43 protein-coding genes (2 of these 43 cut by a window edge) are annotated in these 57,671 nt (G+C 49.8%); 14 read left to right on the top strand and 29 right to left on the bottom strand.

The window, feature by feature from the left end; genetic code table 11:
• The 7 genes from BMW93_RS21255 to BMW93_RS21225 all read right to left on the bottom strand — a co-directional run.
• Window positions 1–773, bottom strand: partial view of an alpha/beta fold hydrolase gene (locus BMW93_RS21255; RefSeq protein WP_090381036.1) — the 5' portion only. Its footprint begins 133 nt before the window's first position; 773 of the gene's 906 nt are visible here — the first part of the coding sequence; it begins with the start codon at window positions 771–773; its stop codon lies off the left edge, out of view.
• A gap of 147 nt (window positions 774–920) precedes the next feature.
• On the bottom strand, window positions 921–1,805 hold the full coding sequence (locus BMW93_RS21250) for a hypothetical protein (RefSeq protein WP_229240656.1): 885 nt from the start codon (window positions 1,803–1,805) through the stop codon (window positions 921–923).
• 54 nt (window positions 1,806–1,859) lie between these two features.
• A complete protein-coding gene (locus tag BMW93_RS21245) occupies window positions 1,860–2,516 on the bottom strand; it encodes a nucleotidyl transferase AbiEii/AbiGii toxin family protein (RefSeq protein ID WP_090381034.1) in 657 nt (218 codons plus the stop codon).
• Window positions 2,517–2,534: 18 nt separating this feature from the next.
• Window positions 2,535–3,011 carry a DUF6922 domain-containing protein gene (locus tag BMW93_RS21240; RefSeq protein WP_090381033.1) on the bottom strand — a complete coding sequence of 159 codons (477 nt, stop codon included), beginning with the start codon at window positions 3,009–3,011 and terminating at the stop codon, window positions 2,535–2,537.
• Window positions 3,012–3,264: 253 nt separating this feature from the next.
• Window positions 3,265–3,492, bottom strand: a complete 228-nt coding sequence (locus tag BMW93_RS21235) for a hypothetical protein (RefSeq protein WP_229240654.1) — start codon at window positions 3,490–3,492, stop codon at window positions 3,265–3,267.
• A gap of 198 nt (window positions 3,493–3,690) precedes the next feature.
• Entirely contained in the window at window positions 3,691–4,014 is a 324-nt protein-coding gene (locus BMW93_RS21230; RefSeq protein WP_090381032.1) for a nuclear transport factor 2 family protein, read from the bottom strand.
• A 68-nt stretch (window positions 4,015–4,082) separates the two neighbouring features.
• Window positions 4,083–4,868, bottom strand: a complete 786-nt coding sequence (locus BMW93_RS21225; RefSeq protein WP_090381482.1) for an SDR family oxidoreductase — start codon at window positions 4,866–4,868, stop codon at window positions 4,083–4,085.
• A gap of 129 nt (window positions 4,869–4,997) precedes the next feature.
• Between BMW93_RS21225 and BMW93_RS21220 the strand changes: the two genes are divergently transcribed.
• On the top strand, window positions 4,998–5,360 hold the full coding sequence (locus tag BMW93_RS21220) for a helix-turn-helix domain-containing protein (protein ID WP_090381030.1): 363 nt from the start codon (window positions 4,998–5,000) through the stop codon (window positions 5,358–5,360).
• Here BMW93_RS21220 and BMW93_RS21215 read toward each other — a convergent pair.
• Together BMW93_RS21215 and BMW93_RS21210 are read right to left on the bottom strand one after the other, a co-directional pair.
• Complete coding sequence (locus BMW93_RS21215) at window positions 5,332–6,582, bottom strand: phthiocerol/phthiodiolone dimycocerosyl transferase family protein (protein WP_090381027.1); 1,251 nt, start codon at window positions 6,580–6,582, stop codon at window positions 5,332–5,334. The genes BMW93_RS21220 and BMW93_RS21215 overlap by 29 nt on opposite strands.
• Window positions 6,583–6,963: 381 nt before the next feature.
• A complete protein-coding gene (locus BMW93_RS21210; RefSeq protein ID WP_177194158.1) occupies window positions 6,964–9,642 on the bottom strand; it encodes a T9SS type A sorting domain-containing protein in 2,679 nt (892 codons plus the stop codon).
• Window positions 9,643–10,037: 395 nt separating this feature from the next.
• On the opposite strand from BMW93_RS21210, the gene BMW93_RS21205 reads away from it, so the two are divergent.
• Window positions 10,038–12,044, top strand: coding sequence for a hypothetical protein (locus tag BMW93_RS21205; protein ID WP_177194157.1), 2,007 nt, complete (start codon window positions 10,038–10,040; stop codon window positions 12,042–12,044).
• A 21-nt stretch (window positions 12,045–12,065) separates the two neighbouring features.
• Window positions 12,066–12,434, top strand: a complete 369-nt coding sequence (locus BMW93_RS21200; RefSeq protein WP_090381022.1) for a hypothetical protein — start codon at window positions 12,066–12,068, stop codon at window positions 12,432–12,434.
• 98 nt (window positions 12,435–12,532) lie between these two features.
• Here the strand turns inward: BMW93_RS21200 and BMW93_RS21195 are convergent, their stop codons facing one another.
• Window positions 12,533–13,033, bottom strand: coding sequence for an OsmC family protein (locus BMW93_RS21195; protein ID WP_090381020.1), 501 nt, complete (start codon window positions 13,031–13,033; stop codon window positions 12,533–12,535).
• 167 nt (window positions 13,034–13,200) lie between these two features.
• Window positions 13,201–14,169, bottom strand: coding sequence for an amidohydrolase (locus BMW93_RS21190; RefSeq protein ID WP_090381018.1), 969 nt, complete (start codon window positions 14,167–14,169; stop codon window positions 13,201–13,203).
• A gap of 63 nt (window positions 14,170–14,232) precedes the next feature.
• On the opposite strand from BMW93_RS21190, the gene BMW93_RS21185 reads away from it, so the two are divergent.
• Window positions 14,233–14,436 carry a hypothetical protein gene (locus BMW93_RS21185; protein WP_090381015.1) on the top strand — a complete coding sequence of 68 codons (204 nt, stop codon included), beginning with the start codon at window positions 14,233–14,235 and terminating at the stop codon, window positions 14,434–14,436.
• 19 nt (window positions 14,437–14,455) lie between these two features.
• Here BMW93_RS21185 and BMW93_RS21180 read toward each other — a convergent pair whose 3' ends face one another.
• The 3 genes from BMW93_RS21180 to BMW93_RS21170 all read right to left on the bottom strand — a co-directional run bounded on the left by BMW93_RS21180 (window position 14,456) and on the right by BMW93_RS21170 (window position 18,172).
• Entirely contained in the window at window positions 14,456–15,700 is a 1,245-nt protein-coding gene (locus BMW93_RS21180) for a serine hydrolase (RefSeq protein WP_090381013.1), read from the bottom strand.
• Window positions 15,701–15,768: 68 nt separating this feature from the next.
• Window positions 15,769–16,998: an exo-beta-N-acetylmuramidase NamZ domain-containing protein gene (locus BMW93_RS21175; RefSeq protein WP_090381011.1), complete on the bottom strand. Its 1,230-nt coding sequence runs from the start codon at window positions 16,996–16,998 to the stop codon at window positions 15,769–15,771.
• Window positions 16,999–17,131: 133 nt separating this feature from the next.
• A complete protein-coding gene (locus BMW93_RS21170) occupies window positions 17,132–18,172 on the bottom strand; it encodes an LLM class flavin-dependent oxidoreductase (RefSeq protein WP_090381009.1) in 1,041 nt (346 codons plus the stop codon).
• A gap of 195 nt (window positions 18,173–18,367) precedes the next feature.
• On the opposite strand from BMW93_RS21170, the gene BMW93_RS21165 reads away from it, so the two are divergent.
• From BMW93_RS21165 to BMW93_RS21155, 3 genes are all read left to right on the top strand, one after another.
• Window positions 18,368–18,979: a YdeI family protein gene (locus BMW93_RS21165; protein WP_177194156.1), complete on the top strand. Its 612-nt coding sequence runs from the start codon at window positions 18,368–18,370 to the stop codon at window positions 18,977–18,979.
• Between the two features lie 250 nt (window positions 18,980–19,229).
• Window positions 19,230–20,120 carry an EamA family transporter gene (locus tag BMW93_RS21160; protein ID WP_143061694.1) on the top strand — a complete coding sequence of 297 codons (891 nt, stop codon included), beginning with the start codon at window positions 19,230–19,232 and terminating at the stop codon, window positions 20,118–20,120.
• Between the two features lie 34 nt (window positions 20,121–20,154).
• Window positions 20,155–21,093 carry a ketopantoate reductase family protein gene (locus tag BMW93_RS21155; protein WP_090381002.1) on the top strand — a complete coding sequence of 313 codons (939 nt, stop codon included), beginning with the start codon at window positions 20,155–20,157 and terminating at the stop codon, window positions 21,091–21,093.
• Window positions 21,094–21,366: 273 nt separating this feature from the next.
• On the opposite strand, the gene BMW93_RS21145 is transcribed toward BMW93_RS21155, so the two are convergent.
• A complete protein-coding gene (locus BMW93_RS21145; protein WP_090380998.1) occupies window positions 21,367–22,263 on the bottom strand; it encodes an AraC family transcriptional regulator in 897 nt (298 codons plus the stop codon).
• A gap of 285 nt (window positions 22,264–22,548) precedes the next feature.
• On the opposite strand from BMW93_RS21145, the gene BMW93_RS21140 reads away from it, so the two are divergent.
• The 3 genes from BMW93_RS21140 (at window position 22,549) to BMW93_RS21130 (ending at window position 25,426) form a co-directional block, all read left to right on the top strand.
• A complete protein-coding gene (locus BMW93_RS21140) occupies window positions 22,549–22,962 on the top strand; it encodes a cupin domain-containing protein (RefSeq protein ID WP_090381480.1) in 414 nt (137 codons plus the stop codon).
• Window positions 22,963–23,051: 89 nt separating this feature from the next.
• A complete protein-coding gene (locus BMW93_RS21135; RefSeq protein ID WP_177194155.1) occupies window positions 23,052–23,483 on the top strand; it encodes a putative quinol monooxygenase in 432 nt (143 codons plus the stop codon).
• A gap of 23 nt (window positions 23,484–23,506) precedes the next feature.
• Window positions 23,507–25,426 carry a pyrroloquinoline quinone-dependent dehydrogenase gene (locus tag BMW93_RS21130; protein ID WP_090380996.1) on the top strand — a complete coding sequence of 640 codons (1,920 nt, stop codon included), beginning with the start codon at window positions 23,507–23,509 and terminating at the stop codon, window positions 25,424–25,426.
• 210 nt (window positions 25,427–25,636) lie between these two features.
• Here the strand turns inward: BMW93_RS21130 and BMW93_RS21125 are convergent, their stop codons facing one another.
• From BMW93_RS21125 to BMW93_RS21090, 8 genes are all read right to left on the bottom strand, one after another.
• A complete protein-coding gene (locus BMW93_RS21125; RefSeq protein ID WP_090380994.1) occupies window positions 25,637–28,390 on the bottom strand; it encodes a M14 metallopeptidase family protein in 2,754 nt (917 codons plus the stop codon).
• Window positions 28,387–31,158 carry a M14 metallopeptidase family protein gene (locus BMW93_RS21120; RefSeq protein ID WP_090380990.1) on the bottom strand — a complete coding sequence of 924 codons (2,772 nt, stop codon included), beginning with the start codon at window positions 31,156–31,158 and terminating at the stop codon, window positions 28,387–28,389. Before BMW93_RS21120 ends, BMW93_RS21125 begins: the two co-directional genes overlap by 4 nt.
• Window positions 31,159–31,183: 25 nt before the next feature.
• Window positions 31,184–31,807 carry a hypothetical protein gene (locus BMW93_RS21115; RefSeq protein ID WP_090380988.1) on the bottom strand — a complete coding sequence of 208 codons (624 nt, stop codon included), beginning with the start codon at window positions 31,805–31,807 and terminating at the stop codon, window positions 31,184–31,186.
• Between the two features lie 38 nt (window positions 31,808–31,845).
• Window positions 31,846–33,447: a SusD/RagB family nutrient-binding outer membrane lipoprotein gene (locus tag BMW93_RS21110; protein ID WP_090380986.1), complete on the bottom strand. Its 1,602-nt coding sequence runs from the start codon at window positions 33,445–33,447 to the stop codon at window positions 31,846–31,848.
• Between the two features lie 22 nt (window positions 33,448–33,469).
• The gene (locus tag BMW93_RS21105; RefSeq protein ID WP_090380984.1) at window positions 33,470–37,009 is read right to left on the bottom strand and encodes a SusC/RagA family TonB-linked outer membrane protein; all 3,540 of its coding nucleotides are present in this window, start codon (window positions 37,007–37,009) and stop codon (window positions 33,470–33,472) included.
• Between the two features lie 36 nt (window positions 37,010–37,045).
• Window positions 37,046–37,987, bottom strand: coding sequence for a FecR family protein (locus BMW93_RS21100; RefSeq protein ID WP_090380981.1), 942 nt, complete (start codon window positions 37,985–37,987; stop codon window positions 37,046–37,048).
• Between the two features lie 158 nt (window positions 37,988–38,145).
• Window positions 38,146–38,751 carry an RNA polymerase sigma factor gene (locus BMW93_RS21095; protein WP_090380979.1) on the bottom strand — a complete coding sequence of 202 codons (606 nt, stop codon included), beginning with the start codon at window positions 38,749–38,751 and terminating at the stop codon, window positions 38,146–38,148.
• Between the two features lie 223 nt (window positions 38,752–38,974).
• On the bottom strand, window positions 38,975–39,403 hold the full coding sequence (locus BMW93_RS21090; RefSeq protein WP_090380976.1) for a PleD family two-component system response regulator: 429 nt from the start codon (window positions 39,401–39,403) through the stop codon (window positions 38,975–38,977).
• A 383-nt stretch (window positions 39,404–39,786) separates the two neighbouring features.
• On the opposite strand from BMW93_RS21090, the gene BMW93_RS21085 reads away from it, so the two are divergent.
• From BMW93_RS21085 to BMW93_RS21070, 4 genes are all read left to right on the top strand, one after another.
• Window positions 39,787–41,751 (top strand): glycoside hydrolase family 97 protein, encoded by a 1,965-nt coding sequence (locus BMW93_RS21085; RefSeq protein WP_090380974.1) that lies wholly within the window; start codon window positions 39,787–39,789, stop codon window positions 41,749–41,751.
• Window positions 41,752–41,806: 55 nt separating this feature from the next.
• Window positions 41,807–42,820 (top strand): PQQ-binding-like beta-propeller repeat protein, encoded by a 1,014-nt coding sequence (locus tag BMW93_RS21080; protein ID WP_090380971.1) that lies wholly within the window; start codon window positions 41,807–41,809, stop codon window positions 42,818–42,820.
• A 61-nt stretch (window positions 42,821–42,881) separates the two neighbouring features.
• Window positions 42,882–43,754 (top strand): AraC family transcriptional regulator, encoded by an 873-nt coding sequence (locus tag BMW93_RS21075; protein ID WP_090380968.1) that lies wholly within the window; start codon window positions 42,882–42,884, stop codon window positions 43,752–43,754.
• A gap of 114 nt (window positions 43,755–43,868) precedes the next feature.
• Complete coding sequence (locus BMW93_RS21070) at window positions 43,869–45,623, top strand: CocE/NonD family hydrolase (RefSeq protein ID WP_090380965.1); 1,755 nt, start codon at window positions 43,869–43,871, stop codon at window positions 45,621–45,623.
• A gap of 72 nt (window positions 45,624–45,695) precedes the next feature.
• Here BMW93_RS21070 and BMW93_RS21065 read toward each other — a convergent pair whose 3' ends face one another.
• From BMW93_RS21065 to BMW93_RS21040, 6 genes are all read right to left on the bottom strand, one after another.
• Window positions 45,696–46,565, bottom strand: a complete 870-nt coding sequence (locus BMW93_RS21065) for a HEPN domain-containing protein (protein ID WP_090380963.1) — start codon at window positions 46,563–46,565, stop codon at window positions 45,696–45,698.
• A gap of 90 nt (window positions 46,566–46,655) precedes the next feature.
• On the bottom strand, window positions 46,656–48,101 hold the full coding sequence (locus BMW93_RS21060) for an acetylxylan esterase (RefSeq protein WP_090380959.1): 1,446 nt from the start codon (window positions 48,099–48,101) through the stop codon (window positions 46,656–46,658).
• 28 nt (window positions 48,102–48,129) lie between these two features.
• The gene (locus tag BMW93_RS21055) at window positions 48,130–50,841 is read right to left on the bottom strand and encodes a glycoside hydrolase family 9 protein (protein WP_090380956.1); all 2,712 of its coding nucleotides are present in this window, start codon (window positions 50,839–50,841) and stop codon (window positions 48,130–48,132) included.
• 170 nt (window positions 50,842–51,011) lie between these two features.
• The gene (locus tag BMW93_RS21050; RefSeq protein WP_090380953.1) at window positions 51,012–53,129 is read right to left on the bottom strand and encodes a glycosyl hydrolase 115 family protein; all 2,118 of its coding nucleotides are present in this window, start codon (window positions 53,127–53,129) and stop codon (window positions 51,012–51,014) included.
• Window positions 53,083–54,549: a RagB/SusD family nutrient uptake outer membrane protein gene (locus BMW93_RS21045; RefSeq protein ID WP_090380951.1), complete on the bottom strand. Its 1,467-nt coding sequence runs from the start codon at window positions 54,547–54,549 to the stop codon at window positions 53,083–53,085. Before BMW93_RS21045 ends, BMW93_RS21050 begins: the two co-directional genes overlap by 47 nt.
• A gap of 12 nt (window positions 54,550–54,561) precedes the next feature.
• Window positions 54,562–57,671, bottom strand: partial view of a TonB-dependent receptor gene (locus BMW93_RS21040; protein ID WP_090380948.1) — the 3' portion only. 325 nt of this gene lie beyond the right edge of the window; the window shows 3,110 of its 3,435 coding nt (coding positions 326–3,435); the start codon falls outside the window, past its right edge; the stop codon is at window positions 54,562–54,564.

Raw genomic sequence — 57,671 nt, 5'->3', positions numbered from 1 at the left:
TAGTCACACAATTTGTCATTTACGCCGTGGAATATCGCAACCGGCATTTTAATTTTTCCAAGCACAGGGCGCAGATCCAGGTCACCCAATGCGCTGATTGCTTGTGTGGTAGCGTATGGTGATGCATTCAGGTTGATGCTTTCCAACCATTTGATCGATTCCGGTGAAAGTCCGTCTTCCTGTCCTTCAAATGCTTTTCCAAATCCTGCTATCAATTGCTCGCGGTTTGTTTTGGTCTGTTTGATCAGGTCGATAGCGCCTTGCTCGGTAATGCCGTAAGGATGGCCTTCGCGTTGTTTCCATGATGGGCCGGTTGCACCGAATACGGCCAACTTCTTGATATGCGCCCCATTGTATTTGGTTATAAAGTGCAATGTCACCGCGCTTCCCATTGAAAATCCGCCTAATGTTGCATTCTCGATTTTCAGTTTTTCCAAAACCACCTTAATGTCGTCGGAGAAAGTATCGAAGTCGTATTTTCCATAAGGTCTGTCCGATTTTCCGAAACCGCGGAGGGAAATGCCGATGACCCTGAACCCTTTTTCAACCAGATACTGGTATTGATATTCATACATCTCGTTGTTCAGCGGCCATCCGTGGATGAGTACGACTGGCTGGCCTTCGCCAAGGTCGATCACGTGCAGTTTTACATTTTTCTCCACTTCAATGTATTCTTCTCTTCCCAATGCTGCGGGCTTGCGTGTTTGTGCAAAAAGGGATTGGCTTTGGATAAAAGTGAAAAGGAATGCGATAGTCAAGGCAATGGTTTTCATCTGAGTAGTAAGTTTGAATTTTGAGTTAATCTGCTAACCGTTAGTAGATTGTCGTTCCGTTTCGACATTACAAAGGTGGCAGGTTTAACCGCGCAGAAGAATGGACAAAAATCCAAGCTCCTTGTACATTTTTCCCGGGAGATGAAATTATGGCTTATAGAAAGCCGCTAACTGACCCAATCGCCCCTTGACCAGGGGATTTTTCATGGGTTCAAAGCGGGTCACTTCCACATTATTTTTGGTAACCACCACATAAAACGGCTGCTTTAATCGGGTGGTCATGTGATAGATCGCGACCAGCTCTGCGGCATCCTCAGACCACGCAGCCGTAGCATATAAGGAAGGAAAAGGCGTTTTCGAAAGCTTCGCATAAACATCCGGCGCCAGGCTGATCGAAACCGGCTTCCCGCTGCGGAAACGGGTTTGTTCCAGCAGGGAATCAATGTAAGGCTCGGTAGGCTTGTTCATCAGCCGCCAGATATCTTTTGTGAACGCTGTTGGGTCCACCACTGCATCTGCATCTTCGGGATGCGGGGTAATCCCGGTTACCACGTCTACAATGTGCGTGGCCTCGTGGAGCAACACATAAATGATCGCATCCATCTTGCCGCCTTCCACGCGCACTTTGTAACTCGAATCAGCTGCGGGCGTAAAGCAGGAATTCTCTTTCCAGGTCGCCCATTCCGAAACATTTTCATTGAGCAGGCTGGCGCGAAAAGTAATGTTGAACATTTTATTCCCGCCGACCGGATCAACCGGCGAGGTTAATGCCGTGTTGGGCATATTGTCCATAAAGCTGATGCTGAACAAATTTTGTTTCAAAATCCGCTGGTGGAGCGATGGCAACAAGGCAAATGCATTACTCACTTTTTCCTTTTCAGCCGACGTCAGCGTGCGGTCAGCGGGCTTCATCCCGGCTTCGCGGAACATTTTGAAAACGCTTTCTGGGGCGGGTTTGACCCGTTGGGAAGGTTCGTCTTTATTTGAAGAACGTCCCTTTTGGGCGAAAGTAAATGCTGAGAAGAATAGCATTATGGAAGTTGTCACTATCAATCTCAGCAGCATTTTTATAATCATATTTTCAATTCAATTTTTAGTTCTTCCTAAGTCCTTGACCGCATCCTCAATATCATCTCTGATGAATTCCCAATATTTTCCCCTCAGACAAATTGGATTGAAGTCATCATCGGCCTGTGTAAAGTCCGTGAAATTTTTCAGGATCAAATTTGAGTCATGACCAAATTCATAACGCTGCTTGTGAAGAGCGAGCATTGTACGAATGCCGTATTTTGGCAGTAGTTCATGTAAATCCCAGAAATCTTTTTTCCTGCCGCCTCGCTGTATCACATCGATCTTCATCGCTATGATTTCCTCTACGGTCGCCATTCTGATGCCGTCGATAATGAGGGCAGGTAGGATAAATTTGTCGGTGTAATAGATGTCGATCTTAATTGCATGATCGCGATCGACTCCGACGGTGTAAGACTTGCCCATGCCGGGAAGTACACTTGCTAAGTGGCTTACATGCGGGAAGGTATTGTTTAAGAAATGTTCTAATGCTTCAAAATTAACGCTTCCATACGGCGCATCTGTGAAAAGATCGATATCAACAGAAATTCGGTGGCCTAGCTGCAAGCTGAGCGAAGTCCCGCCAACCAGCCTGAAAGAATGAAAAGGCTCGGCCGCCATTAGTTTGAAAAGTGTGTCTTTTAAGAGCTGATTTATAGTGTTGTAGTAAAGCATAACTTATCATGTGCGAGGTTAACTATCAGATTGCTGTATCTCGGAAGTTTGAAGCACTGACTTTACTTTTTCTTGCCCGTAAAATCTTGAAATCTCCTTTTTCTCGGCTTCGTCCCCTCTTTCAAAAACCCTCTTGATTACAGCCTTTGCCTGTTTTTGCCAATCGATTTGTGAAATGTCGGTATCCCAGAAAAGTGATTTTCGCAAAACTGTCAAGTCAGGAGTCTGGCGATGGAGCTTCTCCTTTTCGGTTTTGATATCGTGGTAAGCTTGCAGTAGCACAAGTGTGCCCTCGTCAAGGCCTAGTCCTTTTTCGATTTTGAGTGCCAATGCTGTGCTCAGGCTTCGTTTTCCTTTGATTATGGCGTTGAAGCTCTGGGGATGTTCGGCGATTGATAGTGCAAACGGACGCTGCTTGATGGAGCGCTTTTTGAGCTCACGGTCAAGGATGATTCCGGGATGAATACCTTTGAATTTTTCGAACTGCTTTTCCATACATCGAATATAAACATTTTTGTTTACATTATTTTGTTCGATTCAAGAAGCAAATGAATTTACCGTTAGTTCATCCGCAGTTCCACCATCCAAACTTTCCCCTATTTTTGCCCCGCAAACTTTAATAAATTCTTATGAAACTATTTTCAAATGTCAGACCAAAATGGCCCTGGAGAGGCATACGGGTGCAAGTCCCGAGACCTGACCGATGTAGTTTCATTCGTTAAAGTTTGCGGTGACCTCTCCTTTTTTCTCACTCTTTTTCATGGTCATGCAACAACCGAGAAATCCTCGGTTGTTGACTTCGGATCCAATCTTCCTCTGCATAGATGTTCTTCAAATGAAGGCCAATCGTATCGGTGTCTTTTTCAAACAGATCGGACATGTTCTTTTGGCTCAACCACACGGTTTCTTCGCCAAACTTCACCTCTATCTGAGTTTCACCATCGGCACTTTCATATATTTCAATCTGCTTCTCCATCTTTAGAAATCATTTTGTCCGGTCCAAAATAGAAGTAAGCCGGGCAAATAATTTAGTGGATTATCCTTCGGTAAGGGGAAACGGGCATTGCTGCGCTTATGCGGCGTGCTGGCACTTTAAAGCTGTAAGCAATTATTTAAAGGTCGCCGTGTCTATTTCGCAGACGTTGTATTCTGCAAATGAGTGCATTTGAGACCATTAACCGGTAATTTTCAGCGAACTAATTAGTGCATTTTCCATATTAAGATGGTAATGCATCACCGCCGGGCTGCCCGGAAACGTGCCGCTTGCTTCCACGGTGAGCGTTCCTTTTTCGCCGGTTTGCGTGAAGTCAATGATTTTCGTCTGCATCTTGTATTTTTCTGTCGCTTCCTCGATCCATTGTTTAATTTCACTTTTACCTGTGTAGGATGTGCCTTCGTCGAACACTGTTGCGTGTTCTGTGAAGTAATTGGCAAATGTGGTGCTATTTGCTTCGTTTTGTGCTTTAACTAAGCCTTCTATGTTTTCAGGAAGTTGCATGATGATTTGAAATTTGAGTTGATAGGAAATTTGATTTTGCTATAATAAAAAATCTGCTGAATGCTAGCTTAAATCGTACGGATCGTGCCGCCGTCGATGATGTATTCGGTCCCGGTGAGATAGCCTGCTCTCGGCGAAACCAGGAAACCGACCAACTCGGCGACCTCCTCCGGCCAGGCTGCCCTGCCAAACGGAATGCCACCCAATGCATCCATGACGCTTTTTTCAGCTTCTTCCATTGTGCCGCCTGAGCTTTCGGCAATGCGTTCCATCATTCGGACGGATGCCGTCGTCATGATCCAGCCCGGCGAAACGGTGAGCACGCGCACGCCTTTCGGGGTGACTTCGTTCGATAAGCTTTTACTGTAATTGACCAGAGCCGCCTTGGCTGCCGCATAAGGCAATGTGGAATCGTACAAAGGCAACTTCGCCTGAGTGGACGCAATGTGAATGATCACACCGCCGCGCTGCTCGATCATCCCGGGCAGGAAGCCGCGGTCCAGTCGCACGGGCGCCAGCAGATTGGTTTGAAAGGATTCTTCCCAATGTTCGTCGGTAAGCACCGTAAAGCCGCCGCCCGGCGTTTCCGAGCCGCCCAGGTTATTGATCAGGATATCCAGGCGACCGAATCGTTTCTGAACTTCTTCCACTACTTGTCGGGTGCCTTCGGGTTTGCTTAAATCGGCCGATATAAAATGAATACCGTTATCTTCCTCAGGCTTGTTTCTGGCTGTGATGATCACCGTTGCACCCGCTTTTGAAAGGCGGTCTGCAATGGCTTTTCCGGCGCCTTTTGATCCCCCGGTTACGAGCGCAATTTTGTCTTTTAGTTCGTTTTCGAAATTGAAATCCATGTCCTTGCTGGTTTTGTTTAGGACAAATTTCAGCACAATGCTTCCTGCTGACAAGTACGGATTTACGATTCAGATAGGGATAAATTTATCCCTATTGAACCGCCAAAGGCATATGTTTATATTTGCAGCATGTACGAAAGAAAGACAATGCCCAACCTGAATTGCGGGCTCGACCTGATCGGTGAAGTGCTATACGGCAAATGGAAAATGAGGCTTTTGTGGTTCATTCACCAGGGCTTCCAACGCCCAAGCGAGCTGCAACGGAAAATTCCGGATGCTTCCCGCCGGGTGTTGAATGTGCAATTGAAAGAGCTTGAAAACCACGAGCTGGTCGGGAAAATCATTTACCCGGTCGTCCCTCCCAAAGTCGAGTATTACCTTACCGATTTCGGAAAATCACTCATTCCGGTTATCGGAGCCATCGGGCAGTGGGGCGACCAGAATGAACAGCGCTTGCGGGAGCTTATCGAAAAGAACATACTGACTTCGTAACCACATCTTCCTGACAAGCCTTTTCCAAAATTCGCTCCATTTCCAGAAGCAGACCAGGAATCGGCGTATCGCTTGTATTGGTAAGGCCCAACGAACCATTGGTTGTCAATGCGCCGATCGTCTGCTCCATTCCCTTTCCCGACCGAACCATCGGACCATACAAGGCTTCGAGCTTCAACGGCCCGAATTCAGTTTTATATCTCACCCGCACCAGGTTAGTCACCATAATGTGGTGATTGAATGCCTGTTTTAACGCATCCAGCATTTGCTGCATATCATTGTGACCGAAAACCAGGTCCCGGAAAAACGACAAATAGCCTGTCGTATATTCAGCAGAACCGGTCCCGCCGAGCCCGGCCTTCGCCAGCCTCGCCAGATCCCAGAAGGATAAATGCCGCTGGTTTTCAAAGAACACGGATTGAGTGGTAATGTTCAGCCCAAAGTTATCGTCCAGATCAAGCGCTGCCCTGGTGCAAACAGGCGAAACCAGCTCCATTCTGGTCCCGTCCCATTCCGGACGCAGTTTTCTTGAAGCGATTAGCACGGCCGCACAAATGGCGCCATGAACGCTTGTATTTTCCGCTCTTGCGCGTTCGAGAAGGTTATGGGTTGTACTTTCAGAAAAGCGGTGCGACGAAACCAATGGGTTAACGACATCCGTCTTCATTTTCAGTTCGAGCATCTTCTCAACAACCTGCGCAGGCAAGTCTTCCGGAAGGCCCAGGGTTTCGTCATTAGACGCCTGCGGTTCCATGAATGCTAGTTCATTTCCGTTAACGGCAAGCAATATATCACGAGTCAAATAGCTTAATGATGTGCCATCGGCCACGGTATGGTTTGCAGCCAGGATCAGGACGGTGCGGTCTGTTTTTTGAACCAAAACAACCCGTAGCAATGGGCCTTCGGCTGTATTGAACCTGATGGAAAGCTCCTTTTCAACTTCCTGTTCCCAACGATAATGCTGCTCTGCATGCTCCACACGGAGCGGAATGTGCAGGTTGTCTGCATGCTGCAAGGTTGGTCTTCCCAACTCGTCCAGCGCCACCTTTACCGAAAGGTTCGGATGGCGTTGTTGTGCCATGTCAATGGCTTTCCGCCATTTTTCAACGGGTTGTGTTCCTGAGATGTCGGCGGCCAGGCAGAAGTCTTTTGAATCAATCTGATCCAGCAGCCAAAACGTTTTTTCAAATGCGCCTAATGTGCGGTTTTGTTGTCTTTTCATTATGCATTGAGTTAAAGTGAGAGAAGCGGCACCGCGCCGCGTCCTTTGAACTGAATGCAAAATTGGCAGGCTGAAATAGGGGAGAGAATGGACAAAAGTTGATGGGGCAGGTACATTTCGCCAATTCGTTCCCGAAACCCATCGGTTAATCCAGTGTCTTTGTCGGTTTATCGAAAATTGGCAGCTGCATCTGGTGTGCGACAAGCCGACGCTCCGATGAGCAGCAGGCAAAAGTACGTCAGCCGGGTATTGATTGAAAACCGAATTCAGGATAGTTCCGGCCCGGTTTTACAAAATGCCGGGCCAGAGAGCTATCCATTTTTTTACTAAAAGTTTTTTTAGAAGCGAGACGTCATTGGCTTTCCGGCGGAATATCCACAATTACCGCATGAGCAGCATCTTTTTGGAATCCGCTTTTTTGCCGGATTTGAGCTGCATGATGTACATGCCCGCAGGGGCATTAGGGAGTTTGATCTTTTCGTGATGCACACCCTTTCCCTTCACGGTCTCATTGTACCAGACCTTGCCACTCGCATCCGTAACCGTAATCCTGCCGTTTTCATCCGCCATATTGAAACTCGCATTGAACTCGCCCGGCGAAGGGTTAGGGAAGATATTCAGCTTTTCCAGGTGTTCGGAGAACTTGTAGGCGCTCTCCGGCACGGCCATTCTTGCATTGTTTTGAGGCATGCTCTGAATGCAAATCCTGTCCTGTCTCAACGCCGGGCCCGGTGCACCTTCAATTTTTACGATATTGTTGCCGGCCCTGAGCGGTATATTAAAAACTTCCTCACGGAAAACAACATTCCAACTGTTGGTCGCGGGGATCGTGATATTGTAATACATGTAGCCGTCGTTGCCGCGGAGTGTCACTTTCGGGCTGGTGCTGGCGGAATAGCGTAATGTGAGCTGGTACATGCCGTCGGCCGGGACGTTATTCACCGCGTAATTCACATAATGCCCGTAGTAGTTTTCCTCACCACGCGTACCGCCGTTGGAAGCATTCGGATCGTTGGTCACCGGCGCGGAGCCGTCCTGCGTTTCCGCTTCGAGGCACACCTCGAAATTCTCGCCCACCGGCGGGTTGCATTCGGTGATGTTTAAAGTGTATTCGGCTGTTTTGGTTTCACACCCGGGTTTGGAGCCCGTGACTGTATACACGTAGGAACCGGTCGCGGCGGGGGTTGTCAGGTTCACGGCCTGGCCTTGCTGCTGGTTGAGGCCCGGACCATTCCAGGTGAAGGTCACATTGTCGCAATCGTATTCCAGGCATTGGGCATAGAGGATAACGGGTTTCGAGCAGGTAATGTTGGTCGACTGTGGATTCACAAAAAACAGGTACCGGCAGGGTGCGACACCCCAATCCACAATGACTGTCACGAAACCGGTTTTGTCCGGGCACCCTGGTTTGGAGGCGGTAACATAGTAGGTGTACTGCCCGGTAGTGGCCGGTGAGGTGATCTCGACTGTTTCTCCGGAAGCATTGGCGCCGTTTCCGCTCCACGTGTACGTGACGCCCGCGCAATCCGCGCCGGTGCAATTGGCTTTCAATGTCATCGGCTTGCTCCGGTCGTACACGGGTGCATTGGATGAGGGCGCGATGTTGAATGCACAAGCTGGCTGGCCGCTTCCGGAGCCGGTTACGCAAATCTTGTCCTGACGAATGCTGTTCCCCGGTAATCCCTGGATGCGGAGCACGTTGTTCCCTTCATTAAGCATCACCGTAAAAGTTTCCTCACGCCAAACAATGTTCCACGAATTGCTGGACGGGAAGCTGGCGGAAGGGACAACGACATTTCCGTTAACAGAAATGACTGCCTGTGCAGCGCCGGCGGCATAATAGCGCAGTTTGACGAGATAATTTCCCGAGGCAGGCACGCCATTCACCGCGTAGGCTACATAATGGTCGTAATCGGCTTCCTGGCCCCTGGTACTGCCGTTGGACGCATTCGGGTCACTGGTAACGGCACCGTTCCCGTTCGCGTTTTCCGCTTCGAGGCAGGCACTGAAATCACCGCCGGAAGGTGGGTTGCAGTTGTTGATATTCAGAGTGATAGAGGTGCTTTTGGGTGTACAGCCTGGCCCGGTAGCCGTTAACACATAAGTATAGGACCCTGTACCCGAAGGGGTGGTTATGGCAACGGTCTGGCCGGTTTGTGATACACCCGGACCGGTCCAATTGTAGGTGAGCGCGTCGCAATCGCCACCTGTGCAGCCTGCCGAGAGGGAGACAGGCGATGAGCAGCCGGGCGTGGTGGTGGAAGGGCTCGCAGTGATCTGGAAATCGCAGCCAGGCTGCGATTCGTCCACCTGCACCACTACGGTGTCCGTCTGCGTTATGCAGCCTTCTTTGGAGGCAGTGACAATATAACTATACGTGCCGCCCTGGGTAGGGGAGGTTACATTAAGGCTGCCCCAGGAGCTTGTTACGCCATTTCCGGACCAGTTGTAAGTCACTGTATTGCAGGCTGTGCCTTGACAGTTTGAGCTCAGATACATGTTTTTGCCGGGCGCGTAAACCGGCTGGTCAGCCGATGCAGCTATGCTGAAATCGCAAGGCGGCGTTTCGGCGGCCGGGCCTGTGACGCATATCTTGTCCTGCCGCAGACTGGCGCCGGGCAGGCATTGCACGCGGATCGAATTGCCGCCGGGATTGAGGGGCACGGTGAAGCTTTCTTCGCGGTGAACGATGTTCCACGAATGCGTGGAAGGAAGGGTCATGGAAGAGATAACCACCTGTCCGTTCACGATGATATTGACGATCGGGGAGCCGCTTGCATAGTATTGGAGCGTTAGCTGGTGCGGCCCGGCCACCTGTATGGCATTTACGGTGTAGTCCACATAATGTTCGGCGTAGTTTTCGTCGCCTCTCGTACCACCGTTCGACGCATTCGGGTCGCTGGTAACCGGGCCGGTTCCAGTTGCATGTTCGGCCTCGACGCATCTTACAATTTGATTTTCAACGGGAGGTGCAGACCTGGTCGGCGGCACTGCGCCGTTCTCTGCCCGGGCGGCCAAAGTGACGAGCAGCGAAGTGGCAAGGTAAAGGAATCGTTTCATGACCATCGTGTTTTGTGAATGAATGTAACTCAATTGGAATAATGCAGATTTAACTTGCTATATACCAATTGCATCCATGGACACCTCATGCATTACTAACCGTGGCAGGTGGTGACATTTTTTGTCAATGTTACTTTTATTGACTTCACAGGGTTCAGCCATGCCGCTTTGATGGCCTGGAAGCTGACGGTGAGCAGAGTTATAGACTGTCAAGTAAATTCGACAACAAATGAGTACTAATTATTACATCTGCGAGTCACGTGCGAAGTACATTTACGGTGACCATCTTTCTTGTAAAATTACTTAGCTCTGTAACCGTATTGGATTCACTCGTTTTATTACCGACAGGCAGGTGAAACACGTACTTGTTCTCAATTAAAACTACTCTGATTTTGATGAAAAAATTACTTCTGAAAACAGCCTTCGGACTCATGTTCCCGGGGCTCTTTATCACTACCGTAAATGCACAGGTAGGTGTCGGTACTTTGACGCCGGACGCGAGCGCACAATTGGACGTGACGTCGGAAACGAGGGGGGTACTTGTATCCCGTATGACATCGGCCCAGCGCATCGCTATTGCAACCCCTGCCGATGGTCTGCTCGTATATGATACAGACACGAAAGGTTTTTGGTACTACAAAACCGGCACCGGCTGGACACAGATCAACAATGCGACGTTGTCATTGCCCTACACAGGCAATGAGAATAATGCAGGCACTTTATTTTCGATAACCAATCAGGGCGATGGCACTTCTCTGGAAGGCGTAAACAACAGCACTACTTCAAGCATTAGCGCTATAAGGGGCATTATTTCCTCCACGACTCCGGGGGGCTTCGCTGCGGCCGTACGCGGCATTAATAACGGTACCGGGGGGCTTGGTGTTGGCGTCTGGGGCTCGCAAGGAGGTTCGGGTTGGGGCGTGTATGGCTCCACTCCTAACGGCTTAGGCGTGTATGGGAATGCATCTGCAAACGGTTTTGGCGTATATGCCAACAGCAACACCGGCACTGGTCTGAATGCGACCAGTACTAATGGTGTAGCGGCAAATGTTTCCATTCAAAACAATTCTAATGGTAACAACGCATTAAATGTCAGCACGGTAGGGCAAGGTACTGTTATCAATGTAAGTACTACTGGTAATGGCACAGGTGTGAGGAGTGTTACGAATGCAGGTTTAGCTGTAAACGGCATCACCAGTAGCCAGAGTTCAGCGGGTATATTAGGCAACAACACTGGTGGGGGGGAAGCCGTTGTGGGCCTCACTACCAGTGACATTGCGGGCGCAGTCGTCGGCCGTAATGATGGAGCAGGATATGGGGTAAGGGGATTTGTATCAACCAACACCAGCGGCAAAGGCATCGGCGTTTTTGGACAGGTAGGGCTAGGCAGCAGTACCGGTCGGGCCGGCCGTTTTCAGAATTATAACGCCACTAATACGGAAGCCAATGCACTGGAGGTAGAAACGAACGGTAACGGAAATATTTCTGATAATACACTAGGTAATGCTGCTTCTTTCCTGGTGGACAATGCCAACAGCGTGGCAGCAGCCGTGAGAGGAGAGGTGACAACTGCGCTCGGCAATTTCAGTGCAGCGGGATTGTTTGGGATTTCCTCGGGTACCGGGGGTTTTGCGGGCATGTTCCATGCGTCGAACCCTGCTGGCAATGGCACGGCCCTGGTAGCGATTGCAGACGGTCATGGTAATGGTATAACCGCAAGTGCAGGCATCGAAGGAAATGGAGTAGAGGCTACCGCGAACGGGACCGGCATTGCGATTTCTGCCTGGACGCCCAGTATCAGTAATGGCAAAGCAGCCCAGTTCGCAAATTTTAATACTGCCAATACAAACCCGGTGCTCACTGCTGAAACACACAGCGCCGGCAATATTGCGTTGTTTAAAAGCGGAGACCCTGCTACTGTGAATGTAGCGCGTATCGATGCGGATGGAAAGGGTTTTTTTAATGGCGGTACGCAGAACAGCGGCGCCGACCTTGCAGAAGCTTTTGACGTGATAGAGGAAGTGTCGGAATATGAGCCGGGAGATATTTTAAGCATTGCAACTACAAAGGACCGGACCGTGGAAAAAAGCAATGGAGCCTATTCTTCCCTGGTATTGGGCGTGTATGCAACCAAACCCGGTGTGTTGCTTACCGAAGAGAATATCGACAGCAATCTGACGGGAAAAGTACCCATGGGTGTGGTGGGCGTAATCCCGACCAAGGTATGCAAAGAGGGTGGTGCCATTCTGCGGGGAGATTTACTCGTTACTTCAAGCATACCCGGCGTAGCTATGAAAGCCGATCCTGACAAGGTAAAACCCGGACAAATTATAGGTAAGGCTTTACAAAATTTTGATGGTGACCAGATTGGTAAAATCAATGTGTTTGTAAACATTAAATAAAACCTTAATCTACTCCAAATTATGAAACCTTATCTGATCATTTTTGCCATAGTTTTAACAGGTACAATAGCGAAAGCCCAATCCGCTTTTAAAACCAATGAAAGTATTTCGAGCCAGTTAAAAAACGGCACAGTTCCCGGATTTGTATACGGGAAAGTGGCGTCTGTAAAAAAAGAAACAACAGCAGGACCCGTAAATTTGGAAAATTCCGGTAAGCACATTACGAATAATGCATTACCAGGCATGGTATCCGAAAAGAAAATAGCCGGGACGAAACCTCAAACCGATTTGTCTGCACAAAGTAAATCGGCTGTGCCCTTAGCAAGTGACAAGCCTGCGGAGAGACCCGGCCCGGTTGAAAAAGTGGAGCTGCCCAAAAGTGTGCAATAGCTAAATACCGAAATACGATTGGGTAATCCGCCGGCTCGATTCGGCGGGTTCCATCGGCGCTGGCCCATGTGCGGAGGATACTTGTGCAGGATACCGAACTAGATGCCGGGAGGGGGGCTTCCAAAGTTTTCCCCTACCATTGCGACTGGCTCGTGGCGAACCGGGAAATTGACCGAGCTTGCAATAAAGCAAAGTTCGCTGGCTTTTTTGTGCAGCTCATTGGCTTTTTCGATCATCGAGGCATCGGCCACGGTTACCACGGGGTGCAAGATCGCGCCGGTGAAATGTCCTCCGCCATTGGGCGTCTCAGCCATCGTCGCAGTGGCCTGATCAATGTAATGATTTACCACCACTCCATTCACTGCGCATAAGTGCAGGTAGGAGAGCATGTGGCAGGTCGACAGCGCGGATAACAGCATTTCCTCAGGATTATGCCTGGTTTTATCACCACGAAATGACGGGTCCGACGAGCCCTCTATGTCGGGCTTTCCCTCAATATGTATGCTATGGGACCGCTCGTATGAACGGTAGGAGGAAGTGCCGCTGCCGGTGTTACCCGTCCAGCGAACTGTAAGGGCGTAGCTATGTTCTGCTTTCATTTGATGAGTCTGTTTGAAACAAAACTATCGACATTTCCTTGCTCTGGTGCGATCCAATTTGCAAAAAGGCGGGACGCCAATTGGGGAATGAGATCATGCTTTGGATGGCTTTTGCCGCACGCGCTTGCCGGTACATTCCGGGGATGGACAGGCGGCGAAGCTAAGGATTATTGCACAGACGGTTGACTCGCGTCGCGCTTTTGCCATCGATAGGCGGCCACGGAATTTTTCCAGAAATATTTTTCTGCCGCGGTATGCCCTTTTTCCATAAAGTATTGACGCACGAGTGTTAGTCCCTGGTTGAACGGTAGCCATTGATCGCTGTTGGGCCAGTCGCTGCCGTATAACAGCCTGTCTTCGCCAAAAATGCCGTAGAGTTCATCCAGGCGTGGGCGGTAAAAGTCCAGTGCGGTCGGGATTTGCCCGTTGACTTTGCGAAGCACCTCGGAAATCTTCACATATACCTGCGGCCGCTGGCCGATTTCACGCAGATGCGCTTCATATGCACGCCTGATCGCCTTGTCTTCCGGAACGGTCATTTGCGGCAGATGATCTATCACGAGCTTCAAATCCGGTACCTGGTCAGTGAGCCTGATGATAGCCGCGAGCAGGGCGGGGTTGGGGTTTGCGGTGTCAAGTACCATGTCGGCTTGCGCCATTAATTTCAGATCAGCGATCAATGCCGGGTTCTGGGTCTGGCCCGAGATGTCACTCCCCCAAAGATTTCCGTTTCGAATGCCCCGGAAGAGCGGGTTTTTCGCGAAACGCTCTATTTGCTTGCCAAAAAGTGGCTTCCCTGGTTCAAGGTTACCGATTACCCCGACGATGATGTTGTCCTTCCCGGCCGTATCCAATACCCATTGGTTGTCTTCGAGCCATGGACTGGCTTCTACCACAATGGCGCCCGTAATTCCAAGCGGCGCGGCAATACCCTTGTAGCGAGCCGGAAGCGCCGGTTTGTAGAGAACTTTATCGCTTTTTTCAGGCCAGGGAACACCCTGTGGGCGACTGGTATCGAACAGGTGAATATGGGTGTCGATAATCGGGATCCTGGGATATTGTTGACTGCCGGTTGCCGGAAATCCAACTCCCAAAGAGGTTGCGGCAGACACTGCGAGAAATTCTCTCCGGTTCATAGTCAGAAATTGCGGATTAGAAAATTAAAACAAACCATAGGTTAAATAAGCTTACCTTAGGATATGAAAATCAAAATATTAGTAAAAAAAGATCTCCCGCCGCCAAGCTCGACATTGAAATTCAGGATTAAAAATACAACCAACTGGCGCGTTGGCTTTACGGACAGCGAAACCGGCGATTTTGTCCAGGTAGTGGAAGGAATCACTTACAGCTATTCCTGGAACCAGATTGATGAATATTATTTAATCACTCCTGTGTTACCGTAGCATGTTCGGCGGGTTTTTGTTATTTACTGTTAGGTGTCGCTTTGGCGGCTAGGAGTAGTTTCAAAAATCCGTCGATCTGACTATCTTCTATCCATCTTACCACAGCGACAATATCATTTTCAGGATCGACGTAAATCACGTTGGTACCGTTTCCGATGTGGGCAAATGCTTTTTCCGGTGCGCTGGGGTATAGTTTCTTTCCTGTATTTAAAAACCAGTTCATAAAGCCATAAGTTGGCTCCGGTGTCGAGGGGGTCTGTGCCCATTTGTTCCATTGCTCCGAAACCAGCTGGCGGTCCTTCCATTTTCCATTACGCAAGGTCAGATAGCCGAAACGCGCCATATCGTAGGCGTGCAGATACATTCCGCCGCCCCAATGTCCGCCACCTGAAACGGATTGCACCGCTTTTCCGTCGAGTACGATCCAGGAGTTTTCGTAACCATACCACCGCCAGGTGTTCGAGGCACCGATCGGATCCATAATGTGCTCTTTCAGGACTTCGGGCAAAGGTTTTCGCCAAACGTTGAGGGTTGCGAGTGCCAGCGCGTTTACGCGGGTATCGTTGTATTCGTAAACTGTTCCGGGCGTGTTCCGCTTGGTGAGCCACACTTTGTAATCCTTGTCGGGGCGGTCGGCCCAGTCGGGTTTTCCCCATAATGTGCCTTCCCAGTCGCTGTTTTGTTGCAGCATTTGTCGCCACGTGATCGTTTTGTTGTGAGGCGTATTGAATGGTTCGAAGAAGTCCGACTTTTTACCAAAATCATCGGCTTTGTTAGCAGAGGGCACTGGATTGTAAAGCGTAACCGGCGGCACATATTTGTAAACCTGATCGTCAATATCGGGGATCAGTCCGCGGTCGTAGGCTAGTCCCACCACGCTCGATAAAAGGCTCTTACTCACACTGTTCACAATATCTATGTGGTAGGGGTCACCCCATTCGGCGATGACGTAGCCATTTTTGATAATAATCCCGGACTGCCCGCCACGTTCCTTCAGAGGCCCGACTGCGTCGCCAAAAGGTTCTCTTCCGAATGTCCGGTAATGGTTTAATTTCAAATCCTTTGGCGCAGTGGTTTCATTAGCGATCGCGAAATCGATCGCTGATTTGAGCAAAACTGGGTCAAAACCCATTTCGGACGGCTCTTTTTTCTGCCATTCTTTGTCAGGGTAATAGGCCTGCGGGGAGGTGTTGGCGATTCGCTTTACTTTTTGAGCAAAACCGGGAATGGCGGCAAGAAATAGAAGTAGCAAAAATTTGTTCATACGTGGTATTTTGTAGGTTCGGCTTGGCTTTGGTTCGTACGGGGCCTGCGTTGCGACAGGTTCCTCCCTCAGGGATATAGAAGATACTTTTCTCTGATCGCCTTAAACTTCTGCAATCCAGGCTCCCAGCTTTTTCTGATGTCCGCCTCCGATAGGCCTGCTATGATTTGTTTTCTTAGTTGATCAGTGCCTATTCGCAGGTCAAAGGCGGATATGTCCTGGTTAGCCCTTCCGGGGGTGAAGAAATGGGCTTTATCCGGATACGCATTGTACAACTCGATCAGCCACGCCAAATTGATCTGGCGGCTCTTGCGAAGACCGGCAATATCGTATTCCCGAAGGTCGAGCCCGTAGCAAACGGAGTCTTTGTGATTGGGCCGCTCACTCATTCCGGGAATACCGACCGGTTTGTAAGAAAATGAATACTTGCCTTTCAATGCAGGCGCCCCCAGAATGGTAAAGGGCATATAGGTTCCCCTGCCTTCATTGATGGCTGTTCCTTCAAACATGCATAAGCTGGGAAAAAGCATAACGGCTTGCTGGGTATTCAAATTAGGTGAGGGATGGATGGGCAATACATAGGGCATATCATGATCATAATGAGCGACCTTGACGATCTGTATTTTGCATTGTTTTGGCAGATATCCTTCCCCGTTAAGGTATTGGGCAAATTCCCCGATCGTCATGCCGTGTGTCATGGGCGTATAATGGATCCCTATGGCAGATTTGAATCGATCATCCGTCATGACCGGTCCGTCTACGACATATCCGTTTGGATTGGGCCTGTCAAGAATGAGCAGTTCTTTATCATTTTCCCCGCAGGCCTCCATGACATATTCAAGGGTGTTGATATTGGTATAGTAGCGGCAGCCCACATCCTGGATATCAAATACGAGCAGGTCGATATCCGCCAGTTGTTCTTTCGTCGGTTTCTGGTTTTTACCGTATAGGGAGATAATTGGAATGCCGGTTTTGGCGTCTGTCTCATTGTTTACCACGGCTCCATTACTGGCGTTGCCCCGGAAACCATGTTCAGGTCCAAATACTTTAACGATGTTAATGCCAAGGCTTAACAAGCTGTCTACACTGCTCTTCGTGCCGATGATGGAACTCTGGTTTGCCACCAGTCCAATGCGTTTCCCTTTCAGAAATGGCAAATATTTTTCAGTCTGGTCTGCACCTGTGATAATTTCCTCCTTGCCGGATATACTTTGGTTTGTTGATGAAGCTTGTGCGATACATTCCGTGGTGGCGACCGACAGAATAGCCCAAAAAAGCATTGAAATAAGTTTCGTCATTTTTGTAAGGGTTTATGATTGGGTTATTGTCATTCGTGCCCGGGCAGGAAGTTGCCAGGTCATAAGGTGCAAATTAGCCAATTCAGGTGAGGCCTGGACGGATCCGGATCAATTAAGGCACTGGTATGCGCTGCTATCCACCATTACTTTCCATAGCAGCTTTTGCTACGAGCGGAATGACCTTTGTGCCGATCAATTCAATTGAACGCATTAGCTGATGATGCGTAAGTCCGGCATTATCCATTTGAAATGTAAACCGGTCAATTCCCCCTAATGCCGCGCTATGCCTCAAAAGTTTCCCGGCCACTTTTTCCGGCCCGCCAACGACCAGCACACCCCGTGGAGCGATCAAGGCATCGAATTGTCTTCTGGTTACTGGTGGCCAGCCGCGTTCCCTGCCCAGTTTGGTCCAGAGCTCGGCATAACCCGGGTAATATTCATCAATGGCCTGCTCGTCCGTGGCGGCAACATAGCCGGGTGAATGCAATCCAACTTTTAGCTGATCAGGAGTAAAACCTGCTTTGCGCCCTTCTTCGCGATACAGGTCGACCAACGGACGAAAGCGTTCTGTTTCGCCTCCAATGATCGCGACCATTAAAGGCAACCCTAATTGTCCTGCTCTGGCAAATGATTCGGGCGTGCCACCGACGCCCAGCCAGACAGGCAATTTTTCCTGAAGAGATCTTGGATAAACGGGTTGATTATTTAAAGCCGGCCTGAATTTCCCTGACCATGTAACAAACTCATTTTCCCGAATTTTCAGCAGAAGATCCAGTTTTTCTTTAAACAGCGCATCGTAATCGTTGAGATTAAATCCAAACAGGGGATAGGCATCAATGGCGGATCCGCGGCCAACTACCAGTTCGGCCCGGCCTTTGGATATTAGGTCCAATGTGGCAAAATTCTGGTAAACCCGGACGGGATCAGAGGTGCTCAAAACGGTAACGGCGCTGGTCAGGCGGATATTTTTGGTTCTGGCCGCAGCGGCGGACAGGATGACAGCAGGAGCGGAATCAAGAAACTCTTTTTTGTGATGTTCCCCAATGCCAAAAACGTCCAATCCCGATTGGTCTGCCAGAGAGATCCTGTCCAGTAATTGCTCCATCGCGTCCACGCTTTCGAGTGCGTCGCTACCGTACATGGCTGACGCGAAGCTATCTATGCCTATTTCCATTTTGTTGTATTTAAACTGTTTCCGGTTAAGGCCCGTCGTCCGTAGAATTACTGAGTAGGGTGACCGGAAAGAGAGAAATTGAAGTTGTTTAGTTATGTTTATCCGATTTGGAAACGAACAATAGTATATGATCGTTCTGAGACCGGACAATTATTAGGGTAATTAAGAAGCATCGACGTGAATCGGGAGACCATCTTGCACAGGACAGCCAAAGACACAAAAATTTTCACCCCCGCAAACCGCAAGGAATGGCGGGAATGGTTAGAGCAAAACCATTCAGATGAAAGCGCGGTATGGCTGATTTACCATAAAAAATCTTCACAACTAACCACCATCACATGGAGCGAGGCAGTAGACGAGGCGCTTTGCTTTGGCTGGATCGACAGCATTGCCAAGCCGCTCGACGCCGACCGGTACATGCAATTTTTTAGTAAAAGAAAGCCCGGCGGAGGTTGGTCGAAGATCAATAAGGAGAAAATCCGGAAGCTGACAGAGGAAGGACGGATGTGCCAGGCCGGGCTGGATGCCATTGCCGCTGCTAAACAGAACGGTTCCTGGGCGTTACTCGATAAGATCGAAGAACTAATTGTCCCCGATGACCTCGCCGGTGCATTGGCAAGCAATGCGGTGGCGGAGGCATTCTTTCAAAAGCTGAGCAAATCGGATAAGCGCCACTTGCTGTATTGGGTTTCGTCCGCGAAACGGGATGACACGCGTCGGAAGCGGATCGAGGAAATCGTTGAATTTACCGGCCAGAATTTGAAGCCAAAGATCCTGACCTGGACAAAAAAGGTGGATGGGGGTTGAGGTTGTCAATCATGCCGGCTCCAATAACCTGATCGCTGGCGCGGACCTGGATTTTCTACCGATGATTTATACCCACTAAGAAGAAATTAAGGACAAAATTTGGGCACAGGTTATTGTTTACCTCAGCAAGATTGTAAAACAAGCCCTCTAAATCTGTACCCCTCAAAAAACAAAAAACTATATCTGTTATCACTGCATTCTGTTGTGGTACTTTGCAAGTAAAGAAGTAAACACTAACAGCAGTTCGATTTTGAAACCCAAGCATCTCTTGCTCGCCCTGGTTACGGTCATTGCCTGGGGCCTGAATTTCATCGCCATTCATATTGGCTTGGAAAAATTACCTCCGATCCTTTTATGTACAGCGCGGTTCGCATTAACCGCCTTGCCGTGGGTGTTCTTCCTACCCAGGCCCAAGGGGCCATTTAAGCTGATCGTGGGCTACGGCATCTTCACATTCGCCATCCAGTTCGGACTGCTCTTCGGAGGAATGTACCTCGGGCTTCCGGCAGGTTTGTCGTCATTGGTGATTCAGGTGCAGGTATTTTTCTCCATGGGGCTGGCCGCATTGATCTTTGGCCACGTGCCGAGCGTTTGGAAGGTTTTCGGTGCACTGATCTCGTTCATCGGCATTGGTATCGTTGCCAGCCATGTGGATGGGAATACGACCTTCATCGGGCTTGCATTAACCTTGCTGTCGGCACTTTCCTGGGCAACCGGCAACATTTTCTCCAAGAAAATCGCCGCACAGTCGCCCGTAGCGCTGGTTGCGTGGGGAAGTCTGGTAGCGACTCCTGTGATGCTGACCGTGTCTTATATTTTTGAAGGGCCCGAACTGATTATGCATTCCATTCGCGGGTTGACTGCCGAGACGGTCATTGCAGTGCTTTACATCGTCTACCTATCCTCGTTCGTGGGTTACGGCATTTGGGGATTCCTGCTCAATACCTATCCAACCGCCGTTGTTACGCCATTTACATTGCTGGTTCCAGTCGTGGGACTTCTGAGTGCCGCGTTTTTCCTGGGTGAAGAATTGTCTTCATGGAAGCTGATAGCCTGTGTATTCATCATGGCCGGGCTTATATTCAATCTGCTCGAAAAGCAGATCCGCGCATTGGCTTCGCGCAGAACGTCGGTTGGGTAAATAGGGTAATGTTTTGATTTGAAATAGATTAGCTATGGAGACAGGAAATGGTTTTGACGCATCGGAGATTAACAAAATCTATATCATCGGTAACGGCGTGATTGCCAAAGCGCTGGCGGTGGCATTGGCGATTAACGGCCGAAGCGCAACCATTCTCCGCGGCTCGGTGGATGACACAGGAACATCCCGTGAACATGTCGAAGTGGATACCGGCGAAGACCTGTTGAGCGCCCACATTGAAATCAGCTCGATCAACAGTTACGAAAAACTCGATGGCCTGATCGTTTTAACCAATAAATCATTTGGAAATGAGCAGATTGCTCGAAAACTGCATGCCAAGGCAAAGCACTCACCCATTGTGTTCCTGCAAAATGGATTGCATATAGAGAACTGTTTTTCAGATATGGGCTTTGAGAACTTGTACCGATGCGTACTCATGGCGACCAGCCAGACGGCAGGTGAGAACAGCGTGCGGTTCCGGTTGGTGGCGGCCTCGCCAATAGGGGTAATTGCCGGTTCCGAAGAAATGCTGCCCAATATTGTAACGCAGCTGAATACGAGCATTTTCTCATTCAGGACAGAGCCTGATATACAGCCCTTCATTTGGAAAAAGGTCATTTCCAATTGCGTGTTTAACTCGATTTGTCCGCTTTTGGAAGTGGACAATGGCGTATTTCGGCGAAACGCGTCAGTCGTGGAATTGGGAAGGAAAGTAATTCGTGAATGCCTTGTTGTGGCCAGGGAATACGGTATCAGTTTGACCGAGGATGAAATAGTCCAGAATATATTGAACATCAGTGAAATGTCGGATGGTCAAAAGATCTCAACCTATCAGGACCTATTAAACAAGCGGCAGACGGAAATTGACTCGTTGAATTTTGCCATGGCTGATGCTGCAAAGCAAAAAGGAATCTTTGTTCCGGTCACATCGCTTCTGGGCACACTCATTAAACTCAAGTCGGAATTGAATTAATGTGTGACTATCCAGTCAAACAGCGGTGTTCAGAGTGTCAGTAAAACGGGAATCGAATCCATTAGATCTGTTGCCGGCATCTTTAAGGTAATTGATAAGAACGACTTTATGAGGGCTGCCGCAGACCATGGATTCGACTGGGTTTTTTCCGAAGAAAATTTTCTACCCAATGGGAAATCGCTTCTAACATATGAATTTGTGAGAGGTTGGTAATTGTCCATGTTACTCTGTCGCAATTTCTTCGCTAAGGACGGCACTATGTTAACGGATCGATCAATTCAGCGACCGGTAGTCATTTGGCGTAAGCCCGGTCGATTTTTTAAAGAGCCTGGTGAAGTGCTGTGGATATTTGAAGCCCAGCTCAAATGCGATTTCACTGATGGATTTGCCTGGATCGAGGATTTTTTCTTTTGCAAGATTTATGACTTTCAACTGGATGTATTCCGTGGGGGTTTTTCCTGTTTCCTTTTTGACTAAGTCGCCGAAATAATTGGCTGAAAGATGCAGCTGATCTGCACAGTAGCTGACCGACGGCAGCCCGATGACTTGCGCCTTGTCAGACTGAAAATAGTCGCTCAGTAATGTCTCGAATTTTTCCAGGCTGTTCCTATTGACATCCTGTCGGGTAATAAACTGGCGGTCATAAAACCGCATGCAGTAGTTCAAAAACAGTTCGATATTGGAGGAAATGAGCGTTCTGCTGTGTTTGTCTGTTCCCTGTTCGAGCTCATACCTGATTTTCTCAAAACAATCCAGCACGATTTTTCGCTCTTTTTCAGATAAATGCAGCGCTTCTTTACTCTCGTAGGAAAAGAAGTTGTAATCCTCGATATGCTTACCCAACGGAGTTCCCCGGACCAGGTCGGGATGAAACAGTAGCGCATATCCCTGAGGCTTATAGTCCTGATTGATGTCCACATTAATGATCTGGCCCGGCGCGACAAAAACCAATGTCCTGTCCTGGTAGTCGTAGGTGTGGCGACCATACTTCATATCACCGCATTTTACATCTTTTAAATACACTGCATAAAAGCCGAAATTCATTTTCGATGCATACATCTCAGGCGTCCTGCCGGTAAAATCGATGACGCTTACCAGCGGATGAAGGTTCTGTTGGTGGTAAAATGCGTCGTGCTGGCTCACGGTGTCGATCCTCAAAATGTTATCCATATCCCTGGTGATTTGTTGATGCAAATTTACCGGTAATTGAATGTTAACCACGTCTGTAAGTCCGAATCTGTAAAAATGGTAGGTAAACCTGTAAACTGTATAAGTCGGGATTATCAGCACTGTATGACCTTTGTGCAGCTAACCAACACGCTGGTAATAGATGGCGGTTACAGTATTCACTAGCTAAAAATTATGGGTACATTCATCAAAAGTATTTTCATTGTTCTGTCAGCCTCCATCCTGATCTGGGTGACGGGTTGCAGCATCAAAAACCAACAGAGAACCATGTCAGAGCAAACGAATTCTTCCATTTTTCCCAAAGGCGAGCCGCTACCGGCTTCCTATTTCACCGGCAATGCATTTGTGTATACCCTGGCTTCCAGAGACAAAAACAACGAGTTCGCGCTCGGTAGCGTGACCTTCGAGCCGGGTGCGCGTACGAATTGGCATACGCACCCCAAAGGTCAGGTGTTGATCGCTACGGAGGGAGAAGGTTTTTATCAGCAAAAGGGAAAACCTGCGCAAGCCTTGAAAAAAGGTGATGTAGTAAATATCCCGGAAGATACCGAGCACTGGCATGGGGCGTCTGCGACCAGCAAATTTGTCCATATCGCCATCACTAATTTCAAGGATGGGCAGAATGTGGTCTGGCTTGCGCCAGTGACAGATCAGGAATACGCCACTGTTAATCAAAAATAATAGGAACTATGACCAATCCCGGATTTTCGAAATGGATTCTAACAGGGATAATTCTGCTATTTGTCATGGACATAAACGCGCAAAATTCCATGGGAGCTAATGCAGGCCTTTCACCGAACCAGGTAATCAGCCAGGTAGGAAAGCAGCAATCTGGAACTGGGCGGGTATTATCCGGACAGGTAATTAATGCAAGTCCATGGATCGTCCGCCTGGCAAAACTTGAAATTCATCCCGATTTTCTGGATCAATACAAAGCTGCTATCGAAGAGCATACTCAGGCGGCGTTGGAATCAGAGCCTGGCGTTCTTACCCTTTACGCGATGACCGAAGAGAAGCATCCGAACCGGGTAACGGTTTTGGAAATATATGCAAGCAATGAGGCATATCAAACACATCTGAAAACGGCACATTTTATCAAATACAAAACCGGGACGCAAAAAATGGTGAAGTCACTCGAATTGGTCAATGTTGACGCGATTGCATTTGGGGCGAAGTCCGATGTGCTGCAATTGAAAAAATAGTGAGAGATATAGACTGCAAAATCATGAGAAAACTGAAATTGGTAGGATTCATCGCGCAATCCGTTGTGCTGGCTGCCCCTATTTTTTTTACGGGCTGCAAAAAGGGCCAGGAGAACAACAGGACGTGGTCGGTTTACAAAGCAGATGCGGGCAGCTCTAACTACTCCCCATTGGATCAGATCAATGTTTCAAATGTGGCGCAGTTAAAGCCTGCCTGGACATTCGCCATCAAAGACAATGCAACCGGAACCCGGCCGAGCCAGGCTAATCCGATTATCGTCGATGGTGTTTTGTATACCACTTCCGCCAGCCAGCACGCTTACGCTGTTAATGCGGAAACGGGTGAGCAGCTTTGGTCTTTTGACCCTTTCAATGGTGGGGAAAGCGGTGGAGAAGTAAACCGCGGGCTCACGTATTGGGAAAATGGAACTGATAAAAGGATTTTGTTCACTGCCAACAACCAGCTCTTTGCATTAGATGCAAGCAATGGTAAGCCAATTAGTGCTTTCGGAAACGGAGGTAAAGTGGATATGCGGATTGGTTTGCGTGACACTTCCGAAAATATTTATGTTTCGTCCACTTCGCCCGGGATCATCTATAACGATCTGATCATTATGGGCTGCCGGGTCCCTGACGTTTATGGCGCCCAGCCTGGTTACATCAGGGCATATGATTGCCGTACGGGTAAGCTGGTCTGGACATTTCATACCGTGCCGCTACCAGGCGAACCTGGCTACGAAACTTGGTCGAAGGATGCGTATAAGGTTGTGGGTGGGGTGACTAACTGGGCAGGTATGAGCCTGGACAAGAAGCGGGGAATGGTGTTTTTGGCCCTCGGATCGCCTTCCTACGATTTTTACGGTACTGATCGAAAAGGAGAAAACCTATATGGTAACTGCGTGCTAGCGCTCAATGCGGCAACGGGCAAACATATCTGGCATTTTCAGACCGTACACCACGATCTGTGGGATTATGATCTGCCAGCACCGCCAAACCTGGTGACGCTTCAACGTGATGGAAAAAGTGTCGATGCGGTGGCGCAGATTACCAAGCAAGGTTTTGTATTTGTATTCAACCGGGAAACCGGCGAACCTTTGTTTCCGATTGAAGAAAGGAAGGTGCCCGCTTCCAACCTGCCTGGGGAACAGGCATCGCCGACCCAGCCGTTTCCGGTCAAACCCAAACCATTTGCAAGGCAGTGGATCACCGAAACCGACCTTACCAGTTACTCAGCCGCAGACCATGATTCGCTGGTCAGGGAATTCAAGTCTATGCGCTATGAGGGACTTTATACTCCGCCTGACCTGAAAGGAACACTTCAACTGCCCGGGACGCGTGGCGGTGGCGAATGGGGCGGCGCTGCTTTCGATCCGGCGACCAATTACTTATATATCAAGTCCAATGATGCCCCGGATATCATTTCCATTATTAAAGGTGATCAGACGAAAGTAAGCAGTGAGTCCGCCGCAAAATCGAGCCTTTCGAGCCAGTTAGGCACGACGGAGCGTTTTGCAAAGGCGGATCAATACCTGAACGCCACGGGGTATAAAACCTGGAAAGATCCAAGCGGCAATCCCGCCATTCAGCCACCCTGGGGAACATTGCACGCGTTGAACCTTTCTACCGGGGAATATGAATGGCAGATTCCGTTAGGTAACGATGAGTCACGGCAGATTAAAGGAGCGCCTGAGACTGGTCAGGAAGGCAAAGCAGGGCCAATTGTCACGGCGGGTGGTTTGATCTTTATCAGCGGTACCGAGGATAAAAAATTGAGGGCTTTTGATAAGTCGACTGGAAAACTACTCTGGCAGACTACATTGCCTGCATTAGCCAACGCAACCGCATGTACTTACCAGGCTGGCGGGAAGCAATACGTGGCTATTTCAGTAGGCGGAACAAAAGAAAATCCGGCCGGATACGTGATGGCGTTTTCATTGCCCTAGGTCACATGATCAGTTGATCGACGATGTCAAAATTGGGACCATTTCACCAACCTCTGTCTTTCCTCTGTGCTTGACAAGCCAGCGCTCAACTCAAAAATACAAAGCTGTCAGATCAAAAATCATGACCAATCCCGCGACGGTGAAGTTTCTTCATACCGTCGCTTCGGATTGGTCATGGTTTAAAAGCTGAATTTAACTATCAATAACCCATCAATAAAGTTGATTCATCAGCCATTTAAACGTCCCGTGCGACTGCGCGCGGAATGTGATTTCCGGGCCGAAAGCGTAGAGTTTTCCTGAGCCGATCTTCGCCTCAAATGCGGCTACGCCTCCCTGCAAATAGGCTTGACCCCAGGCCCAGCCACTGCGAAGGGGGGCATTGGTGGCGAACCAGGCAAGGGGCTTGACGGTACCATTGGCGATGGCCTCCGGTGAAAGGGTAAACACCGGGCTGTTATCGAAATAGATGTCCGTTTGCGCTGCCATACCCCAGTTGGCCTTCGCCGTGGTGTCGACCGATACGTTCAGGATGCTGCCCGGAATGAAGAATTTTTCATTGGGCAAGGGCCGGCTTTCGCCTTCCGCTGTGAGCTCGGTGATGGCGTTGCGGACCGGCAAACCGAGATGATACGCCAGGCTGGTGCTGCTGCCGATCGTGACAATCTTACCACCGGCTTCCATGAATTTTTTCAGTTCTGGATATGATTTTGCTGCCGAAAGCGAGCCCATCGTCCCGCGGAACTCAGCGGGAACTTCTTCTTCTTTTGGACCTCTTCCACGGAATGCGGCGGTCATGGCCGAATCCCTGGCCGACGGTGCCGAAATGGCACGGGTCACGAAAACGATCACGTCGTACTTTTTACGAAGTTCGCCTGCGTCTATTTCTTTTGGAAAGACTACGGTGAATGGGAAGTGATACTGTTCGAGCATCCAGCGCACCCATCCCGATGGCATCGAGCCGCCATAAGTATCCCAAAGCGCAATTTTCAACGGAGCAACTTTCTGCATACTTCCAGCAGGTTTTTTCGCCGCCGCATTGATGTCGACACCAAATGTCTTTGCCGAATTAGCGATCGCGGCCTTTGCCTTGGCGCTCTGCGGGATATAAAATGTTCCGTCTGCCAGGCGGTACACTTCCGCCCCGGCTTTCAGCAGGTCGTTGACGACAATAAATGCATCGTTAATGCTCGCATTGATCACATAACCTGCCCCGCCGGATGATATTTTTGCCGGGGGAGTTTGTAATTGTCCGTACGGTAGTTTTTCAAACGGACCGTCGAAACCTTCGAGGATGCGGTCGAATTTTACACCCATTTGATACGCCAGTGTCCAGCCAGCCGCGTCATAAGGTCTGATCGGAGGGCCACCGGGATATTGGAAATCATTGGGATAATCCTGTGGCTCAAACATATCCAGAATGTGCGGGCGAAATGCCTGTGCGGTCTTTACGACATACGAGCCAGCCGGGTAAGTTTTGCCGGCCACTGTAAATGCAGCGGTCGCTTTTTCGATCTGAATGCCGGTGCGGACCAATGCGTTGATGTATTTCACCGCGGTAGGAAAATCGGGCTGGTCCGAGGGGATGATGTACCCCCGTGGGTCGCGACGGGCTGGTGCTTCGAAAACGGTTTCGTAATATTTCGAAGGCACGCTACCGCCACGGAAACTCCCGCCGTAGGCTGCATTGAAACTGTTCGAAGCTTCCGGTTTTTTTGATTTGGCCTGATCCGCTTTGTAGGCCTTATTGATTTCCTCCACCCGTTTTGGCGAAGGCGTCCAGTAATCGCTGTTCCCTTTCCCGATCGAATTTTTGCCCATGGTGTAAATGTTATATAGCAAATGGTCGCTGTTGCGGGCGGCGTAATCCAGGACCGAGAAGTTCAGGGAAACAGAATAATCGATAGATTGTTTGAAATGCCACTTTTTCTGAGGCGTTACCGGAAAAGGCGTATTGTTATTGGGAATGAGGCGCTCGGGTACAAGCGGTACTTCTTCGGGTGTGGGTCCTCCAATGATCTCCGTCAGCAGGCCGATCATGTTATGGAAATGCGTTGTGGTGCGCAGACCGCCATTGTACCAGGTAGAAAAGCTCGATCCGTTGAGGCGGGTGAAACCGGGTTTGTTCTCTGCATTAAGACGGGTATACATGGCCGCACCCACAGCGTCGATGCCTGTGACCATCATAGGGTCAAATACGTAATTGAATGGGTCGCGGTAGGGCGGACCAGCCAGAACAGAGCCGGCCGGGCCGCGCTGGTGGTGATTGTACATGATTTGCGGGATCCATTCTACAAAAAGCTGATAGCCCATGTTGCGGCTTTCCTGCATGTTCTGAATATAGAAATCACGGTTGTTGTCATGGCCGATGTATTTTTGATACAGGCGCGGGAGGTTTTCGTTCTTGCGCTTCAACGGATCGGTTTCACGCATGTACCAATTGGAGGTCAGCTCTTGTCCGTCCGGGTTAGCGTGTGTGAAGAGGATGATCACTTTGTCCAGAATACGTTTCGTTTCGGCATCATTCCTGGACAATACCTGGTAAATCGTCTCGATCAGTTGGTGAATGCCCACCACTTCGGTAGCGTGCAGGCCGCCATCGATCCACACCACAGCCTTGCCTTCGGCCGCCATGGCTGCGGCCTGTTCCTGGCTGATACCTTCCGCGCGGGCCATTTTGGAAGAAATCTCTTTATACCGATCCAGTTTTTTCAGGTTTTCGGGCGAAGAAACGATCAGCATGTGCTGGTCACGGCCTTCTTCGGTTTTGCCGATCACCGTCAATTTCAGGCGGTCGGAGGCTTTTTCCAGTTTTTTGAAATAGGCTTCCGTCTGGGTGAAATTCGCGAGCATGTAATCGTCACCGATATTGAAGCCAAAATGCTCCTTAGGCGTAGGAACCTGCGCGAATACGGCCCTGCTAAAAATCAGGAGTATGAAGAGCAGTCGGTTAAAGTTATTTCTCATTGGGTCAGGTTTGTTTTATATAATTCATTGAATAACAACTTGAAAGTGCCGTGCGCCTGGCCCCGGAATGTGATCTCCGGGCCAAAGGCATAGAGTTTCCCTTTCCCGATCCGGGCCTCGAATGCCACCACACCGTTTTTGAGATAAGTTTCGCCCCAGGCCCAGCCGCTTACCAGCGGTTTTTCCGAAGCAAACCATGCCAAAGGTCGCAGCCCTTGCGTCGCCGCATCAGGACGGATATGGAATACGGGACTGTTGGCGAACACGACATCCGCCTCGCGCATCATACCCCAGTTTGCGGGCGCGCTCGTGTCGAATGCGACCTTCAAAATACTGCCCGGAATGTAATAGCGTTCGCCGGTCAGGTTTTTTGCTTCCCCTTTTGCATTCACTTCCACAAGCGCATTGCTCACGGGCAGCGCCAGGTGGTATGCAAGCGCGGTACTGCTTCCCACCGTCACAACCTGTCCGCCCGCCTCCATGAACTTTTTCAGCTCCGGGATCGATTTGGCGATCGTTACATTACCCAGCCACGGCCGGAACTCTTCCGATACCTCTTCCGGTTTCGGCTGCCGTCCTCCCCGGAAACCTTCCCCACCGCCTGCGGCTACCGAAGGAATGCCGCCGCTGATGAAAAGGATCACATCGTATTTCGAGGATAGTTCTCCTTTATCGATGTCCTGCGGGTAAATGAGCGTATAAGGGAAGTTATATTGCTCCATCAACCAGCGTACCCATCCCGAGGGCATCGATCCACCATAGTTGTCGAACAACGCAATACGCGCCGGGCTGATCTTCACCGAGGCTGCGGGGCGGGAGGAAACCGGTTTTCCTTTCACACCATAATTCGTTCCGGCTTCGTCCAGAATGGTTTTTCCTTTGGCAGGAACAAAAAATGAACCCGCCGGGGCCGCTGCGGAACTGTCACGGACACGATATATTTCAATGCCGCCTTTCAGCAGATCGTTGATAACCATAAAAGCATTGTTAACACGTGCGTCGACGAGATATCCTCCCTTTGAAACAGGACTTTTTACTTCCGGCGGTGATTGGATTTGTCCATATGGAATACGCTCGAACGGGCCGTCGAAGCTGTTGAGAATCCTGTCGAATGTTACACCCATCTGAAATGCCAATGTCCAGCCGGCTGAATCGTAAGGACGAATGGGCGGGCCACCCGGGTAAGCGAAGTCGTTGGGGTGATTCTGTGGCTCAAACATATCGAGCACGTGCGGGCGAAATGCCTGATTGGTTTTCACAATGTAGGAGCCTGCCGGATAATTTTTCCCTTCAACTGTAAAGGCGGCCGTGGCCCTGTGAACGAGTATGCCCGATTTGATCAATGCATTAATGAACTTGACGGCTGTCGGGAAATCGGCCTGATCGGCGGCGAGAATAAAGCCACGCGGATCACGGAGCGCCGGATTGGTATATACGGTATCGAAGAACGTCTGGGGGATCGTATTGGCATTGGGCCGGTCCGATGACAGATCTGTCGTGTCGGGCCGGGGACGCGGCGTGGCGGGAGCGGTCTTTTTGGAGGCCTCAAAACGGCTGGTAACCGTCTCAGCATATTTTGGATAAAGCGTCCAGGTATCTTTATTACCCCTTTCGATGGAGTTGCGGCCCATTTTGTAGATGTTATACAGAAGTTCGTCCCCGTTTCGACGCGCGTAATTCAGCACACCATAATTCAGTGAAACCGAATAGTCGATCGACCGCCTGTACAGCCACTTCTGCGGCATGACCGGGAACGGGTTCGCATTGTTGGGTATGAGCCTGTCAGGCACAATGGGGATCGTGGCTGGTGTGGGATTACCGGTTATCTCGGTCAGGATACCGACAATGTTATGAAAATAGGGGGTGGTGCGCAGACCGCCATTCCACCAGGTTGAAAAAACCGAGCCTGCCAATCGGGTATAGCCGGGCTTATCCTCCACATGCAGCCGGTTGATCATCGAAGCCGCGACACCCTCGATACTGGTGATGATCAGCGGATCCAGAACGTGATTGAACGGGTCACGGTAGGGAGGGCCTGCCACCACAGACCCGACGGGCGATGTCTGATGGTGGTTATAGATCACCTGCGGGAGCCACTCCACGTATTGCTGCATGGACGTGTTGGTGGTCTCTTTCATATTCATCATGAAAAAATCCCGGTTATTATCGTGGCCGATATACTTCTGGTACAGCCTCGGTATGTTCATATTGCGCTTTTTGGGGTCGGCCTGGTTCATATACCAGTCCGCCACGAGCTCCTGCCCGTCGGGATTTACCTGTGAGAGCAGGATGATCACATCGTCGAGGATCTTCATCGTTTCCGGGTCGTTGCGGCTTACGAGCTGGTAATAGGTTTCGATCAGTTGGTGAGAGCCTACCGTTTCCGTGGCGTGCAGGCCACCGTCGATCCAGATCACCGGCTTGCCTTCTGCTACCAGTGCCCTGGCTTCCGCATCCGAAAGCTCCGCCCTTGCCAGCTTCTGGGATATTTCCTTGTAACGATCGATCTTTTTCAGGTTTGCAGGCGAGGTAACGATCATCATCGGCTGCCTGCGACCTTCTTCGGTAGGGCCAATGTCGACGAACTTGACGCGATCGGAGATTGCGGCTACCTTTTTAAAATAGGCCTCTGCCTGGGTAAATGTAGCCAGCTTGTAATCCTCGCCGATATCGAACCCGAAATGTTCTTTGGGCGTCGGGATTTTCTGTGCCTGGGAAGCAGAGGATAAAACGACAAAAAGTAGTAAGAGAAAACGTTTCCGTACCATAATCGATTATTGAAGATTCAGAATGTTACTGATTTTTAAACCGTACACCCACACGGCAGTCGCAAGGCTCCCCGCGTGACTCGTCGCAGCCATTTTCCTGGTATTGCACGATTCTTCTGCCATCACCCATTGTGAGAATGAACTTGAACAGAAAATAGTCGTTTACACCAACTTTTGCCAGGTCCGTACCCGTGAATGCGGCCAGTTGCGCGGGGGTATGCGTAAAGGTTTTTGGAAAACTCGTTACCGTCTCGAACAGCTTATCGCTCGGCAGCACCGTGCTCGGAAGCGGGAACTGACGGATGCTCGGATATTCTCCCGCAAGCGAGAAAGTAATCGGGTAGGCTGGCGGGCTGGATTCTTTTTTATTAAAACTCAGGTACACTTCGATGGACTGTACGGTGGTTCTTCCAAAATCATGGTAAGCCAACGTCCATTCGAATTCCTGCCTGGTAGCATAATCGGGATCCTTCATATTGAAAAACGATACATTGCCTGTCGCCACGGTCGGCAGTGCCGATTTGGCAAGATTCACCGTCACGTCGGGAGTGGCGGCGGTGGTATATTTTTCCCAGTCGTATTCGACCTTTTTGCAGGCATCGGTCACGATGGTGGTGATTAATAATATGTATACAAAAAACTTTTTCATACCTGTCTTCTTAAAGGTTTTTACCTGTTTTTTGGAAATCACTTGTCCCAGAATACCGGGGTCGTCTGCTGCGCGCGCTGAATAGCTTCCCGGTCGGCGATCAGCAATTCGTTCGAAGTAAGTTCGGTTTCCGAATAATAAAACCGCATCGGGAACACGTCGAGCGGAGATACCAGATCGCTGAGTTTAGGCAGACCGGTCCGGCGGTAATCATTATAGGACTCGATTCCGTTCCCAAAAAGCGCGATCCATTTCTGGGTCATCAAAATATCCATTTTACCGGCCTCGCTGGCGCCCGTGAACTGGGTTTTGATCCTTTCGGTAAAACCTGTGATGGTTGAGGCAGGCATCACGGTACCCTTGTTGGCCCCCGCCAATGTGCTCACCCTGTTGAGGTGCCCCGCAACCGCGTCGGCTACAAGTTGCGCCGCATCCTCGCCGGTTCCGAGTGCCAATGCGGCCTCGGCACGCATGAAATTAACCATGGAGCTGGTAATGAGCGGTAGAATGCCTGCGCCCGTGCCGTCTCCCGAAGTGGAAAGTGGGATTTTAAAAGAATTGGATGTCGTTGTGGATACTGCGCCAGTGTTGTTCAGGTATATATGCGAAGCCGTCAGTGACTTGATCGTGCCGTTGTCATACAATCCGGCGGCCGGGTAAATGCCGATCAGCGCCCGTGTGTTCGCGTCGGCAGGTGAAGCAGTGCCATCACCGGGTTCGCGGCCATAGAAACCTTCCCCGTTCATCGAATTGGCCAGGCCGACATTGGCATTCTGACGGAACACGTAGTAGCGTAGCCTTGGGTCGTCGCTATCCTTCAATTTATTAACCAAGGGCATACTCACATAACCGCCCCGACCCGAACTGTACCAACTCGTGTACCACGGATGGCGCGCATTAGGCGTCACATTCGTGCCATATTGAAATACAAAATCATGTGCGTTATCCGTGATCAAAGGGACGTCGCCTGTAAGAAGGGCCTTAATCCCGGCGGTTGCTTTCGCAGGGTCAACCAGCCTTGTCTGGATAAGCATTTTAAGTTTTAGGGAATTGGCCATGCGCTGCCATCCGAGTTTCGAGCCCTGATAGAAAACATCCGAACCGGCCGCTACGGTAAAACCTTTCTCCATATCCGCCAGCGCCTGATCGATCAGTTCAAAAAGGCTCGCATAAATGGTGGCGCCCTTGTCTAGTGCAGGGTCTGTAAACTCGCCCACGGCCTGCGAATAGGGTACATCGCCCCATAAATCGACCATAATGCTGTACAGATACGCTTTTTGGAGTTTGGCAATCGCCACATAACCCCATGCCTGCTGGGCCGTTCCTTCCCTGATAATAGTTTCCAGATCGGGCAGTGTGGCCGTATAGAACCCGGACCAGGCTGTGGAAAACGTCGATCCGCTTTGGTTCCAGCGGTTCAGGTTACCTGACGCGAAATGCTGCATCACGGCGGAACCGCCGGTATTCACCGCGTTGAAATAACCTGCAAGTGACATTTGGGTGGCAGGCAGGAGCAATGCCAGCGTCGGCTCAGTGGGATTGTTGGGGTCGTTGTTGATATCGACGAAATCACTGCATGAACTGGCTATCATCAGCACTACAAACAGAAGGATTCCGGATATTTTGAATTTTCCTCTCATGATACTATTTGTTTGAACTGGATTAAAAGCTGATCCGTAAATTCACTCCGTACCGGCGCGTCGTCGGCACTCCGTAAGCGTCGGCACCACCGTTGTTGGCCGCTCCTGTGCTTACTTCCGGATCGTAATTCAAATATTTAGGAAAGTTGGGGGCATTGTACCAGAGGTTTCTGCCACTCAGCGAGATGGATATCGCTCCGAACGGGGTCTTGCTCAGCAAGGATGCCGGTACCTGGTAACCCAGCGAAACTTCCCGCAAGCGGAATACCGTAGCATCGAAAACAGATCCTTCTGCAACCCCTCCCGGACCATAACCACCGGAGAAATAGTAGTCGATCACCGTAATGGCGGTGTTATTGGGGATCTTGTTACCATTCTCGTCCAGAATCGGGCTTAAAGTATTTACATCACCCAGCACTCCGGGCGCAATAAGCATCCGGTAACGGTCCTCGGTGTCTTTGCTCACACCGCGTGCCATGGCCTCGCCCACGTTGCTTGAATAAATGGAACCGCCTTGTTTCCAGTCGAACAGCACGCCGAACGTGAACTTCTTCCAGGATAACGTATTGCTGATCCCGGCGACAAAATCGGGATTGGGGTTTCCTACTACCCCGGAAGTGGAGGCCGAGATTGGTTTGGCCGTCTGCGGATTGACGAGAATATTGCCTTCTTCATCCCTGGCATATCGGGCCCGGTAAATCTGTCCGTATGGCTGCCCGGCGATGTGTACATTGTTGCCATACACAAGCTGGGCATATCCGCCCAGGTCGTCGACCATATTCCGGTTCCTTGTAAAATTGGCGTCGACTTCCCATCTGAACCCGTTCGGTGCTTCGATGGCCGTACCACCGAGTGTTACCTCGATGCCGCGGTTCGAAGTCTGTCCCAGGTTGATGATCCTGTCGGTGGAACCGGTGGAGGGTGCGGATTTTACGGTAAATATCTGCGACGTACTTTTTTTGTGATAATAAGTCAGATCGAAAGAGAAGCGCCCGTTGAAAAATTCAAGGTTTGTCCCTGTTTCAAATTCGGTGATAAACTCGGGTTTCAGGTTGGCATTGGTGAGAATGTCCGACATCGTCAGCGTGCTCACATTGGTGACGATGCCGTTTGAGAATGGGGCGCCCAACCCGTTGGCATCCGCATTGGCCGTGTACACATTGGTAGTCAGATAAGGATTAGCCTCGTTGCCGACCCTGGTGTAGCCCAGCCGGATTTTTCCGGAGGTAAGCGCTTTGCTGCGTATCTTGAATGCTTCCGTAAATACAAACGAGCCATTGGCACCTCCATAGAAATAGCTTCGGTTTTGCGCGGGAAGTGTCGACGACACATCGTTCCTGCCGACAATGTTCAAAGAGGCAAACTTTTTGTAATCCAGGGTGATATCTGTAAAAAAAGCATAATAGCGCTGTTTGATGCGAGCCCTGTTGTTGGGTAAACTGCCCAGTGTGATGGTAGAAGTGTTACTGATATCGTTGATTCCGGGTGTAATGATATTATCGCCGCTGAATGCAGACCTTTCCGTTTTTCTCTGGTTGATATTGTTTCCCAGAATGGCCCGGAGCGCGAGGTTTGGCCCAAGGTCTTTGGTGACAGTTAAAAGAAGCGTGTTGTCGAGCTCCTGACGGTAAATATTGTCGGTATTGATCGTCCCGTTCGCATAAACCGAAGAACCTTTACCCAGGACACTCATCCGGCGGTCGGTATACGCATTGAATCCGGCGGTATTCTGGATATTTAACCAGGGTGCCGGATCAAAGCCGAGGACAAAATTACCGTAATACCGGTCGACATTGGATGTCGAAGGGCTATGGCGCACCGACCAGTAGGGGTTATCCAAACCGTCGCGGTCGTACACATTGGCTCCCGTATTAGGGTTTTCAAACGGAAGGCCGGACAGGTCGTAACTGGTGGGCAGATAATACAAGTTGCTCATAATATCGCCGCTTCCGCCAATAGGAGGACTTTTCTGGTCGGTCATCACGTAGTTGATCGTTCCTCTTGCGTAAAACTTGTTGTCAAGACGGATGTTGCCACCTACGTTGAATGACGTCCGGGAAATCTCATTACCCGGCACAATACCTTTGTTGGTCGTACGGCCCAGACCAATTGTAAAGTTTCCTTTTTCGCTGCCGCTGTTGACGGTCAATGCATTTTCGAGTACCGAGCCGGTCCTGAAAAAGTCCCGCTGGCTTTTCCCGGCGTAAGATTGATAGGGAACCTGGACCGGCGTAATGCCGTCGGCCATATAGAATGAAGGGAAATCCGTCGAATTGTATCCCGGCCGGGCAAGCGGGTGGGGGATGGTAGGCCGGCTGCTGTAAGCCGAGCCGTTTGATCCATAGACAGCGGAACGGTAATCGAAGTTCGTGCCCTGGCCGTAGGTGTGCTGGTAATCGGGCAAGCCGGCGATTTCTTCCAGTGAAAATGAGGAGTTGTAGGTAATCTCGGTGCCTTTCTTGCCCTTTTTCGAGGATGCTTTTGTCGTAATGATGATGGCCCCGTTCGCAGCACGGGAACCGTACAATGCCGCCGCCGCGGCGCCTTTCAATACTGTCAGGCTCTGGATATTATTGGGATCGATATCGAATGCGCGGCTGGCGGTAGACTGGTTGCTTTGCGTCTGCCTGTCGCCCGATGGCGCATAAGTAGAATTGTCAAATGGGACACCGTCGACTACATAAAGCGGCTGATTGTTATTGCCCAGCGACGAATTACCTCGAATGGTCACATTGGTCGAGCCTCCGGCCACACCGCCGCCGCCCTGGATATTAACCCCTGCGAGTTTGCCCGTGAGCGCCCGCATCGGGTCCGGTTCATTCTTCTGCGATACGTCACCTGCTTTAAGGGTGGATACCGAGTACCCCAATGTCCCGGACTGCCTTTCAATCCCCGCCGCTGTGACCACCACCTCGCTTAATTGCCTGGTATCGGCGATCAGGGCCACATCCAGCGTCGTCTGTGCCTGAACAACGACTTCATGCGTCGCAAAACCTAAAAAAGAGAATACCAACACCGATTCCGCCGCCGGCACCTGAATGGCATAGCTGCCTTCCGTATCCGTAGTCGTACCGATTTGCGTTCCTTTGATCACGATATTCACGCCGGCAAGCGCGCTGCCGTCATCTTTGGCCGTCACTTTTCCCTTTACGCGGATGTCGATCGATGCATTGGAATTTTGCTCGGGATGCGATGCTTTTTTTACCGGTACGGGTTTGGCGGATTCAGAAATGATGTACGTTTTGTGGATCTTTTCAAATGTCAGGTTGAGCGGTGACAGTACCTCTTTTAAATACTTATCAAGCGATTCGCCTTTTGATAACGGTCTTGATATACGTTTTCCGGAAATGTGGCCTTTCTGGTAGGCAAAAGTGACCTGGTATTGTTTCTCCAGATCTGTCAGTGCATCGGCTAACGCGACCTGGGGTGCATTTGCGGATACCGTTTTCGATTCCTGGTCCCCGCGTGCCAGGATAGTAGCCTGCCCGCTTGCGGGAAACGTCGCCCAGGGCAATGCAAGGGCCAGCCACAGAAATCGCTTTCTGCATAGCGTTAATCTCATAAGTCTCCAAGTTTATGTAGATAAATCAGTTAGGTATTAGTCAGACAATTGGTAATCCGGCCCCGGATCGTCGGCAACGGCAGGGCGTCCGTCTGCCCTGATATCGATCCGCAGTGTCCGGGAAATGACCGCCAGAACGGCATCCCTGTCGCTGCGGGAGATCTTACCTGTGAACCGCAGGCCTCCGACGTCCGTGCCGTGGATCAGGATTTTGATATGATAGAAATCTTCCAGTGTTGCCGCTATTTCGGGCAGCGGCGTATCGTCAAAGAAAAACATGTTATCCTTCCAGGCAAGCGAGGCTTCACCATTACCCTGCATCACCTCCAGTGCCTTCGTGGCGTTGTTGAAATACGCCTGTTCACCGGCTGCCAAAAGGGCTTCTTTGTCCTCATAAGCTATTTTAATTTCGCCTGTTTCGAGATAAATCCGTGTTTCCCCGTCACGGCTTGCCGCATTAAAAGCCGTCCCCAATACGCCTATTTCCAGCTTATCGGGCATGTGGACAATAAACGACCGGTATTCATCATTTTTGGTTATCTGAAAATATGCTTCTCCCGATTGCAGGCTGACTTCCCTGGCATCGCCTGTCCATTTTTTAGGATATTTAAATGCACTGTTGCGGTTCAAAGTAACGACGGAACCATCGGAAAGCTCAATTTTTTTCTCCTTGTAACGGTCTGTCTGAACCGTGATGTACTGATTTTTCTCCCAATAATCGAACGACAGATAACCGCAGATCAGGAGAATGCTCACGGACGCAACGTACCTCCATATGTGTCGGGCTGGCAACCAGGTCTTTTTCACGTCCTCGTCGTTTTGCACCTCTTCGGCCACCACATCGTTCAGATATTCATTAAGGACTTCATCCAGGGCTCCTTCTTTCTGTAAATGAATGAATACTGCAAGCTCCTCGGGAGTCGCCTGGTTGGTATAGTATCTCTCCACAAGCCTCCTGAGCAATTTGCGATCTGTCATGATTTTGAATTGTTGACTGTAAGACAGTTTTCGGGGAAAGGTAGGGCCCCCTTAAAAGGTTGAAAAAATGATTTTTGAAGAAAATTTATATTTTCTCACAACTTAATATAATTGGGCGAAACTTAAATACCCTTGCATAACCGTTTTCGGGCAAGCGGTCAGAGGTATTCATGCAGAAGATGGGAGGAAATGCAGATCAGCGATTTCAAAGCAATGCCAAAGTCCTTTTCGACGGCGTGGCGGAAGATCTTCATCGATTTGATCATGTGTTTTTTGATGATATTTCTCGAAACACCTACTTCCTCCGCCGCCTCGTCATAAGAAAGCCCCTGCTGCCTGCAAAGCTGAAATATGCGTTTGCTTTGCGGCGTCAGCGTCAGCAGCACCGATGAAATGAAGTGTTTGTATTCCGCCGACTGAATTTCATCCTCGACATCATGGACCTGCTCATTATAGGAGGTGACGAACGAGGCGAGCATCTTCTCATCCGACAGCATTTTTCTAAGTACGTTGATACTGTGATTCTTAGCGACCGTGAGCAGGTAATGCTTGAAGGAAATGACATCCGGCAACCTGGCACGGTCTTCCCATATTTTAATGAAAATATCCTGGCAGGAATCGTTGGTCTGGTCGGCGGATTTGAGGATATTGAATACAAAGCGGTACAAAAGAGGCTTATAGCGAAGGTAGATATCCGAGAAGGCAATTTCGTCACCTTCCGAAATTCTTTTTAAAACCGACCTTTCGTCGTATTTGGGGTTCATGGTTTAGGATATTTTAGATATCATCAAAATTTATGACGCTGATTCTAAATATGTACTCTGGCACTAAAAGACGGAAAAAACGATGTGAGGGAGTCTTACAAAAAGTTGTGATCTGCGGCTTGAACCAACTTTTATTCGAGATAAATGCTATTTTACTTGCTAATTATACCTACCTTTTTATTTTTTAACAAATATTGTGTAAATGTTATAGTTTAATATTTGATTAACACAATAAATTGTTTTCGCTTGGAAGCTCACCGGATTGATAAAGGATGGCGAAGACGGTGCATTCGATGAAATCTACCACCGCTATTGGGATAAATACAACAAAATCAAAGGGCTTTGGCAGATAGGCATCCGCGCCCGCCTTGGCCGCCAAGTCTTTAATGTCGTTGTTGGCGGAAACGAAAATAATGGGAATTGGCAGTAGTTCACTGTCCTTTTTCAGGGCCTGGGTGGCGACGATTCCCCCTGTCGGCGGTATCCAATTATCCATCAATATAACATCGGGAGCAACCTCCCGGACTTTGCTTACCACTTCACTACAATTGTTGGATGTATGGACTTTCCAGCCCGCTCCCTCAAAGAGGAACCTGAATATGTCCAGCAGATCTAAATCATCATCGAACACGAGTACAGTTTTTGCTCTCATTTTAACGGTTAAGACTAATTGAAATACAACCCTATGCGACGAGCGCGCAAAAAAGGTCGTAGAAAAATTGTGCCAGATCTTGGGGACCCAACAGGCGAGTGGCTGAATGTCCTCCAAATTGGTTCTATGATGATAAGTCCCGCGTCGGCGCAAGTTTGCGTAACGTAGTCAAATCAGAAACAAGTATAGCGGAAGAACCATAAAATAAGACATGCGGCAACTGTTGGTTGCGGGATTTGGACGGGTATTTAAGAACGCCAGCGGCGATAAAGTGGACGTTTTGCAAAAAAGAATGCACGTTTGCATCGACCGAAATAGCTTTCCAAGTCTGAGATTTGCACTATTCCTTTAAGTTTTTGAAGGGTGTTGTAATCATCTCAAATATGTATCTGTTTACCCGCATTGCTGCTTGTATCAGCATTTCTCTATGTCTGTTTGCGCCTGTCTATGGAAAGCAGGAAACGTTTGAATTAAGATCCCCTGGTGGTAAGCTCAAAGTTTCCATCGTCATCGAGGATAAAATACTTTTTACGATTTCAGACCAGGATGAGCCAATACTTCGGAATAATCATTTGTCCCTTTCGCTCAAAGACGAAGTATTGGGCAACAATCCGCAGCTCGTCAGTGCTAAAAAGACGAAAGGCGGAGATCTGATCAAGCCGTTTGTCGCATTGAAGTTTTCGACTGTCAGGAATGAGTACAACGGTTTGATCCTGAAATTCAAACACGATTTTGCGTTAGAATTCCGCGCTTTTGACGAGGGTGTCGCATACCGGTTTATTACTTCGAAAAAAGGGGAGATCGAAGTCGCAGGGGAGCAGGTTACTGTCAATTTCCCATCGGAGTATATCCTTCATTTACAGCAAAACAAGGGATTTAAAACAGCTTACGAGGAGCCCTACCAGCATGTTGAATCGACATCCTGGAAATCCACCGATCCGATGGCCAACCTGCCCGTGCTGATCGATACGAAAAAGAAGCATAAAATTTTGGTCAGTGAATCCGACCTGTCCGACTATCCGGCGCTTTTTTTCAAAGGAACAGGAAGCAACGGAATGGCCAGCGCCTTTCCGAAAGTCCCGCTGGAATTCGGTCCGGATGGCGACCGCAGTCAAAAAATCACCAAATCGGCGGACTACATCGCAAAAACTTCCGGTACCCGTAGTTTCCCGTGGCGCTATTTCGTCATTACCTCCGACGATAAGCAGCTGTTGGAAAACACGATGACTTTAAAACTGGCCGCTAAAAGTGAAATTGCCGATCCGACCTGGGTTAAGCCTGGCCAGGCGAGCTGGGAATGGTGGAATGACGCGACACCGTACGGGCCCGATGTCAATTTTGAATCCGGCTACAACCTTGAAACCTACAAATATTACATCGATTTCGCTTCGAAGTTTGGTATCAAATACATCGTCATGGACGAGGGCTGGGCAAAAAGCACGACCGATCCCTACACACCCAATCCCAAAGTAGACGTCAAGGAATTGATCCGTTATGGCAAGACCAAAAATGTGAATATCATCCTGTGGCTCACCTGGCTCACCGTCCATAACCACATGGACCTTTTCAAAACATTTCAGGAATGGGGGATAAAAGGGGTTAAAATCGACTTTATGGATCGCAGTGACCAGTGGATGGTCAACTATTACGAGAATGTCGCCAGAGAAGCGGCTAAATATCACATAATGGTGGATTTTCACGGCTCGTTCAAACCTGCGGGCCTGGAATACAAATATCCAAACGTGATTTCTTACGAAGGGGTAAGGGGAATGGAGCAAATGGGTGGATGTACGCCGGACAACAGCATTTATCTTCCCTTTATGCGCAACGCGGTGGGGCCCATGGATTTCACACCGGGCGCGATGCTGAATATGCAGCCCGACGTAAACCGCGGGGTAAGACCCAATGCAACCGCCATCGGTACCAGGGCCTATCAACTTGCATTGTATGTGGTTTTCGAAAGCGGCATTCAAATGCTGGCCGATAACCCGACCCTTTACTACCGGAATCAGGAGTGTACCGAGTTTATTACCAATGTGCCAACCACCTGGGATGAAACCAAGGCCCTGGCGGCCGTAGCCGGAGAGGTGGCCGTGGTTGCCAAACGCAAAGGGGACAAATGGTTCATTGGAGCTATTACAAACGGCAAGGAAAAGGAGCGGACGATCGAGCTGGATCTGAGTTTTCTCGACAAAAGTAAAACCTATTCGATGACCTCTTTTGAGGATGGGATGAATGCCGGAAAGCAGGCGATGGATTACCGCCGAAATGTGAAGCAGGTGAAATCAGCCGATAAGATTAAGATCAAAATGGTCCGTAACGGCGGCTGGGCCGCAGTGCTTCAATGATCAATTTGTAAATCAGGATCAAGGAACTTGCTATCACATTTAAACAGACTCAACGATGAATATTCCTCAAATACGGCGTCTTGCCGTTTTACGAATCCTCACCATTGCCACCATGGCCTGCATGGGCAGCCAGGCAACGGCGCAAACGGCAGATAACAAAGTGCCCGTCGCGCCGGCCAGCTTGCCTGGCGATGGCCTCCATCGGTTTGATTTCTTTTATGCGGGCGAAGCAAAATCGCGTAATATGTATATCATCAAGGGTGGGCAGGTCGCATGGTCGTACATCGACACAACGGGTAGGGGAGAGATCAGCGATGCCATATTGATGCGAAATGGGGATATTTTGTTCGCCCATCAGTACGGAGTGACCCTCATCAACAAGGATAAAAAGGTGCTTTGGAAATACGACGCGCCCGAAGGATTCGAAACGCATACGGCCCAGCCCGTGGGTAAGGATCATGTGGTACTGGTGCAAAACGGAAAACCTGCAAAAGTCTTTGTTTACAATATCAAGACAAACAAGGCGGTAAAGGAGTTTGAATTGCCTTTTAAAAGCGGTACACACGGGCAGATCAGGCACGCGCGGCTAACGGCAGAGGGTACCCTGCTGGTCGCGCACATGGATTTGGGCAAAGTCAATGAATACGATCTGAACGGAAAGCTGCTCTCCTCCATCGACGTGCCAAGCGTCTGGTCGGCGGTTCCCCTGAAAAACGGTAACCTGCTGACTGCGAGTAACCGGAACATCGTAACAGAAATCACCCGTACGGGCAAGGTAGTGTGGGATTACCCGCTAGCTGGCGCCAATGGTTATAAAATTACCAACCCTCAGATTGCAGTACGCCTCCCGAATGGCAACACATTGATCAATAACTGGTTTAACCAATGGAGCGACAAACTCGATGTGAACAATGCGCCGGTGCAAGCCATTGAAGTGACGCCCGACAAAAAGATTGTTTGGGCACTCCGCTCATGGTCTGCCCCGGATTTGGGCCCTTCGACAACCATTCAGCTGCTCGACGACCCGAATAATACCTACGAGACTGTTCATTTCGGTGATATCAAGTGAAAATTAGTATTTCAAACTCGTTGCCTACTTACAATTGTATTGATTTTATACATTTGGAGCTATGGGTGTATCTGATGAATTTCCCGCTCCGGCATTAAAATCGATCCTGAGGCATCGGGGCTTCAAGGTGAGCTGGAACAAGGTGCCCAGCGGGAGGCCGACTGCTTTTGGTCGCAGGCATTTCTTTCTCATCCTGTTGAGCGTCGGCAACAGCAAAATCCATTACGGCGACCATGTTACGCACCTGGATGGGGTGTATCTGTACTTTGCCAACTCCCGTGTGCCGTATTCGACCGAGATTATTTCTGAAAACCACTCGGGCTACTCTTGTGTGTTTACGGAGGAATTTCTCAAACCAATCGAGCGGCTGGAAAGCATCAGGCAATCGCCCTTGTTTAAAACGGAAAGTACGCCCGCATTCAAGCTCGACGAAATACAGCAGGCCAACCTTGCAGCCATTTTTGACACGATGATCGCCGCGGATTCGACTGATTATCTGTACAAGGACGACCTGATGCGCAGTTACATCCAGCTTATCGTACACAATGCGCTGCAAATGCGGCCCTCAGAGCATTTTATCCAATACAACAATGCGTCGCTGCGGGTCAGCACGCAGTTTATGGAAATGCTCGAACGGCAATTCCCGATCGAAAGTCCGAATGCGCCTTTAAAACTCAGATCGGCGACGGATTTTGCCGACCAGCTATCTATTCACGTCAACTACCTGAACCGTTCCGTGAAGGACATTACGGGGAAATCCACCACTACGGTCATCAGCGAGCGTATCATTGCCGAGGCGATTACGTTGCTGCGCTACACCGATTGGAGCATCACCGACATTGCATTCGCATTAGGCTTCGAATACCCGAATTATTTCAGCAATTCCTTCAAGAAAGCGACCGGCCATAATCCCAAATTTTATCGAGCGAGCTAGGTTTGAAATTTATACTTTTCAGTTTGATTAGTTTATCCATCAGCGTCGGGCCCGACTTACTTTTGTGTCAGGCAAAAATGGAATATTACAATCAACAACAAAAATTGAGAAGTCATGAATAAGATAACTGACAAAATGATTTTCAAGCCAGCGTTCGAATACATTGACAATGGCATTGAACACGGCGTGCTAAGCCCGTTTGAAACGAGGGAAATCATTTTAAAAAAAGGGGAGCAGATAGCGCCCGGCTTTAAACCGTTGGATTGTGACATCCGGTTCCTGAAAGACGTTCCTGTTAAAATGCGCGATGGCATTACCATTTACACCGATATCTTCCTGCCTGTCACAACAGAAAAAGTGCCTGTGCTGATCGCATGGAGCCCTTATGGAAAAAGTGCCGGGACCGCGCCGCGTTATGTGAATTTGTTCAACATGCTCGGCATGGGCAATGCCTGGGGCTCGGGCTTAACCAAGTTTGAGGCGCCCGATCCGGCCTATTGGGTGCAACACGGCTATGCGGTGTGCAACCCCGATGCGCGTGGCATTGCGCACAGCGAGGGTGACATTACGATGATCGGCTCGCAGGAAGCCGAGGATTGCTACGATCTGATCGAATGGTTGGCGGCGCAGGAGTGGTGCAATCAGAAAACAGCTTTGTCGGGCACTTCGTACCTGGCATTTTCACAGTGGTTTATCGCCGCCGGTCAGCCGCCGCACCTCACCTGCATCAGTCCTACGGAAGGCTTACAGGACGCTTATCGCGACCTGGCCTATATCGGAGGCATTCCCGATCCGAATTTTATCCACCGTTTGCAAGTCAACCATGTGAGCGCCTCGGGTGCGCAACGCGAAGATATGGCCGCCGAATTGGAGGCTTATCCGTTGGCAAACTGCGAGTTGTGGCAGGACAAAGTCGCCGATGTATCCAAAATCACCGTGCCCGCCTATGTCGTAGCCAGTTACTCCAACACGCTCCATACGATGGGAACGTTCCGCGCGTGGCGGTCCATCGGCTCTGCTGAAAAGTGGTTGCGGATCCATGATACCCAGGAGTGGCCAGATTACTATAATCCGGAATTCACCGAAGAGCTCCGCCGGTTCTTTGATTACTATCTTCTCAATAAACAAAACGGCTGGGAAAAAACACCGGCTGTACGTTACTCGATCCTGGATTTTCAGGGCAGTAACCGCACAGGCTTGGTGGCAGAGACTTTTCCTCCGAAAGAATCCGGCATGCAGCGCTATTATATGAGTGGCAGAACGAGAACTTTACAACCAACCGCCGACGTAAACGAGGTGCCATTGCGTTACTTTCCAAAGGCATTGCCCGTGCGCGTATCGTTCCAGACTACTTTTGAAAAGGACGCCACATTTATCGGCTATCCGAAGGTAAAACTCTTCATGGGAGCTGAAAATACGGATGATATGGACGTATTTGTGTGGGTGCAGAAAATAGACAAACTAGGCAATGTATTGAGCGAGTTCGTCGTGCCGAACCGCAATGCCGCTTTGCAGGATTTCACCCAGGACGGGGCTTCGGCATTGCGCTATAAAGGGCCAAGCGGTCGCTTGCGCACCTCTGCCAGGCATTTGGACCCGATCCTTTCAACCGACGAAGTACCGGCATACAGTTTCAACCGGGTGGAAAAGCTTTCGACAGGGGAGGTCGTGGAGCTGGATATTGTGCTGAGCCCCATTGGAATGACATATTACGCCGGCGAAACCTTGCGGGTGATGATCAGCAGCAAGGACGAAATCGGTTCCGTGATGCCAGGGACACCAGGGTGTATGACCGACAATAGAGGTACGCATATCCTTTATACAGGGGGGCAATATGCGAGTTATTTGCAAATGCCTTTGATGACGTGACTGTAAACAAATGGGCCCTGGTTTTTAAAGCCGGGGCTCATTTGTTTACATTATTTAAGACCTGACATTTTCTTAACCTTCTATGAACTGTGCGATCCGCTCTTTGCAAATTCTTTCAGTTAGTTTTTTCAAAATTTTCACCCGATCGCTCAGGTATTCCAATTCTTCTTTTTCGATTTTGTAATGCCTTTCATATCTCGCGTCGATGTAAGCTTTTTTTAGCAGCTGAAACAGTCGCTCCTCTTCGGCTGTATTTCTCGGAAAAGCAGTTGCAAAGTCCGAGTGCAGTTTTCCAGCTTGATTTCCAAGCTCTTCAATGTCGTGGATTTTTGGTTTGTAATCCGTGAAAACAAGAAGGATTACTGTATAGTATCTTTCTGTCGCTTGGTGAAGTTCAAAAGCTGCATTAGTATAGAAATCTGGGTCCTTTTTTCCTTCCTGGAAATAGAGTTGAAAACCTACCAAGAATTTATTGGCAGATTTGAACCAATGATCAAATGCATCAGTGGCTTTTTTCTGCCTTTCATCTGGTTTCATAAATTTTGGCTCAGATAACCTAAAATTTCCAGAGTTGAAGAGCAAAACTCCCTCTTTCAAAATATCAACGAAAAAATAGTAGTTCCGCTCGATTTTATCATTTACAAAGCCAATACTGTGGTAAATGATGCTGGTCCTCGTGATAGCCTCATTAGCCGCCAACTCCTTTTCCAGTTCTCGCGGTTTTTTTCCTAGCTTAGCGGCATTCCTGTCTTTGGTGACGATCAGAATGTCGAAATCGCTTACATATTCGTATTTTTCCTGATAATCTTCCACATAGTCACCACGTGCATAGCTGCCAAATAGTATGATCATTTCAGCGGGGACTTTTTGCAGAATGATCCGAGTGAGCTCTTTTAGTTGCTCTTGTTTGGTTTGTGGAAGGTGCGTGAGGGTGGTTTTCATTCGTGTGTGGCTGACTTTAATTTTCTAAACTGATGCAATATTCGATTGTCTAAATTAATCTAATTGAAGCATGCGACATCGATCCTCTCCCTATTTAAAATACCGCTTCGCAAACTCAACGAAAATCGGCCAGTCTGGTGCATCGGTATGGCCGCCTTCGTGCAGGCGGAAAGCGAGGTCGCTGTCCATCAAAGAAATATCTGGAGCCGGTGATTCTACTGCATCAATCCCTGTTTTACCCAGCAACTTGTATACGGGTGTCGCCGCGACGCACGCTTTGAATTCACCCAGCGGATCAGCCCAGATATCCTGGGTGCCGCCGGCGATAAACAATGGTCGCGGAGCAATCAGCGCCATCATATCGTGGGCATCAACCGGCAAAGCCTGCCAGTCGCCGCCGTATTTAACAAAATTCGGGGCCATCCAATGGTATTCACTTTCGCCTGCGATCACCCCCAGGTTTTCGCCAAAGTTTCTTTTCTCGAGTGAGGCGCCTCCCGATCCCGAACAGCTGGAAAAGACGATGGCCCAGCGCGTATCCATGGCTGCTGCCAGCATTGCAGTTTTGCCCCAGCGGGAATGCCCTTCGATGCCAATCTGTTTCGGATTGATCGTTTTTTCGGTTTGCAAATAGTCCAGCGCTTTGCTCAGCCCCCAACTCCAAGCCCTTATCGTGCCCCAATCTTCGGGTTTTCTGGGTTTGCCTTTATTGACCAGGCCGATGATGCCCAGGTTCAAGCCAGCGCCATTGTCAGGCTGCAATGAGATAGCGTCAAAAACAGCGACAGCCCAGCCCTCGCTATTTAAAAGTTTCACTGTCTGGTTATTGCCCGAAATGTTGGACGACACGATTACGATGAGCGGCACCTGCCCTTTGCTGTTTTTGGGTAGATACAGGCCTATATGGATAGCCGGCTTTGCGTTTGGGAATGCGGAATTATCAATGCTTCCAACAATGGTTTTTTTGATGGCTCGGCCCTCCAACGCAGCGGTGTCAATGCTGCTCACTGCGAAGCTTACCTTTGGCGCGGAAGATGGCACGCGCCCGAATACTTGGGTTTCATAGTCGTTAACAATTTCCGGGCGCCGCTTTTTCCACCATGTTTCGGCATTGGCAACCGGCGTTCCATTTTTTAATAACAATGGATCAGGCAGCGTGTAGTCGTTCGCTTTGGTTTCGTCATAATTTATCCACGCGCCCCAAAGCGAGCGCATATAGGAACGCCCCTGCGCATCCGTGTATCCGGTGCCGCTGCTCCTTGGGAATGTATTTTGCGGGCGGTTCGGATCGTCTGCGAGAGGGGGGAGTACCGGCAATTGGATGTTCAGGCTTTTAAGCAAGTGTTGGTAGTCAGCCTTGGCCAGTGAGTCCGTTTTAGCTTTTTCGAGTGCTGCCTGTTCTTTCGAGGGTGCCTGGCCGAGGACACCCGTTTCGGCTCCTAACCGGGCATTAGGGCCCACTTGTCCCTGCACCACGCCAAGGCATAAGAAGCATAAAAAGAGGGCGGTAAGAAAGTAGCTTTTTGTGTTAATCATGTTTCGGTTTTAGTATAATGGGTACCTGTCAGCGTTCCAATGCGGAAATATCAGTGTATGATCCCGTGATTTCCTGGTTGAGACTTGGGTTTTTGTCGATTGAAATGACGGCGACGTACGGTTTTGTCTTATCGGCGACAGAAAGCTGAAATTGTATATTTTCTTTCTTCCCGGCCGAGAGCCGGAATTGTTTGGCGTGGAGGTCCGAGGTTGCATTGAAAACATTCAGATAAAGCTCGTGCTGACCAGTACCGGAAATTGTCATCGTAACATTCACCGTTCCATTCTCGGCCTGAACCGATTTGGTCTCAACCTGAATAGCACTCCCAGGCTGCGGACCGGCTTTTACGGATTGATCAATGGAAGAATATACTGAAACAGCGCCCATAAACCGGCTCACAGGCTCCATCCACATTTCTTTGTAAGTCGCACTGTTAGTGGCAGGCCAGTAAGGCATATCGCCTGCCCGGCTATCCATACCAACCGGCAGGGAACCGACAATATCCTTTAAACAGTAAGCAAACTGCGGTGGAAAATCGTAGCCGGAGCCGTACATCAGGCTTTGCCCGAACGGGTTAGCACCCATGACCCATTCCAGCTGCTTTCCAACGAGCCGCATTCCTTCCGCATCGCCGCGCAGCTTCGACGCTTCGGCCAGCGCCCAACTGCCCGAAAGCTGGATATTGGTGTTCCCATGGAAAAGGTTATCATTCCAAATTGGAAAGGTGCGCAGCACATATTCGTCATTAAGCCTGGTGCCATCGTTAAATTGCTTCAAAAGCATGGGACGCCGTTTCTCGTCTTTGTCCGCCATCACCTCGCTTTTCGACCATACCGAATTGGGCAGCAGGTTGTAAGGCGCCGATATTTTGCTGCCGCGTTTCAGGAAGAATTCACTATATAATGTCGCTGCGCTGTACCATTGCATCCAGTTTTCAGCTTCGGGCAGATCCTGGCAAAGCATTGCCAGTGCGATCATCGCCGCCTCCTCGAATGCGGAGTGCTTGTTATGGATCACCTGCTCGCGTTTGGTATTGGAGTAAAAATAACCGGTGATAGGAATGCCGTCGATAAAACGCTGCTCCTGGCATTGTACGATCAGATTTCCGAACAAAGCGGCTTGTTCGCTATACCTTTCTTCACCTGTCAGCCTGGCAAGCAACAGCGACGCCGTTGCTCCCCAGGACGCTTCTTCATAAGTGGCCTCGTCCCACGTTTTGCGCGAAGCCACGGCAGCCTGCCAGTCGTCGGTCGCTGCGGCGCGCAGCTCTTTGGCGAGGTCAGGATCTGATTTTTCAAATACTTTGGAGGCTTTGCTTTCTACCGCTGCGGCAAGGAAATTTTCCCAGGCCAGGTTTTCGGCGGGGATCAATACATCGTCGACTGTTCCAATGATGTTGTCGGTGAACATACGCATGCGGCACCAGTGAATGTGGTAGCCGTCGCCGAACCTCGTTTTGAGCAGGTATTTCAGGCCCCATGCTATTTCAGCCCGCATCTTTTCCGCCAGTGCCGGATTAGCGCTGCCCTTCTGCAACACGTCCAGGTTGCTCAGCATCGCGTAAGTGGCCATGGAAGTGCGCCAGATGCCTTGTGAGAGATCGCCCGCATCGTGGTAACCGCCATTAATCACCTTCTTCACATCCCCGCGGAAGCCTTGCCAGTCCATATGACAGGCTTTATGAAGGCCCGGCACCTCATATCCGCAACGTTCACAGAAATAGAAATTCAAACCCTTGGTAATGGGGCCCAGCCACACATTTTCGTTGATGGGAAATGCGTTTGACAGCAATTTACCTGAACGGATGCGGTAAATGCCTGCTTTTTTAAATTCCGAAAAATCCAGTTGGTTGAAAGCTCCGTTTTTGCCTGTTACCGCTTGCACTTTGCCGGTAAAAACCACTTCATCCCGGGCATCGATCAATTCAAATTTGCTGCTGCCGCCAGCTCCGGCCAGGGCGACTTTGGCGTCAGCCGGACGATAACCGATGTGGCTGAACGAGAATTTTCCGGGCGCTACGTTCCAGCCTTCGTACTGGTCTGTTTGCACGCTTTGGATTTCCAGGTTATCAATGTCGTAGGTAACCATCTCGTCCTCCCCGGGGTTATTGCCGGTCAGCTCACGGGTAATGCTGAACTGGGTCACTTTGTCGCGCTCCAAATGGGGCATTTCAAAAATGACGTGGTTCCACATGCCTGGTTTGAGATCATTGGCATAATGGCTTCTGGCTGAGCTTAGAATCGTTGAAACCGTGCCCTCATTTCGAATCCCGAGATTAATATTATGCCTTGGAAGAGAGGTCGGATGCACGTACACCCAAAACGAGATGCGGTTGTATTTCGACCAGTCCTGCGGCGTCTGGAATTGCAGCTGTACGGACGCCGCACCGGCCTGACCTGAAATGTTGAAAAACTGCGAGCCCCATTTGTTTTTGTTGCCCGGCAGGGCCAGATAGGCAGTATCGCGAACAGAAGTGCTGAACCTTAGCGATTTCTTGCCACCTTTGGCACGGTCGTTTGTATAGCTCATCCGGCCAATGCTGGTTACTTTCCATTTGCCCTCGGTCTCCATATCGTCGATCAGCCTGGATTCCAAAACGGGTTTCTTTTCCCAGGCGGCCATGAGCGAATGCTCTTCATTGGTCGCAAGCGGAAATAAATGATCATCCTTGGCGATCTGCTGCGCGGAGCAGGTCAAAAATGAGCCCAGGAAAGATAGCAGCACATGGCGTTTCTTCATGAAATATCAATTAGGTGAAGCTTAATTCAGCACAGCAGCCCACTATCGTTGCCGTGGGTTGAAATTTAGATAAGCATACAAATTACCGGCTTTAAGAATCTTGACTTAATGCAAAACGTACATATATTTTTGCTATTCGTGCATTTATGCTGCCAATAGCGCCCCAATGATCAGGGCGTCAGTTGTTTGTACAGGTTAGTGAGCCGCTGCTCAATATTTTTCATGCCGAACTTGGTATCGTTTGCATACCAGCCTGCGAACTGATCATGTTCGGATTGGTGAAGGCGCTGCTGGGCCAGGTGAATTTCGTCGAGGCTTTGCCCGATCAATTGTCGCTTGCCTGGTTTGTCGTCTCGTTTTTGGTAGGCCAGTGTCAGCAGTTGCAGCGAGCGGTTCAGGTGCAGCATCAGGTATGCCTGGCCGCGCAGGTTGTCGTCGAAGAAATGTCTTCCTTGCTTTATTTTAGCATAAAGCCCGTCGGCCCTGGCTGTTACTGCTTCGAGTTTGGCAATGCTGGAAGTGGTACCTTTCAGCAAAGCGTCGAGCTGGTCTGTTGCCGCATTATCGGCCGGGATTACGCGAAAATAACCTACACTGCCTTTGTCAGGATTGTCCATCGGGTGGTTATCCAGCGGGTTAACACTGTATTTTCCCTTTTCCAGATCATTGAGCAGCATTTCCATCGCGCGGGCATAGCGCATATCCTGGAACAGGTACTGACGTTCAAAACCCGGCAGATCGCCTTTTTTCTGTTGCCAGTATGAATTGAAAAAGTCAGTGTAAAGCGTGCCGATTTCCGCTCCGAATGGATCTCCGAAATAGTTAGCACTAAACGATTTCAAAAATTCCTCGGGCTTGAATGTCTTGAAATTCCACATCATCTCTGCATTGGCCGACAATTCCAGTAAGTGCTCGCGCATATTGCCCGCATTGACCACCGAGAAGATCAACTTATTTCCGCTTAGGCTATCTACCATACGGAAGTTCTGCTGCATTTTCCTGGGCCCTTCCGCTTGCGCCAGGTGCGAGCCTGTCGAAGTAAACTGGAAGTTCATATAATAACCAGCCGGTTCGCCGGAAAACTGATGCGAACGTACGTCGGCAGCCGGGAAATGGTCACGGCGGGCCGCGACGAAATTTCGTATCAATGAAGGTTCGTCAGGCAATTTGAAGAATCCGCCAGCCACCAACGTTGACATTTCGTTGTAAAGTGTCAACCGCATCGGCGGATGCGGATCCTTGATTTTTTCTTTCAAAAGATCGATCTGGATATGTACCATCTCATCGATCACCTTTGCCCGGCTTGCGGGATCGGTCGGTGCATCGGGGAAAAATTCCCAGAACGGGATGTCCCGGTTGCCTCGGAAGCCCACCAGCCAGATAACGTCCAGCTTGTTTTTCACGGCGAGATCAATGTGATAAGCCCACCATTCTTTCAACGCATCCCGGTTTGCTATTTTCAGCTCAGGCACGGGCAGTTTGCGGATCTTTTGCCAATAATCAGCCCAATTGGAATAATTCGAACCGAAAATTTGCATGTGGTGGCCCGTTGTGATCAGACCCCGCCGTTGGCCGATCGTGGCGTCCTTTCCGGCAGGGAATGGGGCGGTGAAGCTGCTTTTGTCGGCGATGGATCCTTCGAGTGTGTTGAGCTTCAACCGAAGCATAGTTTCGTAAAAAGCCTCGTAGTTTTCGGCTGAAAGCTTTTGCCACGGCGTAAGGAAGTCGGTATCGTTGGGCAGCCAGGCGCGGTACTTCACATAGGGCGATGAAAATGCTTTCAGGTAATCGGCTGCGATGAGGACTTTTCCCTTTTTGGCCGGTTTTTCAGATGTCCAGAACCATAATGGCTTCACCCCCAGAACGAGCTCGCTAAAACTGTAAACCGCGTAGATCGTCCCACGCATATCAGCCCCGTTCAGGATCACCCGGCCGTGGTCTGCATACACTTGATGCGCTTCCCAGCCGCTTACCGGCTTCTGGCTGCCTTCGTATCTGGTTCCTGTGGCTACAACGATCACCGGTCCGCTTTCAGGCAACTTGTCAACTACCTGCGAAGGTTGTCCGAAGACGTTGTTCAAATCCCTGAGCAGGTCGGTCACGGCCTTGCGGACGGGCGCCGGTTCTTCGGGGTGAATATACACGGGGACTTTGCCGCGCAGGATAATCTCCTGCGCGGTCGCCACATTTGTGCCAAAAAACAGTAGTAAAATCAGTATAGAGACCCAGCAGCGCATTTGTTTAGTATCCAGGGTTTTGATCAGCTTGTTCAATTTTGTTGTTGACATCGATTTCTCTCTGCGGAATAGGGTACAGTAAATTTCTCGGGAGCGGGTTCTTGCCGGCCGCCTTCATCACCGGAATGAGCGTCTCCGTGCGGATCAGATCGAAAAATCGCTTGCTTTCAAAGCAAAACTCCCAGCTTCTTTCCTGCAATACCGCTTCCCTGAATTGCTGTTGGGTCAGGCCCGTTTTTAATTCTGCCAGTTTTGCCCTGCGGCGGATCTTGTTAATGCTTTCGTACGCCTTTTCGCTGGGGCCATTCAACTCGTTAAGCGCTTCCGCATTGATCAGCAAAACATCGGCGAACCGCAGGATAGGGTAGTTGTTATTGTTGTTGTTACGGGCAAACGAAGCCGGATCATAATATTTAAATATGCTTAATTCGGAAAGCAGGGTGGAAGGGTAGGTGATCAGCTTCTGCGTTTTCGGATCGGTGAAGCTGGAAAGAATGGACGCATCGCGCCGGGCGTCGCCAGGGGCAAAGGATTTCCAAAATGCATCTTCCACCAAATGAATCGCATAACCGCTGCCGCCAACCAAAATCGCATTGGCTTGGCGCGATGTGAAAAAGTGGTTGTACTGGCTCCCCAAACCTTCGGGACCAGATTGGTATTGGCACATGAAGATATGCTCCTGCTTGTTTTCGTTTTGTATTTTCCACACATCGGCAGCATTCTCGAAAAGCGAATAGCCATATGTAGCTGCCTTGTCAATCACTTCCTGGGATTTGACCGCTGCATTGGTCCAGTCCTTTTGGGTCAGGTATACATATGCCAGCAGCGTTGAAGCGGCCCCTTTGCTGGCTCTTCCCAAATTTGTCCCCGTCTGCTGGTCGGGTAGGGTAGCTTCCGCCTCTTTTAAATCGGCAATGATCAGCGCATATACTTCTTCAACCGGGCTTCGGGCAACATCCAGGCCCGTTAATGAAGTGGTTTCCTGCACGCGCAGCGGCACTCCTCCGAAAAGACGGACCAGGTGAAAGTAGCTCAACGCGCGCAGAAATCGGGCTTCGCCAATGATCGCATTCTGCCGGCCTGCGTCCATGGTAATGCCCGGAACACGTTCTATAACGGCATTGGCGCGATTGATGGTGGAATAACTTTCGTTCCAAACGGCGGTCGTGATGGTATTGGTCGGCTCAAACTGGAAGTTATCGATGTTGGTACGGTCAATATTCGAACCAGTTCCGGGGTTGGTCTGCTCGGAGGGCAGATCGGCCAGAAAGTACATGTTCTGGTTGTAGGTGCCCCGCAAATTCGCATAGGTCGCTATGACGGCGGCATTGGCATCCGCCTCGGATTGGTAAAAGTTAACAGGCGATAGGAAATCCTGCGGCTTTTCGTCCAGAAAATGGTTTTCGCAGCTGTAAAGGGCCGGAAGAGAAATCGCCAGTATCAACCCGGCTATGGTATGTTTGAATTTCATTGTTAGCAAGGGTTAAAGACCGATATTGATTCCGAAAGTGAACAGTTTGGCGACGGGATAACTCCCGCGATCGACGCCGACACTTAAATTATCCTGACCAAACGCGCTTACTTCGGGATCGTAGCCGGTATACTTGGTGAATGTCAGCAGGTTCTGGGCGCTGACGTACACGCGCGCCGAGCGCAGATGCAGGAAATTTGAAGCATTCTTGGGAAGGTTATAGCCCAGCATAATGTTACGGAGGCGAAGGAAAGAGCCATCCTCGACGAGCTTGTCGACAACCCTGCCGTTCGTCGGAGTACGCGGTACATCCGTGTTTGTATTGGTTGGTAACCAGCGATTTTTCGCATCCAAAACACTATTGTTAATTTCAGAATGCAGGTTCAGGTTCAAAATGCTGTTGCCTTCCACACCTTGAAAAAACACGCTCAGGTCGAAATTGTTGAAAGAAAAATTATTGGTGATCCCATAGAAAAATTTGGGCTGCGCATATCCCAGGATCGTGCGGTCGTTGGCATCCAGCGCACCGTCCCCGTTAAGATCTTTATAACGGCGGTCGCCCGGTAATGCAGACGGCTGACCCGATTTTTTGATCTCGTCCAATGTTTGAAACAAGCCGTCGGTAACATATCCGTAGAATATCCCCACCGGTTCACCCACGCGCAAAATGCCTGAGTAAGGGATTTGCGAATTGGGACTTGCCTGGCCTGATGGTCTTTCATAGTCGCCTCCCAGGTTAAGCACCTTGTTTCTGTTAAAGGTAATATTGGCAGAAGTTCTCCATTTGAATTTGCCATCAATGTTCACCGTGTTCAAAGCCAGTTCAAGTCCTTTGTTTTGAGTACTTCCCACGTTTTGGAGTGCAGATCCAAAACCGGAACTGTTCGGAATGGCTACGTCCAGGAGCAGGTCGGTCGTCTTTTTGTGATAGTAGTCGGCGGTAAGCTGAATGCGGTTGGACAGAAAGGCTGCATCGATACCCACGTCAAACTGGTCAGTCGATTCCCAGCGTAGATTCGGATTGGCAACCCGCGTCGAGCTCAGTCCGCTATTGATCACGCCACCGACAGGATAGTTGTTGTTACCCAATGCCGCCAGACTGCGGTATTGGGGGATTTCCTGGTTACCGGTCCTGCCATAGCTCACACGTAGTTTGAGGTCGCTCACCGCTTTCACCGGTTTGAGAAATTTCTCTTCCGAGATACGCCATGCGAATGACCCGGAAGGGAAGAAGCTGTATTTATTGTCGGCACCGAAGCGGGAAGACCCGTCAATACGGCCCGTGAGGGTGACCAGAAAGCGGTCCTGGAAGCCATAGTTAATCCTTCCAATGTAAGATTCGAGTGCCCAGTCGGTCCTGCCGGATTGCGGGGGTAAAGTCAATGCGCCGCTACCCAGCGAATTTGCGCCAAGAATGTCGTTTACAAAACGCTGGGAACCGGTCCGTGCAGATTCACGCGTAAAAGCCTGGCGCGTGAAACCCAATAGGGCAGTTAAGGCGTGTTTTTTTGCAAACGTGCGCTGATAGGTAAGCGTGTTTTCGTTCAACCAGCTGAAACTCTGTACAAAACCTAGTCTTGCCACCGCGTCTACACCGGCATCCTGAATGAATGCGGGAAGATAGTAATCCTCTTTGACCGAAATCTGGTCGGCGCCCAAACTGACGCGTGCCGTTAAACCTTCCAGAATCTTATAGTCGGCGAAGAAGTTGCCCAGCACCCGGTTTGTTTTCGATTGGTTGGTAACTTCGAGTAGTCGCGCGATCGGGTTGATGACAAAGTTGCTGTTGGCGTCGATAAACCGGCTGTAATTGCCGTTTTGATCGTACACGGGCTCTGTGGGAGGCGTGGAAAGCAGGGACGATACCGAGCCGAGCGTGTTGTTACTGTTCGGATCGGTGTCCGAAGTGATTTGCTTGTTGACCGTCCGCGATGCATTGAAACTGATTCCGATCTTGAACCTGTCACTGACACTTCTGTCAAGGTTAACACGGATCGAGCCCCTGTTCAAATCCGAGCCGAGGATAACGCCCTGCTGCCGGAAATAATTTCCTGAGATGGCATATTGGGTTTTGGCATCGCCGCCATTGAATGCGAGCTGGTAATTTTCAATGGGCGCGGTCCGGAAAGCCTCTTTCTGCCAGTTGGTGCCCTGTCCGTACGACTGAGGATCGGGGTAGGGAGCAGGCCGGCCCAGGTTTTTCTGGTATTCATTGGCTACAATGGCGAAGTCGGTCGCGTTCAAAAGCGGTATTTCCTTATTGACCTGCTGCAAACCGTAATATGCTTCCAGGGTAATGTTGGACTGGCCCGATTTGCCTCTTTTGGTAGTGATAATTACAACGCCATTGGCCCCTCTGGCTCCGTAAATGGCTGTTGCAGAAGCATCTTTCAGGATCTCGATAGATTCGATGTCACTCGGGTTAATCGATGCGAGCACGTTGGTAGGCTGACCGTTGTTAAGCGCTCCCGAACTGTACTGGCCATTGTCATTGTAAACCGGAAACCCGTCGATTACATACAACGGCTCATTGCCGGCGCTCAATGAATTGCCACCGCGTATCCTTACCGACGTATTTCCGCCAGGCGCCGACGAAGTTTGCGTCATTTGAACCCCGGCAGAGCGGCCTTGCAGGGCCTGGTCCGCGGAGGTGAGCACTACTTTTTTGATTTCCGATTCGGAAATAGAAGAGATAGACCCGGTTATATCCTGACGCTTTTGCGTCCCGTAGCCGACCACCACCACTTCTTCGAGCGACTTGGTGTCCGGCGCCATTTTAACATCGATCTGCGATCGGTTTCCTACTTTTTCCTCGCGGGCTAAATACCCCACGTAGCTGAATACGAGCACGTCGCCTTCTTCGACGGATATGGAATACTGGCCCTTATCATCCGTTGAAGTGCCGGTGTTTTTCCCGGAGATCAGCACAGTAACCCCGGGGATGCTTTCGCCCGATTGACTGTCTGTCACAGCCCCATTCACGGTCTTCGCAACGCGGATCGGGGTTGCGCTTGCCGCTGGGTTTCGCAGGGAAGTTCCGGCACTCGCCAATGCGTTCCGGATGGGCATCTCACTTGCACTATCCACCGGCTCAAATGTAGTCTTCGTTTTAAGGGATGGCT

The organism is Dyadobacter sp. SG02 (assembly GCF_900109045.1).
In the GTDB taxonomy this organism is placed as follows: domain Bacteria; phylum Bacteroidota; class Bacteroidia; order Cytophagales; family Spirosomataceae; genus Dyadobacter.
The sequence above is the reverse complement of the archived record's forward strand: the minus strand, read 5'-3'. Positions and strand labels throughout refer to the sequence as shown.

Excerpts from the sequence above, each read along its gene's own strand:
- BMW93_RS21060 (WP_090380959.1), bottom strand. The coding sequence starts at position 48,101 with ATGATTAACACAAAAAGCTACTTTCTTACCGCCCTCTTTTTATGCTTC.
- BMW93_RS21135 (WP_177194155.1), top strand. The coding sequence starts at position 23,052 with ATGGGAGCTAATGCAGGCCTTTCACCGAACCAGGTAATCAGCCAGGTA.
- BMW93_RS21080 (WP_090380971.1), top strand. The coding sequence starts at position 41,807 with ATGAATATTCCTCAAATACGGCGTCTTGCCGTTTTACGAATCCTCACC.
- BMW93_RS21070 (WP_090380965.1), top strand. The coding sequence starts at position 43,869 with ATGAATAAGATAACTGACAAAATGATTTTCAAGCCAGCGTTCGAATAC.
- BMW93_RS21170 (WP_090381009.1), bottom strand. The coding sequence starts at position 18,172 with ATGGAAATAGGCATAGATAGCTTCGCGTCAGCCATGTACGGTAGCGAC.
- BMW93_RS21200 (WP_090381022.1), top strand. The coding sequence starts at position 12,066 with ATGAAACCTTATCTGATCATTTTTGCCATAGTTTTAACAGGTACAATA.
- BMW93_RS21210 (WP_177194158.1), bottom strand. The coding sequence starts at position 9,642 with ATGAAACGATTCCTTTACCTTGCCACTTCGCTGCTCGTCACTTTGGCC.
- BMW93_RS21230 (WP_090381032.1), bottom strand. The coding sequence starts at position 4,014 with ATGCAACTTCCTGAAAACATAGAAGGCTTAGTTAAAGCACAAAACGAA.
- BMW93_RS21205 (WP_177194157.1), top strand. The coding sequence starts at position 10,038 with ATGAAAAAATTACTTCTGAAAACAGCCTTCGGACTCATGTTCCCGGGG.
- BMW93_RS21110 (WP_090380986.1), bottom strand. The coding sequence starts at position 33,447 with ATGAGAGGAAAATTCAAAATATCCGGAATCCTTCTGTTTGTAGTGCTG.
- BMW93_RS21185 (WP_090381015.1), top strand. The coding sequence starts at position 14,233 with ATGAAAATCAAAATATTAGTAAAAAAAGATCTCCCGCCGCCAAGCTCG.
- BMW93_RS21115 (WP_090380988.1), bottom strand. The coding sequence starts at position 31,807 with ATGAAAAAGTTTTTTGTATACATATTATTAATCACCACCATCGTGACC.
- BMW93_RS21235 (WP_229240654.1), bottom strand. The coding sequence starts at position 3,492 with ATGGAGAAGCAGATTGAAATATATGAAAGTGCCGATGGTGAAACTCAG.
- BMW93_RS21045 (WP_090380951.1), bottom strand. The coding sequence starts at position 54,549 with ATGAAATTCAAACATACCATAGCCGGGTTGATACTGGCGATTTCTCTT.
- BMW93_RS21140 (WP_090381480.1), top strand. The coding sequence starts at position 22,549 with ATGTCAGAGCAAACGAATTCTTCCATTTTTCCCAAAGGCGAGCCGCTA.
- BMW93_RS21125 (WP_090380994.1), bottom strand. The coding sequence starts at position 28,390 with ATGAGAAATAACTTTAACCGACTGCTCTTCATACTCCTGATTTTTAGC.
- BMW93_RS21065 (WP_090380963.1), bottom strand. The coding sequence starts at position 46,565 with ATGAAAACCACCCTCACGCACCTTCCACAAACCAAACAAGAGCAACTA.
- BMW93_RS21085 (WP_090380974.1), top strand. The coding sequence starts at position 39,787 with ATGTATCTGTTTACCCGCATTGCTGCTTGTATCAGCATTTCTCTATGT.
- BMW93_RS21130 (WP_090380996.1), top strand. The coding sequence starts at position 23,507 with ATGAGAAAACTGAAATTGGTAGGATTCATCGCGCAATCCGTTGTGCTG.
- BMW93_RS21075 (WP_090380968.1), top strand. The coding sequence starts at position 42,882 with ATGGGTGTATCTGATGAATTTCCCGCTCCGGCATTAAAATCGATCCTG.
- BMW93_RS21240 (WP_090381033.1), bottom strand. The coding sequence starts at position 3,011 with ATGGAAAAGCAGTTCGAAAAATTCAAAGGTATTCATCCCGGAATCATC.
- BMW93_RS21095 (WP_090380979.1), bottom strand. The coding sequence starts at position 38,751 with ATGAACCCCAAATACGACGAAAGGTCGGTTTTAAAAAGAATTTCGGAA.
- BMW93_RS21100 (WP_090380981.1), bottom strand. The coding sequence starts at position 37,987 with ATGACAGATCGCAAATTGCTCAGGAGGCTTGTGGAGAGATACTATACC.
- BMW93_RS21190 (WP_090381018.1), bottom strand. The coding sequence starts at position 14,169 with ATGAACCGGAGAGAATTTCTCGCAGTGTCTGCCGCAACCTCTTTGGGA.
- BMW93_RS21155 (WP_090381002.1), top strand. The coding sequence starts at position 20,155 with ATGGAGACAGGAAATGGTTTTGACGCATCGGAGATTAACAAAATCTAT.
- BMW93_RS21120 (WP_090380990.1), bottom strand. The coding sequence starts at position 31,158 with ATGGTACGGAAACGTTTTCTCTTACTACTTTTTGTCGTTTTATCCTCT.
- BMW93_RS21055 (WP_090380956.1), bottom strand. The coding sequence starts at position 50,841 with ATGAAGAAACGCCATGTGCTGCTATCTTTCCTGGGCTCATTTTTGACC.
- BMW93_RS21245 (WP_090381034.1), bottom strand. The coding sequence starts at position 2,516 with ATGCTTTACTACAACACTATAAATCAGCTCTTAAAAGACACACTTTTC.
- BMW93_RS21175 (WP_090381011.1), bottom strand. The coding sequence starts at position 16,998 with ATGACGAAACTTATTTCAATGCTTTTTTGGGCTATTCTGTCGGTCGCC.
- BMW93_RS21105 (WP_090380984.1), bottom strand. The coding sequence starts at position 37,009 with ATGAGATTAACGCTATGCAGAAAGCGATTTCTGTGGCTGGCCCTTGCA.
- BMW93_RS21215 (WP_090381027.1), bottom strand. The coding sequence starts at position 6,582 with ATGAAAAGACAACAAAACCGCACATTAGGCGCATTTGAAAAAACGTTT.
- BMW93_RS21225 (WP_090381482.1), bottom strand. The coding sequence starts at position 4,868 with ATGGATTTCAATTTCGAAAACGAACTAAAAGACAAAATTGCGCTCGTA.
- BMW93_RS21145 (WP_090380998.1), bottom strand. The coding sequence starts at position 22,263 with ATGGATAACATTTTGAGGATCGACACCGTGAGCCAGCACGACGCATTT.
- BMW93_RS21220 (WP_090381030.1), top strand. The coding sequence starts at position 4,998 with ATGTACGAAAGAAAGACAATGCCCAACCTGAATTGCGGGCTCGACCTG.
- BMW93_RS21250 (WP_229240656.1), bottom strand. The coding sequence starts at position 1,805 with ATGCTATTCTTCTCAGCATTTACTTTCGCCCAAAAGGGACGTTCTTCA.
- BMW93_RS21050 (WP_090380953.1), bottom strand. The coding sequence starts at position 53,129 with ATGTCAACAACAAAATTGAACAAGCTGATCAAAACCCTGGATACTAAA.
- BMW93_RS21090 (WP_090380976.1), bottom strand. The coding sequence starts at position 39,403 with ATGAGAGCAAAAACTGTACTCGTGTTCGATGATGATTTAGATCTGCTG.
- BMW93_RS21195 (WP_090381020.1), bottom strand. The coding sequence starts at position 13,033 with ATGAAAGCAGAACATAGCTACGCCCTTACAGTTCGCTGGACGGGTAAC.
- BMW93_RS21180 (WP_090381013.1), bottom strand. The coding sequence starts at position 15,700 with ATGAACAAATTTTTGCTACTTCTATTTCTTGCCGCCATTCCCGGTTTT.